Source organism: Streptomyces tibetensis, assembly GCF_040647715.1.
GTDB classification, from domain to species: domain Bacteria; phylum Actinomycetota; class Actinomycetes; order Streptomycetales; family Streptomycetaceae; genus Streptomyces; species Streptomyces tibetensis_A.
On sequence record NZ_JBEZCR010000001.1, the window covers coordinates 925,572 to 983,242 of the forward strand.

At 72.0% G+C, this 57,671-nt stretch carries 39 protein-coding genes, 1 other RNA gene and 4 pseudogenes (1 of these 44 only partly in view); 12 read left to right on the forward strand and 32 right to left on the reverse strand.

Translation table 11 applies throughout. The features are described from left to right. From AB0B29_RS04185 to AB0B29_RS04220, 8 genes and pseudogenes are all read right to left on the reverse strand, one after another. Window positions 1-1,191: pseudogene (locus AB0B29_RS04185) on the reverse strand (2Fe-2S iron-sulfur cluster-binding protein); the annotation flags it as partial. Further along, window positions 1,188-2,081, reverse strand: coding sequence for an FAD binding domain-containing protein (locus AB0B29_RS04190; protein WP_362233672.1), 894 nt, complete (start codon window positions 2,079-2,081; stop codon window positions 1,188-1,190). The pseudogene AB0B29_RS04185 and the gene AB0B29_RS04190, both read right to left, overlap by 4 nt. Before the next feature lie 281 nt (window positions 2,082-2,362). After that, window positions 2,363-3,985 carry a beta-N-acetylhexosaminidase gene (locus tag AB0B29_RS04195; RefSeq protein ID WP_362233675.1) on the reverse strand — a complete coding sequence of 541 codons (1,623 nt, stop codon included), beginning with the start codon at window positions 3,983-3,985 and terminating at the stop codon, window positions 2,363-2,365. A 1-nt stretch (window position 3,986) separates the two neighbouring features. Then, window positions 3,987-4,761, reverse strand: a pseudogene (locus AB0B29_RS04200) (carbohydrate ABC transporter permease). A 27-nt stretch (window positions 4,762-4,788) separates the two neighbouring features. Beyond that, window positions 4,789-5,049: pseudogene (locus tag AB0B29_RS04205) on the reverse strand (sugar ABC transporter permease); the annotation flags it as partial. 169 nt (window positions 5,050-5,218) lie between these two features. Further along, a pseudogene (locus AB0B29_RS04210) lies at window positions 5,219-6,135 on the reverse strand (extracellular solute-binding protein). 211 nt (window positions 6,136-6,346) lie between these two features. Beyond that, window positions 6,347-6,622, reverse strand: a complete 276-nt coding sequence (locus AB0B29_RS04215) for a DUF3039 domain-containing protein (RefSeq protein WP_053669953.1) — start codon at window positions 6,620-6,622, stop codon at window positions 6,347-6,349. A 29-nt stretch (window positions 6,623-6,651) separates the two neighbouring features. Next, window positions 6,652-7,224: a YqgE/AlgH family protein gene (locus AB0B29_RS04220; protein WP_362233677.1), complete on the reverse strand. Its 573-nt coding sequence runs from the start codon at window positions 7,222-7,224 to the stop codon at window positions 6,652-6,654. Window positions 7,225-7,477: 253 nt separating this feature from the next. On the opposite strand from AB0B29_RS04220, the gene murA reads away from it, so the two are divergent. Continuing rightward, entirely contained in the window at window positions 7,478-8,818 is a 1,341-nt protein-coding gene (gene murA / locus AB0B29_RS04225; RefSeq protein WP_362233679.1) for a UDP-N-acetylglucosamine 1-carboxyvinyltransferase, read from the forward strand. Window positions 8,819-8,976: 158 nt separating this feature from the next. On the opposite strand, the gene AB0B29_RS04230 is transcribed toward murA, so the two are convergent. The 15 genes from AB0B29_RS04230 to AB0B29_RS04300 all read right to left on the reverse strand — a co-directional run bounded on the left by AB0B29_RS04230 (window position 8,977) and on the right by AB0B29_RS04300 (window position 27,594). Continuing rightward, a complete protein-coding gene (locus AB0B29_RS04230; RefSeq protein WP_003950507.1) occupies window positions 8,977-9,258 on the reverse strand; it encodes an HU family DNA-binding protein in 282 nt (93 codons plus the stop codon). 330 nt (window positions 9,259-9,588) lie between these two features. Next, window positions 9,589-11,022 (reverse strand): NAD-dependent malic enzyme, encoded by a 1,434-nt coding sequence (locus AB0B29_RS04235; RefSeq protein ID WP_362233683.1) that lies wholly within the window; start codon window positions 11,020-11,022, stop codon window positions 9,589-9,591. Window positions 11,023-11,395: 373 nt separating this feature from the next. Next, window positions 11,396-13,693 carry a HelD family protein gene (locus AB0B29_RS04240; RefSeq protein ID WP_362233686.1) on the reverse strand — a complete coding sequence of 766 codons (2,298 nt, stop codon included), beginning with the start codon at window positions 13,691-13,693 and terminating at the stop codon, window positions 11,396-11,398. A 126-nt stretch (window positions 13,694-13,819) separates the two neighbouring features. Further along, entirely contained in the window at window positions 13,820-14,653 is an 834-nt protein-coding gene (locus tag AB0B29_RS04245; protein WP_362233689.1) for an anti-sigma factor family protein, read from the reverse strand. Further along, window positions 14,653-15,174 carry a sigma-70 family RNA polymerase sigma factor gene (locus tag AB0B29_RS04250; protein WP_010039908.1) on the reverse strand — a complete coding sequence of 174 codons (522 nt, stop codon included), beginning with the start codon at window positions 15,172-15,174 and terminating at the stop codon, window positions 14,653-14,655. Before AB0B29_RS04250 ends, AB0B29_RS04245 begins: the two co-directional genes overlap by 1 nt. A 352-nt stretch (window positions 15,175-15,526) precedes the next feature. Next, window positions 15,527-16,123: a CGNR zinc finger domain-containing protein gene (locus AB0B29_RS04255; protein WP_362233691.1), complete on the reverse strand. Its 597-nt coding sequence runs from the start codon at window positions 16,121-16,123 to the stop codon at window positions 15,527-15,529. A gap of 273 nt (window positions 16,124-16,396) precedes the next feature. Further along, window positions 16,397-17,545: a uroporphyrinogen-III synthase gene (locus AB0B29_RS04260; protein ID WP_362233693.1), complete on the reverse strand. Its 1,149-nt coding sequence runs from the start codon at window positions 17,543-17,545 to the stop codon at window positions 16,397-16,399. Window positions 17,546-17,739: 194 nt separating this feature from the next. Further along, window positions 17,740-19,119: a nitrate/nitrite transporter gene (locus AB0B29_RS04265; RefSeq protein WP_362233696.1), complete on the reverse strand. Its 1,380-nt coding sequence runs from the start codon at window positions 19,117-19,119 to the stop codon at window positions 17,740-17,742. Between the two features lie 158 nt (window positions 19,120-19,277). Continuing rightward, window positions 19,278-20,258 (reverse strand): hypothetical protein, encoded by a 981-nt coding sequence (locus tag AB0B29_RS04270; RefSeq protein ID WP_362233699.1) that lies wholly within the window; start codon window positions 20,256-20,258, stop codon window positions 19,278-19,280. A gap of 102 nt (window positions 20,259-20,360) precedes the next feature. Next, on the reverse strand, window positions 20,361-21,650 hold the full coding sequence (locus AB0B29_RS04275) for an acyltransferase family protein (RefSeq protein ID WP_362233701.1): 1,290 nt from the start codon (window positions 21,648-21,650) through the stop codon (window positions 20,361-20,363). Then, window positions 21,647-23,848 carry a polysaccharide deacetylase family protein gene (locus AB0B29_RS04280; RefSeq protein WP_362233704.1) on the reverse strand — a complete coding sequence of 734 codons (2,202 nt, stop codon included), beginning with the start codon at window positions 23,846-23,848 and terminating at the stop codon, window positions 21,647-21,649. The genes AB0B29_RS04275 and AB0B29_RS04280 overlap by 4 nt, the downstream gene beginning before the upstream one ends. A 395-nt stretch (window positions 23,849-24,243) precedes the next feature. Next, complete coding sequence (locus AB0B29_RS04285; protein WP_362233706.1) at window positions 24,244-25,263, reverse strand: hypothetical protein; 1,020 nt, start codon at window positions 25,261-25,263, stop codon at window positions 24,244-24,246. A gap of 168 nt (window positions 25,264-25,431) precedes the next feature. Continuing rightward, on the reverse strand, window positions 25,432-26,397 hold the full coding sequence (locus AB0B29_RS04290) for a LysR family transcriptional regulator (protein ID WP_362233709.1): 966 nt from the start codon (window positions 26,395-26,397) through the stop codon (window positions 25,432-25,434). A gap of 102 nt (window positions 26,398-26,499) precedes the next feature. Further along, window positions 26,500-27,336, reverse strand: a complete 837-nt coding sequence (locus AB0B29_RS04295; RefSeq protein ID WP_362233712.1) for a hypothetical protein — start codon at window positions 27,334-27,336, stop codon at window positions 26,500-26,502. A gap of 12 nt (window positions 27,337-27,348) precedes the next feature. Continuing rightward, complete coding sequence (locus AB0B29_RS04300) at window positions 27,349-27,594, reverse strand: hypothetical protein (protein ID WP_053669824.1); 246 nt, start codon at window positions 27,592-27,594, stop codon at window positions 27,349-27,351. A 248-nt stretch (window positions 27,595-27,842) separates the two neighbouring features. Between AB0B29_RS04300 and AB0B29_RS04305 the strand changes: the two genes are divergently transcribed. Both AB0B29_RS04305 and yicI read left to right on the forward strand, forming a co-directional pair. Next, window positions 27,843-29,063, forward strand: coding sequence for an MFS transporter (locus AB0B29_RS04305; RefSeq protein WP_362233715.1), 1,221 nt, complete (start codon window positions 27,843-27,845; stop codon window positions 29,061-29,063). 73 nt (window positions 29,064-29,136) lie between these two features. After that, window positions 29,137-31,386, forward strand: coding sequence for an alpha-xylosidase (yicI, locus tag AB0B29_RS04310; protein WP_362233717.1), 2,250 nt, complete (start codon window positions 29,137-29,139; stop codon window positions 31,384-31,386). A gap of 165 nt (window positions 31,387-31,551) precedes the next feature. On the opposite strand, the gene ssrA is transcribed toward yicI, so the two are convergent. The 5 genes from ssrA to ftsE all read right to left on the reverse strand — a co-directional run bounded on the left by ssrA (window position 31,552) and on the right by ftsE (window position 35,452). Then, window positions 31,552-31,940: a transfer-messenger RNA gene (gene ssrA / locus AB0B29_RS04315) on the reverse strand. Window positions 31,941-32,038: 98 nt separating this feature from the next. Continuing rightward, entirely contained in the window at window positions 32,039-32,521 is a 483-nt protein-coding gene (gene smpB, locus AB0B29_RS04320; RefSeq protein ID WP_351644763.1) for an SsrA-binding protein SmpB, read from the reverse strand. Window positions 32,522-32,566: 45 nt separating this feature from the next. Continuing rightward, the gene (locus AB0B29_RS04325; protein WP_362233720.1) at window positions 32,567-33,736 is read right to left on the reverse strand and encodes a S41 family peptidase; all 1,170 of its coding nucleotides are present in this window, start codon (window positions 33,734-33,736) and stop codon (window positions 32,567-32,569) included. 68 nt (window positions 33,737-33,804) lie between these two features. Then, the gene (gene ftsX, locus AB0B29_RS04330; RefSeq protein ID WP_362233723.1) at window positions 33,805-34,722 is read right to left on the reverse strand and encodes a permease-like cell division protein FtsX; all 918 of its coding nucleotides are present in this window, start codon (window positions 34,720-34,722) and stop codon (window positions 33,805-33,807) included. Between the two features lie 40 nt (window positions 34,723-34,762). After that, window positions 34,763-35,452, reverse strand: coding sequence for a cell division ATP-binding protein FtsE (ftsE, locus tag AB0B29_RS04335; protein WP_003990615.1), 690 nt, complete (start codon window positions 35,450-35,452; stop codon window positions 34,763-34,765). 256 nt (window positions 35,453-35,708) lie between these two features. Here ftsE and AB0B29_RS04340 point away from each other — a divergent pair, with 256 nt between their 5' ends. Beyond that, window positions 35,709-35,900, forward strand: coding sequence for a hypothetical protein (locus AB0B29_RS04340; protein ID WP_352097909.1), 192 nt, complete (start codon window positions 35,709-35,711; stop codon window positions 35,898-35,900). 96 nt (window positions 35,901-35,996) lie between these two features. Here AB0B29_RS04340 and AB0B29_RS04345 read toward each other — a convergent pair whose 3' ends face one another. From AB0B29_RS04345 to AB0B29_RS04360, 4 genes are all read right to left on the reverse strand, one after another. Next, window positions 35,997-36,647, reverse strand: coding sequence for a hypothetical protein (locus tag AB0B29_RS04345; RefSeq protein ID WP_362233726.1), 651 nt, complete (start codon window positions 36,645-36,647; stop codon window positions 35,997-35,999). A gap of 289 nt (window positions 36,648-36,936) precedes the next feature. Continuing rightward, entirely contained in the window at window positions 36,937-38,040 is a 1,104-nt protein-coding gene (gene prfB, locus AB0B29_RS04350; protein WP_362233729.1) for a peptide chain release factor 2, read from the reverse strand. Between the two features lie 58 nt (window positions 38,041-38,098). Then, a complete protein-coding gene (locus tag AB0B29_RS04355) occupies window positions 38,099-39,346 on the reverse strand; it encodes a serine/threonine-protein kinase (RefSeq protein WP_362233732.1) in 1,248 nt (415 codons plus the stop codon). A 122-nt stretch (window positions 39,347-39,468) separates the two neighbouring features. Continuing rightward, window positions 39,469-41,142: a serine/threonine-protein kinase gene (locus AB0B29_RS04360; RefSeq protein WP_362233735.1), complete on the reverse strand. Its 1,674-nt coding sequence runs from the start codon at window positions 41,140-41,142 to the stop codon at window positions 39,469-39,471. A gap of 361 nt (window positions 41,143-41,503) precedes the next feature. Between AB0B29_RS04360 and AB0B29_RS04365 the strand changes: the two genes are divergently transcribed. The 8 genes from AB0B29_RS04365 to AB0B29_RS04400 all read left to right on the forward strand — a co-directional run. After that, window positions 41,504-45,655: an FtsK/SpoIIIE domain-containing protein gene (locus AB0B29_RS04365; protein ID WP_362233738.1), complete on the forward strand. Its 4,152-nt coding sequence runs from the start codon at window positions 41,504-41,506 to the stop codon at window positions 45,653-45,655. A gap of 176 nt (window positions 45,656-45,831) precedes the next feature. Next, window positions 45,832-47,244 carry an ABC transporter substrate-binding protein gene (locus AB0B29_RS04370; protein ID WP_362233741.1) on the forward strand — a complete coding sequence of 471 codons (1,413 nt, stop codon included), beginning with the start codon at window positions 45,832-45,834 and terminating at the stop codon, window positions 47,242-47,244. A 4-nt stretch (window positions 47,245-47,248) separates the two neighbouring features. Then, window positions 47,249-48,595 carry a carbohydrate ABC transporter permease gene (locus tag AB0B29_RS04375; protein ID WP_436845773.1) on the forward strand — a complete coding sequence of 449 codons (1,347 nt, stop codon included), beginning with the start codon at window positions 47,249-47,251 and terminating at the stop codon, window positions 48,593-48,595. Continuing rightward, on the forward strand, window positions 48,592-49,452 hold the full coding sequence (locus AB0B29_RS04380; RefSeq protein ID WP_362233744.1) for a carbohydrate ABC transporter permease: 861 nt from the start codon (window positions 48,592-48,594) through the stop codon (window positions 49,450-49,452). Before AB0B29_RS04375 ends, AB0B29_RS04380 begins: the two co-directional genes overlap by 4 nt. 142 nt (window positions 49,453-49,594) lie before the next feature. Beyond that, a complete protein-coding gene (locus AB0B29_RS04385; protein ID WP_362233747.1) occupies window positions 49,595-51,856 on the forward strand; it encodes a bifunctional glycosyltransferase/CDP-glycerol:glycerophosphate glycerophosphotransferase in 2,262 nt (753 codons plus the stop codon). 158 nt (window positions 51,857-52,014) lie between these two features. Then, window positions 52,015-54,213, forward strand: a complete 2,199-nt coding sequence (locus tag AB0B29_RS04390) for a bifunctional glycosyltransferase/CDP-glycerol:glycerophosphate glycerophosphotransferase (RefSeq protein WP_362233749.1) — start codon at window positions 52,015-52,017, stop codon at window positions 54,211-54,213. Window positions 54,214-54,221: 8 nt separating this feature from the next. After that, the gene (locus tag AB0B29_RS04395) at window positions 54,222-56,462 is read left to right on the forward strand and encodes a bifunctional glycosyltransferase/CDP-glycerol:glycerophosphate glycerophosphotransferase (RefSeq protein ID WP_362233751.1); all 2,241 of its coding nucleotides are present in this window, start codon (window positions 54,222-54,224) and stop codon (window positions 56,460-56,462) included. Further along, window positions 56,459-57,671: the 5' portion of a hypothetical protein gene (locus AB0B29_RS04400; RefSeq protein WP_362233753.1), read on the forward strand. The gene runs 593 nt beyond the window's last position; the window shows 1,213 of its 1,806 coding nt (coding positions 1-1,213); it begins with the start codon at window positions 56,459-56,461; its stop codon lies off the right edge, out of view. The genes AB0B29_RS04395 and AB0B29_RS04400 overlap by 4 nt, the downstream gene beginning before the upstream one ends.

Genomic DNA, 57,671 nt, shown 5'->3' on the forward strand with positions numbered 1-57,671 from the left:
CGCCTGTTCGGGCCCCTGCTGGGCGAACGGGGACGGAGCCGTCGGGTGACCGGCCTCCCCGGGTCCCGCCGGTGCGTAGTCCGACGGCTGAGGCGCGTGAGGCGTGCCGGGCGGCGTCTGTGGCGCGTGACCGAACTCCCCGCCGTGCGCGGGGCCGGTGTCCTCGTGGACTCCCGGCGCGTGCACGTCCTGTGGGTGCCGGGGCGCCGACCCGTCCGGGCCCGTCTGCTGCTCCGGCGCGTATCCGGAGGCCGGTCCCGCGTCGGACCGCTGCGCGTGAGTCTGCGCGTGCGCCTGACCCTGGTCGTGCGCGTGACCCTGGTCCTGCGCGTGACCCTGGCCCTGGTCCTGCGCGTGGCCCTGATCGTGCGGGCGGTCCTCATCGTGCGCGTGGCGCTGTTCGTGGGCGTGGCCCTGGGCGTGCCCGTGCTCGTGGGGATGGCCCGGGTGGGCCGCCTCCTGCCCCGCCGTGTCCTGCGGAGCCTGTGGGTCCTGCTGCCCCCACGGCCGGCCCGCGGCCTGGGTCGCCCAGGGTGCGGGCGCGCCACCGGGCAGCGTGGCCGGCGGAGTGCCGCCCCACTGCTCGACCAGCGAGGAAGTGGTGAATTCGCCCGACTCGTCCGGAAGATCACCCCCGGCGACGGGGATGGACCACTGCCCGGTCACGTCATGGCCGGGCGCGGCCTCGGCCGCACCCGCGACCTCCTCGAAGTTCCACTGGCCGGTCACCGGCGGGTTGTACGTGAAGCGGTCGTCCCCGCCGTACTGCGGCGCCGTCGCGCCGGAGCCGTAGGGGGTCCCCGGGTCGTACGGCGCTTCGTGGCCGCCGTAGGGCTGCTCGGGCACGTCGTGGCCCTGCTGCTGGTGCACGCCGTGCTCGTGACCGTGCTGTGGGTGCGCGGCGTTCGGGTCGTGCCACTGGGTCCCGTCGACCGGCGCGCCGGGCACCGGCCACGCGCCCGTGGCCGCCGGGTCGGTGCCGGCCGTCGTCGCGGGGTTGACCGTTATCTGCGGCGGTACGTAGCCGTGGCCGGGGGCGGCCAGCGGACTGTCGGCGGCCAGCAGGGCGTCGACGCCCCCCTCGGGCAGTTCGACGAAGGCGGTGGCGCCGTCGTCGTACTCGCCCTGGGGCAGCGGGTCCCAACGGCTCCCGCCCCGGGGCGTGCCCTCTCCGTGCTGGTCGTCGGTCACGACAGCGCCCTCCCCAGTGCTCGTCGGGCCAGCGCGGCGACGGTGCGCCGCAGGTGCAGTACGGCGGGCGGAAGCGGTGCGACCGAGCCGTCCTCGGCCGGCGCCGCGTCGGGGATGCAGGCCGCGGCGACGTACTCCCCGAAGGCGGTCAGCGCCTCCGGGACGAGCGCGCGGTTGTTGTCCCAGTCGATGAGGCCGGCCACCCACTGCTCGGCCTCCAGGGGCCGCAGCGCCATCGGCGCTATGGCGCCCACCGCGCAGCGCACTCCCCGGCGCGCCGGGTCCAGGACCAGGGCCACGGACGCCACCGCGCGCCCCGGGCCGGTCCGGCCGGTCGCCTTCAGGAAGACCTGCGGGGCGTGCAGCAGCGGCACGCGCACGAAGCCGATGAGTTCACCGGCGCGCAGCATGTCCATCCCGGCCAGCAGGTGCGAGACGGGGATCTCCCGGCGGGCTCCGCCCGGGCCCGCGATGATCAGGGTCGCCTCCAGGGCGGCCAGCACCGGCAGCGCGTCACCGGTGGGGGCGGCCGAGGCGATGTTGCCACCCAGGGTGCCCGCGTTGCGGATGTGCGGCGGGCCGGCGGCGCGGGCGGCGGCGGCGAGCGCCGGGATCAGGGCCGCGAAGTCGGGGCGGCCCATGCGCGCGTGCGTGAGGCCCGCGCCGAGCAGTGCGTGACCGTCCAGGTACTGCCAGCCGCGGATCTCGCTGATCCGGCCGAGTCCCACCAGGGCGGCGGGCCTGAGCTGCCCGGAGTTGACGGCGGCCATCAGGTCGGTGCCGCCCGCGACGGGCACGGCGGCGGGCACGGCGGTGAGCGCCGCGACGGCCTCGTCCAGCGTCGTGGGCAGCGTGACGGCCTGCGCCGCCTGCGGTGCGTGCGTGGTCAAACCGGCTGCCCCTTCCCGCTGCCCCACCTGGTCCCACCTGTGCTGCCGTACGGTACGTGCTGACAGGGCGGACGTGGCAACTCTGGCACATCTTGGCGAGAGCCGAAGACACGGGTCCGCTAGGAGGCATTCGCCCATCTCACCGGCGAGATGGTCCGTTTTCGCATGGGTTCGCCAATGCGTGCCGATTGGCACTTTCGGTGACCCTTGTGCGCTTTTTCCGTGGCCTGTTCGAGCTGTTCGGTCGGGGGCGGCCGGCGCTACCGGCTGGGTAGCCGGCGCTACCGGCTGGGCGGCGGGCCGTCAATGGGGCGGCCCAGGACCCCGGGACGCCGCTGCCAGGGCAGCGGGCCCGTCGGAGGCCGGTAGGCGACGCCCAGGGCGTCGAGCCGCCGGTAGTGGGCGGTCATACGGCGCTGGAACCCGGCGAAATCCCGTTCCGCCGGGGCGGGCAGGGCGCTCCAGGCGACTTCGGCGAAGGCCGCGAGGCGGGGGAAGGCCTGGTAGTCCACGCGTGCCTGGTCCTCCATCACCTCGGTCCACAGGTTGGCCTGCGTACCCAGCACGTGCCGGGCCTCCTCGGGCGTCAACTCCGGCGGAACGGGCTCGAACCGGTAGACGTCCTCGAGGGTGCGCACCCACCCGATCGGTACCGGCTCCTCGGGGCCCGGGTCCTGACGGTGGTCCAGGTACACCTGCTGCTCGGGGCACATGACCACGTCGTGGCCGGCCCGGGCGGCGGCGATGCCCCCGGCGTAACCGCGCCAGGACGACACGGCCGCGCCCCTCGCCAGACCGCCCTCCAGGATCTCGTCCCAGCCGATCAGCCGCCGCCCGCGCGCGGCGAGCCAGGTGTCGAAATGGCCGATGAACCAGGACTGGAGCTCGTCCTCGTCCGCGAGCCCGAGTTCCCTGATGCGCGCCTGGGCCGTCTCCGAGCGGCGCCACTGCTCCTTGGGGCATTCGTCGCCGCCGACGTGCACGAACTCCGAGGGGAACAACCTCAGCACTTCCTCGAAGACGCCCTCGTAGAAGCGCAGCGTGTTGTCCGTGGGGGCGAGTACGTTCGGGTTGATTCCCCAGGTGTCCCAGACGGAGAGGGCGGTGGTGTCGATGACGTCGGTGTTGCCGAGTTCCGCGTATGCGGCGATGGCTGCCTGCGAGTGGCCGGGTACGTCGATTTCGGGGACGACGGTGATATGCCGCTCGGCGGCGTAGGCGACGATCTCCCGGATGTCGTCCTGGGTGTAGTAGCCGCCGTGCGGCTTGTCCTCCCACAACGGCGAGGCGCGGTGGCCGGTTTTCGTGCGGGCGCGCCAGGAGCCGATCTCGGTCAGCCGCGGATGCCGCTCGATCTCGATGCGCCAGCCCTGGTCGTCCGTCAGATGGAAGTGGAAGACGTTGAGTTTGTGCGCCGCCATCAGATCGAGGTGTCGCAGCACGCCTTCCTTGGGCGTGAAGTGCCGGGCGACGTCGAGCATCACGCCGCGCCACCGGAATCGGGGGGCGTCCTCGATCCTGAGATACGGCACGCTCCAGACGCGGCCGCGATCGAGCGGTGCCCTGCGGTAGGCGTCCGGACCGAGCAGCTGCCGCAGGGTCTGGGCGCCCCAGAAGACACCGGCCGCGCTGCCGCCTTCGACGAGGACGCCCGAGCGGTCGCTGACGAGGCGGTACTCCTCGGGGCCGAGGGCGGGGTCGAGTCGCAGCCCGATGCCTCCCTCGGCCTCGTCGGGCTCCCGGCCCTCGCGCAGCGGCAGGCCGGTGGCCTGCCGAAGTGCGGCGCCCAGCCAGTGGCCGACGCCTTCCGTCGCGGGGTCGGCACAGAGGCGGGAGTGCCGTGTCAGCCGCACCTCGCCGGCACCGGCGACGACGCTGTGGGGCGCGGGGATCAGTTCGGTCACGTCAGTCCTTCACCGCTCCGCCCGGTCCGGAGACCAGGCGCCGCTGTACGAGTACGAAGAAGACCAGGACCGGGATCGTCATGGCCGTGGAGGCGGCCATGACTCCGCCCCAGTCCGGGTCGTCGGGCTTGTAGAAGACGAGCAGGGCCATCGGCAGCGTCGACTGCGAGGTGTCGCTGATGATGAACGACTTGGCGAACAGGAAGTCGTTCCAGGCGGAGATGAACGAGAACACGCTGGTGGCCACGAGACCCGGCAGGACGAGCGGGAAAAGGATCTGCCAGAGGAATCGCTGCCCTGCTCGCCCCGTCGATGTACGCGGCCTCCTCGAGCGCCTCTGGAACGGCTTTCACGAACCCCCGCAGCATCCAGATCGCGAAGGGCAGTGAGAAGGCGATGTGGGGCAGGATCAGCGAGCCCAGCGTGTTCAGCTGACCGGCGTCCCGCATGAGGAAGGAGAGGGGGATGCTCAGGGCTTCCACGGGCACCGTCTGGGCCACCAGAAACATGATCAGAAGGGTGGTCCGGAGGCGGAAGCGGAATCGTGTGACGGCGGTCGCGGCGAGAAACGCGATCAGCCCGCAGGCGATCACGACACAGCCCGCGACGACAAGGCTGTTGAGGAAGTAGCGGCCGAATTCCTGCTGCCCGAAGACGCGCCGGAAGGAATCCCGGGAGGGCGCGAGCGTCCAGGGCCGGGGTTCGCTCGACTCGATCTCCCCGGCCGGTTTGAGGGCGCTGAGCACCATGATCGGCCGGAGGATCGGCGCGAGCACGGAGCGCCGGACGCGCCACTGCGAGGCGCCGTCCAGACAGGCGGCCTCCAGCACTTCGGCGGGTACGGCGCGGATCCCCGCGTGGACGGTCACCCTCACGAACGGGAAGGAGCACCACACCACTTCGAGCAGCACCAGGAAGAAGGCGCCGAGGCGGCCGTAGGTCCACGCGTGGTCGCCGAGGCCCAGCATCCGGTTGACCGGGCCGAAGTCGGGGTCGAAGAGGAACAGCCACACCGTGGAGCCGGTGACGGCCGGGGTCGCCCACGCGCCGAGGGCGGCCAGCATCAGGGCGAGCCGCGGCGACGCTGACCTGCGCCCGGGTGTACCGGAAGAAGGAGATCAGGCCGAGCAAGAGGACCGGGTTCCCGTGCGGGGGCGGGGCGCCCCTCGGCCGAGTCACACGCCCCTCCGTTCGCGGCGGCACCCACCCTTTCCACACGGTCGTCCACCCGGCTCACCCGGCGGAGCCGAACGCGTCGTTCATCTTGTTCGCGGCATCGCCGGAGGCCTTCGTGACGTCCTTCTTGCCGCTGATGACCTCCTGGAACATCGTGGGCAGGCCGAGGGAGGAGTCGATCCGGGCCCAGGCGGGTGAGGCGGGGACGAACCTGGTTCCGGCGGAGAGGGTCCGCACGAAGGGCTTCACGAAGGGCTCCTTGGCCGCGGCTCGCGTGCGGACGTCCGTGAAGGTCGGCAGGAAGCCCATCGCGTCGAAGAGTTCGCCCTGCGTCTTCTTCGAGGCGAGCTGCTCCATCAGCCGCACGGCGAGCGTGCGGTGCGAGGTGCTCTTCAGGACGCCGATGTTGTTGCCGCCCGCGGCACGTATCTTCCGTGCGGTGGAGGCGAGTTCGTCCATCGTCCTCAGGGCGGACAGGCCGAGCTCCTCGAACACGTCCGTGCGGTAGTACAGGGCGCGGACGCCGACGTAGAACGGGGCGCCGTAGAGCCTGCCGTCACCGACTGTTTCGCCGTCGGGTCGGTGTCCTTGGCCTCGCTCCAGTCGCCGAACTCCTTCGTGACGTCGAGGAGTCCGCCGTCCTTCACATGGCCGGCCGTGTCGGTGTTGCCGTACTCCATCACGTCGGGCGCGGAGCCGGGGTCGTTGAAGGCCGCCTTGACGCGCTGGGCGCGGGTCTCGACCGGGATGTACTCGACCTCCGCACCCCGGTGGGCTTTCTCGAACCCGGCGACGACCGAGTCGACGACCTTCTCCTTGGGGGCGTTGCCGACCTCCTGGAAGAGCCACACACGCAGTGTGCCGGTCTTCTCGTCCTTGTCGGAGGAGGAGTTCGTGGAGGTCTGGGGCGCGCAGGCGGTGGCCAGGAGAGCGGCGAGGGCGGTGTGCCCGGCACAACGGACGGACAGCTTCATGAAGTGATCCTCCGAAGGGGCGTTGCAACATGCGCAATGAAGGTTTCGCTGTGTACAACACACCGGAGGCTAGGGACTTCATGGACACGCCCACAAGAGGTCTCCACCACTCTGTGACCGGCAGACGCACCCTGCGCAACGCCCGGACAGCACGAAGGCCCCCAGGGCGCGCGAAACGCACCCTGGGGGCCTCACGCCCCGCGGGCCGGGCCTACTGGTCGCCCTTGCCCTCGTCCCCTGAGCTCATGGACTCGTAGATCTCCTTGCACATGGGACACACGGGGTACTTCTTCGGGTCGCGGCCCGGTACCCAGACCTTGCCGCACAGCGCCACGACGGGGGTGCCGTCGAGGGCACTCGCCATGATCTTGTCCTTCTGGACGTAATGGGCGAAGCGCTCGTGGTCACCGTCGCCGTGCGAGGTCTGCGGCGTCGGCTCAACGAGGGTCCCCGTACCAGTCCCGCGCTCGGGCTCGAGAGTGCTCATAGGGCCAAGGGTACTGAAGCTCACACGCATCAGTTGAGCGAAGGGTCGTCCGGGTACGTCGCCACCATCGCCAGCTCGCTGCGCTGGCGGCGCAGCACCTCGCGCCAGAGCCGCTCGGGAGACGGGCACGAGACGTCGCCGGGCTCCGACTCGACCACGTACCAGGCGCCGTCCGCCAGCTCGTCCTCCAGCTGGCCCGGCCCCCAGCCGGCGTACCCGGCGAAGATGCGCAGCGAGCCGAGGGCCGAGGCCAGCAGCTCCGGCGGGGCCTCCAGATCGACCAGGCCGATCGCGCCGTGCACCCGGCGCCAGCCCAGCGGGGCGGCCTCACCGGAGACGCCGCCGGGCACGACCGCGACCCCGAGGGCGGAGTCCAGCGACACCGGGCCGCCCTGGAACACGACACCCGGCTCCACGGCGAGATCCCGCCAGCCCTCCAGGATGTCCCCCACGTCCACCGGGGTGGGGCGGTTGAGGACGACACCGAGCGAGCCCTCCTCGTCGTGGTCGAGGAGCAGCACCACCGCACGGTCGAAGTTCGGGTCCGCCAGGGCGGGGGTGGCCACGAGCAACCGCCCTGTGAGCGAGGACACCTCGGTCATGGCAGACATGATCCCGCATTCTCCGCGCGCGTGGGGAGGCAATCCGGCATGGGGAGGGGGCCGCAGCTCAGGGCGCGCCGAAGCGTTCCACGCGCACGAAACCGGCGGTGACCCCATGTGCCCGGCAGGGAACGGTTCGTGTTGTGACAGAGCGGTGACGTGGCTGGGTCTCACTCAGGCTTACAGAAGGGGGGTGGTGGGCGATTACCCTTTCCCTTCTGGCCCCTGCCCGACTCCATGGAACGCGAGATTCATGACCGTCAACGACGATGTCCTGCTTGTCCACGGCGGAACCCCGCTGGAGGGCGAGATCCGTGTCCGCGGTGCGAAGAACCTCGTACCGAAGGCCATGGTCGCAGCGCTGCTGGGCAGCGCTCCGAGCCGGCTGCGCAACGTTCCTGACATCCGCGACGTCCGCGTCGTGCGGGGTCTGCTGCAGCTGCACGGTGTGACGGTCCGTCCGGGTGACGAGCCCGGCGAACTGGTGATGGATCCGACGCGCGTGGAGAGCGCGAACGTCGCCGACATCGATGCCCACGCCGGTTCGAGCCGGATCCCGATCCTGTTCTGCGGGCCTCTGCTGCACCGCCTCGGCCACGCGTTCATCCCCGGCCTCGGCGGCTGCGACATCGGCGGCCGTCCCATCGACTTCCACTTCGAGGTGCTGCGGCAGTTCGGCGCGAAGATCGAGAAGCGGGCGGACGGTCAGTACCTGGAGGCGCCCCGGCGGCTGCGCGGTACGAAGATCGCCCTGCCGTACCCGTCCGTCGGTGCGACCGAGCAGGTGCTGCTGACGGCCGTCCTCGCGGAGGGCGTCACGGAGCTGTCCAACGCGGCCGTCGAGCCGGAGATCGAGGACCTCATCTGCGTGCTGCAGAAGATGGGCGCGATCATCGCGATGGACACCGACCGGACGATCCGCATCACGGGTGTGGACCAGCTCGGCGGTTACAACCACCGTGCTCTCCCGGACCGCCTGGAGGCCGCGTCCTGGGCGTCGGCGGCGCTGGCGACCGAGGGCGACATCTACGTCCGCGGCGCGCAGCAGCGCTCGATGATGACGTTCCTGAACACCTACCGGAAGGTGGGCGGTGCCTTCGAGATCGACGACGAGGGCATCCGCTTCTGGCACCCCGGCGGCCAGCTGAAGTCCATCGCGCTGGAGACGGACGTGCACCCCGGTTTCCAGACGGACTGGCAGCAGCCGCTGGTCGTGGCCCTGACCCAGGCCACGGGCCTGTCGATCATCCACGAGACGGTCTACGAGTCGCGCCTCGGCTTCACGTCCGCGCTGAACCAGATGGGCGCGCACATCCAGCTCTACCGCGAGTGCCTGGGCGGTTCGAACTGCCGCTTCGGCCAGCGCAACTTCCTGCACTCGGCCGTCGTCTCGGGCCCGACCAAGCTGCAGGGCGCGGACCTGGTCATCCCCGACCTCCGCGGCGGCTTCTCGTACCTGATCGCGGCCCTCGCGGCCCAGGGCACGTCCCGCGTCCACGGCATCGGCCTGATCAACCGCGGCTACGAGAACTTCATGGAGAAGCTCGTGGAGCTCGGCGCGAAGGTGGAACTGCCGGGCAAGGCGCTCGGGTAGTACCGCACCGCACACGCCGAGGGGCGGCCACCTGGAATCAGGTGGCCGCCCCTCGGCGTTTCACGCGGCTCTGCGTGGCGCGCCCCGAAGGGGCGCGGGGAACTGCGCGACCGGCCACAGGCGGTCCGCAGTTGCCCACGGCGCACGCAACGGGCCGCTTACTTACCCTTGGCCGCTTCCTTGAGCTTCGAGCCCGCGGAGACCTTCACGCTGTAACCGGCGGGGATCTGGATGGGCTCGCCGGTCTGCGGGTTGCGGGCGGTGCGAGCGGCACGGTGGGTGCGCTCGAAGGTCAGGAAGCCGGGGATGGTGACCTTCTCGTCGCCCTTGGAGACGATGTCGCCGACGACCTCGGCGAACGCGGCCAGCACGGCGTCGGCGTCCTTGCGAGTCACCTCGGCGCGGTCGGCCAGCGCGGCCACCAGCTCACTGCGGTTCATGTTCTTACTCCCGTGTTCATCTTGCCGTTGAGGCGTCAGATCGAAGCCGATGCTGCCAGGGTCCTCGATGAGTCCCCGGACCCGGGTCCGTCGTCAGACCCTCGCGCCCAGGGACGCATCCTGCCCCTACCTGCGGCGGGAAAGCCAATCCGGCACCCGCAGGAGTCGTGAGAACACCCTTGGGGAGTCACACGAAAAGAGGGCCTGAGCCTGGCGCCACGATAGCTGCGCTGCTGACAGGGGTCTTGCGACGCGCCGGGTTCCCGGCGGCCGTGGGGTTACTCACAGTCCGGGGACCGGGCCCCGTGGGGGCCCGGTCCGGCCTCGGCCTCAGACGCCGGACGGGCTGCCCACCGTCGCTCCGGCCGCCTTCGCGGCCTCCCGCACGGCACCGGCGACCGCGCCCGCGACCTTGTCGTTGAAGACGCTCGGAATGATGTAGTTCGGGTTCAGCTCGTCCTCGGTCACCACGTCCGCGAGGGCAGTCGCGGCGGCCAGCATCATCTCGGTGTTGACCGTGCGGGACTGCGCGTCCAGCAGACCGCGGAAGACACCCGGGAAGACCAGCACGTTGTTGATCTGGTTCGGGAAGTCCGAGCGGCCGGTGGCGACAACGGCCGCGGTCTGGCGGGCGATTGCCGGGTCGACCTCGGGGTCGGGGTTCGCAAGCGCGAACACGATGGCGCCCTCGGCCATGGCGGCCACGTCGTCGCCGTCGAGGACGTTCGGGGCGGAGACGCCGATGAAGACGTCAGCGCCGCGCACGGCCTCCTTGAGGGTGCCGGTGAGGCTCTCGGGGTTGGTGTTGTCGGCGATCCAGCGCAGCGCCGAGTCGGGGGCGGCGTCCACCAGGTCCTCGCGGCCCGCGTGCACGACACCGTGGATGTCGGCGACGACGGCGTTCTTGACGCCCGCGGCGAGCAGCAGCTTCAGGATGGCCGTTCCGGCGGCGCCGGCGCCGGACATGACGACGCGGATGTTCTCCATGGCCTTGCCGGTGACGCGCAGCGCGTTCGTCAGGGCGGCGAGGACGACGATCGCGGTGCCGTGCTGGTCGTCGTGGAAGACGGGGATGTCGAGGGCCTCGCGCAGCCGGGCCTCGATCTCGAAGCAGCGCGGGGCGGAGATGTCCTCGAGGTTGATGCCCGCGAAGCCCGGGGCGATCGCCTTGACGATCTCGACGATCGCGTCGGTGTCCTGGGTGTCGAGGCAGATCGGCCAGGCGTCGATGCCGGCGAAGCGCTTGAAGAGGGCCGCCTTGCCCTCCATGACGGGCAGCGCGGCCTTGGGGCCGATGTTGCCCAGGCCCAGCACGGCGGAGCCGTCCGTCACGACCGCAACGGAGTTGCGCTTGATGGTGAGGCGGCGGGCGTCCTCGGGGTTCTCGGCGATCGCCATGCACACCCGGGCCACGCCCGGGGTGTAGACCATGGACAGGTCGTCACGGTTGCGGATGGGGTGCTTGGACGCCATCTCGATCTTGCCGCCGAGGTGCATGAGGAAGGTCCGGTCCGAGACCTTGCCCAGGGTGACGCCCTCGATGCCGCGGAGTTCCTCGACGATCTCGTCCGCGTGCGCGGTCGACGACGCCGCGATGGTGACGTCGATGCGGAGCTTCTCGTGACCGGAAGCGGTGACGTCGAGGCCGGTCACCGAGCCTCCGGAGGACTCCACGGCGGTGGTGAGCTGCGAGACGGCGGTTCCGCTCGCGGGCACCTCCAGCCGGACCGTCATCGAGTAGGAGACGCTGGGCGCCGTTGCCATGGCCGACTTCCTCTGCTTTCACCTGAGCCTGAGTTGTGCCGTCCGATCGTCGCACCTACCGCTGAGTAGCAGGTAGCCGCCCTCGATTGCGAACGTTTTGTTCGCGGAATGCACGCGGAAACGGCTAGGCAAGGGGGCGCAAGGGCCAGGAGAGGGCCAGCAAAAGAGACCCACGTCACGTGGACGTGGGTCTCTTCTCAAGTAGGTGGCACCGACCCGCCATGCTCGCCTCGCGGCAAGTGGTCGCTCGTAGCGACGAAGGTTGGGCCCGGGGGCTTGGATCGAGCCGGTGCCACGTCCAGGCTAACAAACAGATCCCGTAAGGCCATTCCCGTACCGGTAGTTCATTTCGCCGGTAAGTGGGTATCGGGCCTCAGTCCCTGAGCAGATCCGGGACTCCCGCCGCGTCGGGCTCGTCCCGGTCGGCCGAGACGACCGTGAGCTGCTGGGTGGCCCGGGTCAGCGCGACATAGAGGACACGCAGTCCGGCCGGGGACTCGTCGGCGATCTCCGCCGGGGAGACCACCACCGTCGCGTCGTACTCCAGGCCCTTGGCCTCCAGGCTGCCGAGGGCCACGACCCGGTCGCCGAGACCGGCGAGCCAGCGGCGGGCCTCCTCGCGGCGCTGCATGGCGACGACCACGCCGACCGTGCCGTCGACGCGCTCCAGCAGCCGGGCCGCCTCGTCGCGGACGGTGGCGGCCAGGGTGTCCTCGACGACCGTGAAGCGGGGTTCGACGCCGGTGGAGCGGACCGCCTTCGGCGACACGGAGCCGGGCATGGCGAGGGCGAGGACCTTGGAGGCCAGCTCGGCGATCTCGGCCGGGTTGCGGTAGTTCACCGTGAGCTCGAAGCGGCGGCGGGGGCGGGTGCCGAGGGCCTCGTCACGGGCCTCGGCGGCCTCGTCCGGGTCGGACCAGGAGGACTGCGCCGGGTCCCCGACGACCGTCCAGGTGGCGTGCCGGCCGCGGCGGCCGATCATGCGCCACTGCATCGGGGTGACGTCCTGCGCCTCGTCGACGATGACGTGGGCGTACTCGACACGCTCCTGGGCGAGGCGTTCGGCGCGCTCGCGCTGCGACTCCTCGCGGACCGGCATCAGCTCCTCCAGGCCGGTGAGCTGGTCGAGCGGATCGAGTTCGCGCTTGCGGCGGGGGCGGGCCGGGGCGCCGAGGACGGCCTGCAGCTCGTCGAGCAGGGCGATGTCGTGCACCGTGCGGCCCTCGCGCCTGAGCGAGCGGGCGACCTTGCGGACCTCGCCGGGGTTGAGGATCCGCCGGGCCCAGCGGCCGAGGCGCCGTTCGTCGGCCATGGCGTCCAGGACGGCCGCCGGGGTCAGCTCCGGCCACCAGGCGTCGAGGAAGGCGATGAAGGCGTCCTCGGAGGTGATGTCCTCGTCGAAGGAGGAGCGCAGCTCGGCCGCGAGTTCGGGGTCGGTGTGCCGGCCGGCCGCGCCGGACTGCTCCCACAGGGCGTCCAGGAGGAGCTTGCGGGCGCGTGGGCGCAGCAGGTTCACGGGGGCGGTGCCGCCGAGGGCGGAGCGGCGGATGCCGTCCAGTTCCCGGGCCTCCAGCTCCAGGCGGCGTCCGAAGGCGACCACGCGCAGCCGGGCCGGCGGATCGTTCAGCTCCAGGGCGCCGCGCGCGGCCTTCCGCAGCACCTTGAGCATGCGGGAGGAGCCCTTGGCGCGGGCCACGGACGGGGAGTCGTAGAGCGTGGCCTCGCTGCCCTCGACCAGGGAGCCGATGGCGCGGATGGCGACCTGGCCCTCCTCGCCGAGGGAGGGCAGCACGCCCTCGGTGTAGGCGACGAGCAGCGGGGTGGGCGAGACGATCAGGATGCCGCCCGCGTAGCGGCGCCGGTCCTGGTAGAGGAGGTAGGCGGCGCGGTGCAGGGCGACGGCGGTCTTGCCGGTGCCCGGGCCGCCCTCGACGTACGTCACGGAGGCCGCGGGGGCGCGGATGACCAGGTCCTGCTCGGCCTGGATGGAGGCGACGATGTCGCGCATGGTGTGGCTGCGGGCCTGGCCGAGCGCGGCCATCAGGGCGCCGTCGCCGATGACGGGCAGTTCGTCGCCGTCGAGGTACGCCGTCAGCTCGGGGCGCATCAGGTCGTCCTCGACGCCCAGCACCTGGCGGCCCTTGGAGCGGATGACGCGGCGCCGGACGACACGGCCGGGGTCGACCGGGGTGGAGCGGTAGAAGGGGGCGGCGGCCGGGGCCCGCCAGTCGATGACGAGCGGCGCGTAGTCGGCGTCGAGGACGCCGATGCGGCCGATGTGCAGGGTTTCGGCGATGTCGGCGGTGTCGTCGGGGCGTACGGCGCCCTCCGCCGGCTCGATCGCGGTGTACGCCCCGTCAGGGCCCTTCTTGCCGTCCTTGCCGGTCAGCAGGTCGATACGGCCGAAGAGGAAGTCCTCGAACTCGTTGTTCAGCCGACTGAGGTGGATGCCCGCGCGGAAGACCTGGGCGTCCCGCTCGGCGAGTGCGCCGGGGGTGCCGACCTGCCCGCGCCGGGCCGCGTCCTGCATGAGGAACTCCGCCTCGTGGATCTTCTCCTCGAGGCGCCGGTACACCCGGTCCAGGTGTTCCTGTTCGACGTGGATCTCCCGGTCACGAACCGAGTCGTGCACCGAACCGACCGCGCCTTGTCTGTGAGCCTGAGCGGCCACCGGGCCCCCTTCTGACGTGCTGGGCAGCCGTCAACCGTACGCGAAGGGGACCCCTGGAAGCTACGGGCCGGCGGGCAGGCGCGGGACCTGTTGCCCCGATGGCACCCGCCAAGCCGCCGAACGGCCCTAGGCGTCGACCTCGACCAGCCGCTTGCCGTCGAAGGTGACGACCTCGAAGTGGTCGATCTCGTTCGGCTCGAAGGCGGCGCCGCCCTGGACGTACAGGGGTTCCTTGGCCTTGTCGGACTTGGCGTCCGGGAGGCCGTAGCCCCACTCCGGGACGGACCAGGAGGACAGGGTCTCGCGCTCGCCGTTCTTGCCGACCGCGACGAGGGCGCACTTGAGCGGGCCCTTGACGTTCTTCAGCTCGGTGACCACGCCCGTCCCCCAGTCCTTCTTCTGGAGAGCGACCGTCGCGGTGACCTTGGTGGTCGGGTCGGTGGCCGAGATCTTGTCGGAGATGCCCTCGAAGGCGGCCTTCGCGGGGCTCGCCGCGAGCGGGCGGTTCTCGGCGCCGCTGCCGCCGTCGCCGCCGCCGTTCGTCGCGACCGCGACGAAGGGGCCGCCGATGATCAGCGCACCGGCCGCGGCCACCATGTAGAAGCTGCGGCGGCGCTTCTGGGCGCGGCGGTCGGCGACCTCGTCGACCAGCTTCTCCACCAGGCGCGGCCGGGGCTTCGCGGACAGCGACTCGCCGATCGCGGGTGTGCTGCCGGAATTGGGCAGGTCGGCGAGGGCGGCGAGCATCGGCTCCATGCCGGCCAGTTCGTCGAGCTGCTGGGCGCACCATTCGCAGGTCGCGAGGTGGGCTTCAAAAGCGGTTGCCTCGGCGTCGTCGAGGATGCCGAGGGCGTAGGCGCCGACGGTCTCGTGCTCGTTCGGCACCGGAGATTCCTGCATGGGACCAGACATACCCATGCCTCCCGTACCGAACCCCTGGTTACCCCCGTAAACACTCATCACGCCGTCACCCCCCGCTCCTCCAGTGCCAGCTTCATCGAACGCAGGGCGTAGAACACCCTGGAGCGGACGGTGCCGCTGGGTATGCCCAGGGTCTCGGCCGCCTCATTGACGGTACGCCCCTTGAAGTACGTCTCGACGAGCACCTCCCGGTGGGCGGGGGTCAGGTCGTCGAGTGCGTCCGAGAGAGTCATCAGCCACAGCGCCTTGTCGATCTCGTCCTCCGCGGGGATGACCTCCAGCGGCGACGGGTCGACCTCCTGCGGCCGGGCCTGCCGGCTGCGGTGGCCGTCGATGACGATGCGCCGGGCGACCGTCACCAGCCAGGGGCGTACCGATCCGGTCGCCCTGTTGAGCTGACCGGCGTTCTTCCAGGCACGGATGAGCGTCTCCTGCACGACGTCCTCGGCGCGCTGCCGGTCTCCGGCGACCAGGCGCAGGACGTATGCCAGCAGGGGTCCGGCGTGTTCGCGATAGAGCGCACGCATCAGCTCCTCATCGGGTTCCGAGGGCTGGGACATGCGATGTCGGGCCCTCGGTGCACGTTCATTGGCCACGACGGAATCCTTGCGCACGCCCACCTCCGGTGTCCGGGGGTTCCCCCAGTCGGTCGCTCCCCATGCCGTACGGAAACGAGCGGTTGGGCGTTCAAAGAGACCCGGCAGTTTTCTTCGAGATGACGTGACGAGCGGGACATGGGGTCACATTCCCACCCCGCGTTCTTTACATTTCCGCCACATCGGCCAGATCAAGCCAGGCCTTCCCTACGGTGGCGTAGGTAAACGGCATGTAACCGAAATCACTTTGCCGACACGGTCGCAGAAGTAGCATTTAGGACAAGGGAATTGAGTGCACGGACCACTCAATTCCGTTTCAGGCGCGGGAGAGTGCCGCGCGGCGGCGATGCCGGGCGACGCGTTCGCGGTTCCCGCAGACCTCACTGGAGCACCAGCGCCTCCTGCGTCCGCGGGAGGCGTCGAGGTACACGATGGGGCAGTTGTCCCCTTCGCACTGCCGCAGGACCGCGCGGGCGACGGGGTCGGTCAGCAGGTCCACGGCGTCCCGGGCGACGGCCGCGAGCAGGGCGGCGCAGCCGGGCGGGCCGTCCAGCCGTCGCAGCAGCCGGCCGTCTTCGCCACGGACCGCGCGGGGTGCCGGAGGCGCGGTGCGGGCCAGGTCGTTCACGCGGGCGAGGGCCAGGTCGTACGTCGTCGCGACTCCGGGTCTCGGTCTGCAGCGCACCAACCGGTCGACCTGGGCGCGCAGTTCACGGAAGGCGAGCAGCCAGCCGGTGTCGGCGTGGGCCAGGGCGGTGTCGGCCGGGACGAGCCCGGAGCCGGTGATCCAGGCGCGCAGCACCTCCACGGAGTCGAGCCGCTCCTCGGGGTGCGTGGTGGTCAGCAGGTCCAGGCAGATCCGCCCGGTGTCGAAGCGCAACTCGTTGGAGGCCGTGGCCGTACTCAGTGCCATGTGCCTGTCACCGCCTAGGGGTTCACCCCGGTCGCGAGGGCTTCGGTGAGACGCCGGTGAGAGGACCGGCGGACCGACCGCTCCCCCCTACAGTGCCTGCCCGCCACGACTCCGGAAACCCCCCGTGCACACGCCGGCGCGGCGGGTGCCCCGACCGCGCCACGCGACCGGAGCCGGCCGTCCGCTCCTGCCGGTTCCGGCCGGACCACTGCGAAGCGTCCCGCTCCCAAGGGGGCCGACAGAGGCGGATTCCGGCTCAACCTCCGGGCGGGCTCACGCGTCCGCGTACTTCGTCTCCGCGCTGGGGTCCAGGGCCAGGCGGTAGCCCCGCTTGACCACCGTCTGGATCAGCTTCGGGGTGCCGAGGGCCGTGCGCAGGCGGGCCATGGCGGTCTCCACCGCGTGTTCGTCGCGGCCGGAGCCGGGAAGGGCCCGCAGCAGGTCCGCGCGGGCGACGACCCAGCCGGGGCGCCGGGAGAGGGCGCGCAGCAGGGCCATGCCGGCGGGCGGGACGGGCTTGAGATCACCGTCGACCACGACGGCGTGGCCGCGGATCTCCACACGGTGCCCGGCGACGGGCAGCGAGCGGGCCCGCGCGGGCAGTTCCTGGCACAGGAGCTGCACCAGAGGGCCGAGCCGGAAGCGTTCGGGCTGGATCGTGTCGATGCCGCTGGACTGCAGGGGCAGGGCGGTGACCGGGCCGACGCAGGCCGGCAGGACGTCGTGGCTCAGAGCCGCCAGCACCTCGTCGAGCAGTCCGCGGTCCTTCGCCCGGGAGAGCAGGGAGGCGGCGGCCGGGGCACTGGTGAAGGTGACCGCGTCCAGGGCCCGGGCGACCGTCGCGTCCAGCAGACGGTCGACCGGGGTGATGTCCTCCGGCGGCATCCAGCGGTAGACCGGCACGCCGACGACCTCGGCGCCGCCCTCCCGCAGCGCCTCCACGAACCCGGGCAGCGGCTCACCGTGCAGCTGGATCGCGATCCGCAGCCCCTCGACCCCCTCTTCCAGGAGACGGTCCAGCACCTCCGCCATGGACTCCGACGACGGCGACCACTCCTCGGTCAGCCCGGCCGCCCGGACCGCGCCCTTGACCTTGGGCCCGCGCGCCATGATCCGTACGCCGCCCAGCCTCGACAGCAACTCCTCCCCCAGCCCCCAGCCGTCGGCGGCCTCGATCCAGCCCCGGAAGCCGATCGCGGTCGTGGCCACGGCGATGTCCGGCACCTGCTCGATGATGTCCTTCGTCGCGGCCAGCAGCTCGCTGTCGTCGGCGAGCGGCACGATCCGCAGGGCGGGGGCGTGCAGGACGGCGGCACCGCGTCGCTGCAGCAGCACCCCGAGCTCGTCGGCCCGGCGCGCGGCCGTCACCCCCACGGTGAAACCCGCCAGGGGCCCGTGGTCCGGTCGCTGTTCTTCGTACATGGCTCTCGTCCCGCACTCGAGTCGTCGTACTTCATGGGTACGGCGTACCTACATGCCGATCGAGCCTGTCAACGGCTCGTGACAGGCTCGGATCGGTGTGATGTCCACGGTGTTACCGATGCTGTTTTCCGCCGGCCCGACGGCCACGGGTTTCGGCCGGAGGTCCGGGGGTCGCCCCCCGGATCAGCACAGCGTCAGACCTTGGCGTAGCTGAGCTGCGGCTTCGCCTCCGAGGTCGCCGTGGTGGCGGGTACCCGGGGGGTCGTACGACGAAGGTATACGGACCAGGTGACGGCGAAGCAGACCGCGTAGAAGGCGAGGAAGGCGACGAACGCCCCGGTGCCCGAACCGTAGGAGAGGAAGGACTGGCGGAAGGCGAGGTTGATGCCGACACCGCCGAGCGCGCCGACCGCGCCGATCAGGCCCATGGAGGCCCCGGACAGGCGCCGCCCGTACGCCGCGGCCTCTTCGCCCTCCAGGCCCTTGGCCAGGGCCTTGTTCTGGAAGATGCCCGGGATCATCTTGAACGTCGAGCCGTTGCCGAGCCCGCTGAGCACGAACAGCACCACGAACGCCCCGGTGAACAGCGCCAGCGACTTCTCCATGGAGGCACCGATCAGAACCGCCGTGGCGACGCCCATGGCGACGTAGTTCCACAGGCTGATCTTCGCTCCGCCGTACTTGTCGGCCATCCAGCCGCCCAGGGGCCGGATCAGCGAGCCGAGGAGCGGACCGATGAAGGTGACGTACGCCGCCTCCAGCGGGGTGCGTCCGAACTGGTTCTGGAGGACCTGCCCGAAGGCGAAGCTGTAGCCGATGAACGAGCCGAACGTGCCGATGTAGAGGAAGGACATGATCCACGTGTGAGCGTCCCGCGCGGCGTCCTTGGCGGCGCCGGTGTCGTTCTTCACGTTCTCCAGGTTGTCCATGAAGAGCGCGGCCATGACGGCGGCGACGAGGATCAGCGGGATGTAGATCCCGAGCAGCACGCGCGGCCCGCCGCCGGCGCCGATGATCGCCAGAGCGGCCAGCTGGATCACCGGCACGCCGATGTTGCCGCCGCCCGCGTTCAGGCCGAGGGCCCAGCCCTTCTTCCGCAGCGGGAAGAAGGCGTTGATGTTGGTCATGGAGGAGGCGAAGTTGCCGCCGCCGATGCCGGCGAGCAGGCCCACGAGCAGGAACGTGGAGAAGGAGGTTCCCGGCTCCATCACGATGAACGCGGCGACCGTCGGGATCAGCAGGAGGCTGGCGGAGATGATCGTCCAGTTCCGTCCGCCGAAGATCGCCACGGCGAAGGTGTAGGGGACGCGGACGACGGCGCCGACCAGCGTGACCACCGAGGTCAGCATGAACTTGTCGGCCGGGGTGAGCCCGTACTCCGGGCCCATGAAGAGGACCAGCACGGACCACAGGGTCCAGATCGAGAAACCGATGTGCTCGGACAGCACGGAGAAGTAGAGGTTGCGGCGGGCTACCTTCTCCCCGGTCTCCTTCCAGAACGTCTCGTTCTCCGGGTCCCAGTGCCGGATCCAGCGTCCGCCCTTGCTCGGGGGTGCTGTGCCAGGACCTGTCATGACGCCTCCACTGTGCTCCGGGCTCTGTCGTACTCCGACTGACTGATCCCGAAGGTAGGGAGGACGCGTTTCCTGCCGTGTGGCACCCGAGTGACCGCGAGGGAACTTCGCTCTCACCCCGGGCTCGGGCGGGATGAGAGGTTCCTGGAGATTTCCGCTCAGTACTGCGGGGGCTGCCCGTGAGGGTTCTGCTGGGGGTGGGGCTGGTGGTACGGCTGGGCGTACGGGCCCTGGGGCTGCCCACCGTAGGGGCCGGGCGCGGGCTGACCCGGGTACGGGGTCTGGGCGGGCTGACCGGGGTAGGGGGCCTGTGCGGGCTGACCGGGGTAAGGGGCCTGCGCGGGCTGACCCGGGTACGGGGCCTGCGCGGGCTGGCCTCCGTAAGGAGCCTGCGCGGGCTGACCGGGGTACGGTCCGGGTGCCGGCTGGGCGTACGGGCCGGGCGTCTGCTGCCCGTAGGCCGTCGGCGCTCCCGTCGCCGTGCCGGGCCGGCCCGGCACGGCCCCGTACGGCCCGCCCGCGAACGGGTTGCCCTGCCCGGGCTGCTGCGCCCCCGGCGGCAGATAGCGCAGCCGTCCGGTCTCGTCGTTCACCGGCACGAAGCCCGCCGCCCGCAGCCGGGCCGCGAACTTGGCGTTGCGCTTGCGCGTCACCAGGAAACCGATGCCGAAGACCGCCATGAGCAGCAGCCACACCACACCGGCCGCGACGAAGTCGGTGGCCTCGCCCCCGGACCGGAAGGCGAGGATCACACAGCCGACGGTGACGCCCAGGGCCGCGTAGCCCATGCGCTTCTCGGCGCTCTTGCCGGTGAGGTCGAAGTTGATACGGGCCTTGAGGAGTTCGAACGCGTCCGGCACGAGGGGCGGCAGGGAGACGCCGTCGGCCGCGTTCGGATACTGCGCCCAGTTCTGCCCTGCCCGGGCCCGGGCCTGCGGGCTCGGGTCGGGCACGAGCAACATGATGAGCGCGCCGTTGCGTCCGCTGCTCTGGCGGACGTCGGCGTACTCGTAGCCGAACTGCTGGGCCACGAAGGCCAGCCGGGCGAGCTTCTTGACGGACGCCATCGGGCTGGTCAGCTCGACCGGTTCCCCGCTCGCCATCAGCCGCAGCATCTTCTGTGTCTGCCGCTTGCTCATTCCACCGCTCCCCCGGGCCACCCGTTCACAGACGCAACTCGGGCAGTTTTCCACACGGGCAGAGCGCCGGGGAACGGGCCCTCCCCCGCGCCGGCCCACCCCCTACCGCCGACGCCTCCGGCTGTTGCCGCCCCGCCCGTTCGGCCACCACCGCGGCGACCGCTTCGCCGCGATGTCCTCGACCCAGCCGAACATCAGGATCACCGCGCCGATCAGGGGCCAGACCAGGGCGAACATCAAGAGGGTGTACGTGCTGTCCAGGGCGGACACCGCGCTGTCGCTCTGAAGGAACGGCAGCTCGTAGAGCAGGTCGAGGATCGGGACCGTGGCCATGATGAGGAGGTTGTGCCAGAGGTAGATCGTGACGGCGCGGTTGTTGGAGAGGGTCACGAGCTTGTCCCACCTGGCCAGACGGCCCGGAAGTTCGCGCCACGAGGGGGAGTACTGCAGGAGGACGACCACGAAGCCGAAGGACCAGGCCGCCTGCGCCAGGGGGATGTCGTTGAGGTCCCAGCCGTCGGGACCCAGATGACCCGAGGCCCACCACAAGCCGAAGGCCATGAGCAGGGCCGCGCAGGAGATCGCCAGGTAGCGGGGGATCCGCTTGAGCAGGCCCTCGTGGTGGGCGAAGCCCAGGACCCAGCAGCCGCCGTAGACCGCGAAGTCGCTCACCGCGTTGCCCGTCTCGCCGGGGATCTTCACCAGGCCCGTGCCGACGACCGCCGTGAGGCCCAGTGGTGCCAGCAGCGTCGGCCACGGTGCCCGGCGGAACGCCCACAACAGCAGTGGGGAGGCGATGACGAACCAGAGGTAGGCCCGCAGGTACCACAGCGGACCGGCCGCCTGCACCGCCCAGGTCTCCTCCAGCAGGCCGGACTTGGCGCCGAGGTGCCACGGGAAGGGCGGGGCCCCGACGGGGAAGAAGTAGTTGGCCAGATCGACGAGCCCCCAGGCACCGCCGTGGTCCGGGTCCTTCAGCGGATTCCAGCCGGCCGCGAACATCATCGCCAGCACCACCACGCCGAACACCCAGAGCGGGGGCAGGAGCCGGCGGATCCGGCCCCGGATCACACCGAGCGCCGGGCGGTCCAGCGAGCGCGCCATCAGGGAGCCCGCCAGCGCGAACATCACGCCCATCGACGGGAACAGCACCGTCAGCCACGCCCAGCCGAACAGGTGGTAGACGACGACCCGGACCAGCGCGATCGAGCGCAGCAGGTCGAGGTAGCGGTCACGGCCGCCGCCCTGGCGCGCCGACCCGGCGGGGGCGGTCGCGGTGGCGGCTTCGCCCGCCGGCGCGGGGTCCGTCGTGCGCTGCTGTGGCATGCCGTAGGACGCCCCCGGCATGCCGGACGCCGCCGACGACGTGTGGATCGGGTTTCCGTGGGTCATGCCACCGGCCTCCGCTCGGAGCTGCTCTGGGACCGCTGGCGCGGCGCGGGGCCGCCGCGGGGCGCGTCGACCGCGCCGGTGCGCCGCAGCTTCTGCCAGCGCAGCCGGCCGCCGGTGAGGGCGGTGATCCAGGACTGGAGCAGTACGACGTACATCAGCTGTCGGTAAAGGATCTGCTGCAGAGGCAGCGAGATGAGGTGGGTCATGCGCTCGCGGTCCAGCCGGAAGGCATAGGCCGCGCAGACCGCCTGGATCGCCAGGACGCCGAGCCACGCCATGATCGTCTTCTGGGTGGGGCCGAACACGAGGCCGTAGACGAGGAAGACGTCGATCAGCGGGGCCAGCAGGGGCGCCAGGACCATGAAGAGGGACACCAGCGGCAGGCCGACGCGGCCGAAGCGGCCCGAGGGGCCCGTGTCCACCAGGGCCCGGCGGTGTTTCCAGATGGCCTGCATCGTGCCGTAGGACCAGCGGTAGCGCTGGGACCACAGCTGCTGGACCGTCTCCGGCGCCTCGGTCCAGGCACGGGCGTTCTCCGCGTAGACCACGCGCCAGCCGTCTCGGTGCAGGGCCATGGTGATGTCGGTGTCCTCGGCGAGCGTGTCGTCGCTCATGCCGCCGACCCGTTCCAGCGCGCTGCGGCGGAAGGCTCCGACCGCGCCGGGGATCGTCGGCATGCACCGCAGCACGTCGTACATCCGGCGGTCGAGGTTGAAGCCCATCACGTATTCGATGTGCTGCCAGGCGCCGATGAGGGTGTCCTTGTTGCCGACCTTGGCGTTGCCCGCCACCGCGCCCACGCGCGGGTCACCGAAGGGCTGCACCAGTTCGCGCACGGTGGACGGTTCGAAGACCGTGTCGCCGTCCATCATCACGATCAGGTCGTACCGAGCGTTGGCCACACCGCGGTTGAGCGCGGCCGGCTTGCCCGCGTTGAGCTGGCGGACGACCCGGACGTTCGGCAGGCCCATGGCCTCCACGATCCGTGAGGTGCCGTCGGAGGAGCCGTCGTCGATGACGAGGACCTCGATGGGGTGGTCGCTCTGGGCGAGGGAACGGACCGTGTTCTCGATGCACTTGGCCTCGTTGTACGCCGGGACCAGAACCGACACCGGTTCGGTGATCGGCGCTCCCCATCGGAAGCCTCGGCGGCGCACCCGGCGTGCGTGCACCCCGGAGAGCAGCAGCATCAGCACGAAACGGCCGATGACGAGGGTGCCGACGACCGAGAGTCCGACGACCAGCCCGTCGGTGAGGTGCTCCGAGGCCTGGACCAGGAAGATCCACGCCGCGCCCTTCCACCGGTCCAGGCCGGTGACCGGGGTGTGCGCGCTCGGGGCGTCGAGGGCCTCGGTGAGGTTGCTGAACCGGTAGCCCTGCTCGCGCAGGTCGGGCAGCATGCGGTCCAGTGCCTGGACGGTCTGGTGGCGGTCGCCGCCGGAGTCGTGCATCAGGACGATCGCGCCTTTGCCGCCCTTGGGCGTGGCACGCCGGACGATCTCGGCGACGCCGGGCTTGCGCCAGTCCTCGCTGTCGGTGTTGTTGACGACGGTGATGTAGCCGCGGTCGCCGATGTACTCGGTCACCGGCCAGGACCTGTTGTCCATGGCGTCGGCGAAGGAGGAGTACGGCGGCCGGAAGAGGGAGGTACGGATGCCCGCCGCGCCCGAGAGGGCGAGCTGGTTCTGGGACAGTTCCCAGTCGATGCGCTTCTTGGACTGGTAGGACAGGTCGGGGTGGTTGAAGGTGTGCAGACCGACCTCATGGCCCTCTTCGACCATGCGCCGGACCAGGTCGGGGTAGCGCGAGGCCATGGTGCCGGTGACGAAGAAGACCGCGTGTGCGTCGTGCTTCTTCAGGACGTCCAGCACTTTCGGCGTCCAGACCGGGTCGGGGCCGTCGTCGAAGGTGAGCACCAGGCGGTGGTCGGGCACACGCAGGGTCTCGGTGCGGCCGCTGCGGGCATCGATGACGGGCCCGCCGCTCATGATCTTCTCCGGCACCCGGTCGGTGGCGGCGGGCGGTCTGACCCGGTGGTCGGCGAGGATCTCGCTGTGCACGTATCCGCGCAGCATGAGCATCGCCCCCAGCGCGACGAGCACGAGCAGGGGCAGCAACAGACGCATGGGCAGGCGCCGGCGCCTGGAGCCGCCAGGGGCTCGGGACGCGGGCCCGGAACGGCGAGTACGGGATGCCATGAGTGGTGGTACTCCGGGTGGTGCGGGATGGGATGGCACGGGGACGGGGCGGGCGGACGGTGTGGCGGGAGAGGCCCGGTCGGACGGGGACGCCGCGGCTGCGCGCGGTGCCGCGGCGTCCTGGGGTCCCGCCGTGTGAGCGGGGCGGGACCGACGGAGCGACTGACGGCGAGGCGGTCCCGGCCGGGAGGCCCGGGGTCCCTCGGGGCGGCCGGGCCCGGGGTGGCCCCGGCCCGGAGGCCCGGGTTCTCCAGGGCCCGGCCGGGCCCGGCGGGAAGGGTGCGCCCGGCGGGCAAGCGGTGGTGCGGCGCCCGGAGCGGCGGGCGCCGCACGGGCGACGCGGCCCGGGCGGCGACGCGGTTCAGGCGACGACGCGACCCGGACGGCGCCGCGGTCTAGGCGGCGGGCGTCTCCGCCGCGGGCTGCGGTTCGGCCGGGGCTTCCGCGACGGGCTGCGGCTCGGCCGGTCCTTCCGCGACGGTGCCGCCGTCACCGCCGGTGCCCGTCGTCTCGGTGGGCTGAGGGGAGGCCTCGCCCGTGGGTGTCGGGTCGGTGACCGGCGTGCTCGGCGGGTCCGCGGGTGTGGTCGGAGCCGGGTCGGTGGCCTTGGGGCCGGGTTTCGGGGTGGCCCGGGGCGCGGCCGGCGAGGGCTTGGCGGAGGCGTCGGGATGCGTACCGGAGCCGCCGGTGGCCTTGGGCGCGGCTGCGCTGGGGCCGGGCGTGGGTGCGGTGGCGTCGCCGGTCGCCGGGACACTGCCCGGCGCGGTGGCGCCGGTCTCCCCCGCGTCTTCGGGCGATGCCGACTCGGCCGTCAGAGGCGGGCTGTCGACCTGCCCGGCCGGCGGGTTGTCCTCCCTGGTCGGTACGGGCAGCCAGGGGGCGTTGGAGTTGCCCGACATCAGCGTGGCGACGATGACGACGGCGTAGACCCCGCAGGCCAGGGCGACGGCCATGCCGATCCGGCGGTAGCGGCGGCTGCGGCGGCCGGACTCGTCGACGAAGACGGGCCGGTCCGCGGGGGTCCCGGCGCCTGTGCCTTCCTCGGCCCGGCGCAAAAGACCGTCGCCGAGCTGCACGGCGTCGAGCTGGATGGTGACCTCGTGCGGATCGTGGGTCTGCCCGTCCGTGTCGCCGGCGTGCTTCGACGGGCCGGCCTCCTCCTGCTCCTGCCAGGGGTCGCGGACCGAGGTCCGCCTGCCCGGGGTGAACGAAACGGCCTCGCCGTCGCTCTGGCGGGGAATACCGGCCAGTACCTCCGTCCCCGCGGGCAGCCGGTGGCCGGCCGTCCGGACGTCATGACCGGGGAGGAGCTGCGTGGCTCTCCGGTCCCGGAATCTTCCGTCCGACCGGACTTCCCCGGTAGTTGTAGCGGCCTCGGGCCACTCCGGTTGGGCGTCTTCTCGCCACTCTTTCACGCGCACGCACTTCCCCCCACAGGATGGTTCAGGTGCGCTTGACGACCTGAGCACCCGCCGTCGGACCGGGCCCCCACCCGTCCGAACGCACCCCTATTACCACACCGTGCTCAGACGTTGAATGTAGCGCACGGGGAGGTTGTGTGTGAGCGCGGGCGTCGAATCGTGTCAGTCGTGAGACGTCATGAGGACATCGTCACCGGCCGGAATCCACCCTCCGGCAGGCCGCCGCAGCCACCCCTCCTCGGCGGCGAGCCGGGCCGCCGCCCGCCGCAGCGCGTCGAGCGCGGGGTGGGTCAGGCCCTTGCGCCACACCAGGGAGACGGGGGACAGCGGGACCGGGTCGACCAGCGGCCGCACCACCGTCGACGGCAGGGCGGGGAACTCCACGACGGCCAGGATCGGGTTGCGTGTCCTGGCCATGATCCGCTGGAACTCCTCGTCCCCGACGGCCAGCGGCGCGGGTGGCGCGATATCGATGTTCCGGCCCTCGAAGAGCAGCCGTGCGAGGCCGGTCCACTCGGGCGTGCGTGGATTGCCGGCGCCCGCGTAGACGCTCTCACCGGCCAGCTCGGCCAGCGGCACGGACTCCCGGCCGGCGAGCCGGTGGTCCTCGGGCAGGACGACCGCCATCGGCTCGAACCGCACGGGCTGGTGGTCGAGTCCGGCCCGCAGCGCCGGGTCCAGCCCGGCGAACCGTCCGAACGACGCGTCCAGCCGGCCGGCGAGCAGTTCCCCGGCGGCTCCGGTCAGGCCACTCTCGTAACGGGCCATCAACTCGTGCCGCGGGGCGAGTTCACGCGCCTCGTGCAGGACGCGGCGCGGTGTGACCAGGCCCGGTGAGTTGAGGTCGACCAGCAGCGGCCGGGCCTGGCCGAAGGCGGCGAGCAGCTCGTCCTGGGCTCGGAGCACCCGGCGGGCGTACGGCAGCAGGCGCTCCCCGTCGGGGCTGAGCGTCACCTGCCGGGTGGTCCGCACGAACAACTCGGCCCCCAACTCCCGCTCCAGCCGCCGCACGTCCCGGCTGAGCGCCTGCTGAGCCACGTGCAACCGCACCGCGGCGCGAGTGAAGTGCAACTCCTCGGCAACGGTGACGAAGCCACGCAGCAGACGGGGGTCGAGGTGGGCTGACATGCGGCGAACCTACAACGCCCGGGCCCGGGCAAGCGGGGGCACCGGGGCGCCGGGGCCGCAGGGGCGCCGACCGCACGCGGTGTGCCCGGGCCGGCGGCACGTTCAGGTGCCGATGTTCCTGCGCGGGGTGCTGCCCTGGCCCTTCCCGGGGTCGGCCGCCCCTGGGGATTCCGGCCCTGGCCGGGCCTCCGCACCCGCCGCGGGTGGAGCCTGGCCCACCCTGTGGCGCGGCAGCGACCGCATCGGCGGCCTGGTCAGGGTGATCTGGCGGACGACCTGCTGGAAGCACGCCAGGGCCGCGAGGCCGGGCAGGGCCGCCGCCGCGATGCCGAGGATGGTCCGGGGCGCCTGGACCACGCACAGCAGCACGGCGATACAGGAGAAGACCAGGACCACGCACCAGGAGTGCACGGCACGGCGCTGGTGCAGCGCGGCCCGCAGGACGGACAGGGAGCCCACCAGCCAGGGCCCGTACACCAGCAGGGGCCACCAGGTGCGCAGCCCCCGCGCCTCGGGGGACACGGCGACCAGCCGAAGCGGGTCGTAGGCGACGACACCGCTCAGGAGGCTCACCGCGGAGGCGATGACGGCGACCAGGGCCGCGACGAGGAGGCTCGTGGTGCGGAGCACGCCCCCGGCCTTGCGGACCCGGACCTTGCGGTGCCGTCTCGGAACCTCCCGCACGGGCGGCAGTTCCTCGGTGATGTCCTGGAGGCGCCGCATGTGGGTCGCCGGTGCGGGGGCCGGGGCGGGTTCCTCGGCAGGAGGCAGGTCCTCGTCACGCGGGGCGGGAATCCTCGCCTGCTCCCCGAGCGCTTCCTCGAGGATGAACGCGAGTTCCTCAGCGGGGTCCCAGGTCGGGTCCGGCGGGGTCAGCGGTGTGATGAAATCCCGGGCCGGAGCCCGATGCCGGCCGGTGCCCTCAACTTTGTCGTACACGGCGTGCCCCGCTTATTCTGCGAGCGCGAAAGCGGGCCAATCCGTCGCACTGATCCACCGTCGGGCAAGATCCTTTTCCAGGGTGCTCATGGCGTCGATGAAGTCGCGCAGCACCGCCTCGGTCACCTGCAGCGTGACCGGGCAACCGCCTTTGGTGAGCGTCCCGTTGACTGTCGCCGACGAGTGCGCTGGAGCGGGAATGTAGGTGTACGGGCCGAGCGTTACCGCCCAGCCGTCTTTCCTGGTCGCCTCGGTCATGTCTCGACTAACCGTCGGCCCACTTCCGCGGATGCGCGGCAAACGAGTGAAGGAATTTCCCGAATGAGCATCTTTTCCATGCGCTATGAGGAACATCAGTAATCTCCATATCCCTGTATGAAGAACAGGCAGCGAACGTTTCCCGCCATGGCCTTCCGGCCTCGCGCCAGGGATTCACAACCGGAGTGCGTGAGTGCGCGCGGAACAGGTGTTGGACCTCTTGATCACCCCCGGGCGACGGTGGACGCATGCCCCGACTCTCCCCGTACCGCCGCCTGTTCCGCCTGCCGGGCACCCGCGCGTTCACCGCCGGGAACCTCATCGCCCGCCTGCCGATGGGCATGTTCAGTGTCAGCGCGGTCGTGATGATCGCCGGGACCCGTGGCTCGTACGCCCTCGCCGGTGCGGTCACCGCGACGGGACTCGCGGCGACCGCACTGGTCGCGCCGTGGATCGCACGGCTCGTCGACCGGTACGGACAGGCCCGGGTGGCCCTGCCCGCCACGGTGATCGCCGTGTTCGGCTCCCTCTCCCTGCTGCTGTGCGTGCGCCAGGACGCCCCCGACTGGACCCTGTTCGCCTCCTACGCCGCCACCGCCACGACCCCCAACACCGGCGGCATGTCCCGGGCCCGCTGGGCACATCTGCTGGCCGGTGACCCGAAGGCGCTGCACACCGCCAACTCCTTCGAGCAGGCGGCGGACGAGCTGTGCTTCATGCTGGGCCCGGTGCTCGCGGCCTTCCTGTGCGGGACGTTCTTCCCCGAGGCCGGCACGTTGACCGGCGCGGTGCTGCTGCTGACCGGCATGGTCCTGTTCACGACCCGGCGCGCGACGGAGCCCCCGGTCCGCGCGCACATACCCGGCAAGACACCGCTGCGCGCCCCCGGGATCCCCCCGCTGCTCGCGGTCTGCCTGGCGATGGGCGGCGTCTTCGGCGCGACGGAGGTTGTCACGCTGGCCTTCGCCGACGCGCAGGGGCGGCAGGCGGCGGCTGGTGCCGTGCTCGCGCTGCAGGCCGCAGGCTCCTGCGCGGCCGGCCTGCTGTACGGCGCGGTGAAGCCGTCCGGCCCGGCCGCGGCCCGGCTGCCCCGGTGCGTGGCCGCCATGGCCGCGCTGCTGACCCTGCCCCTGCTGGCCGCGGCCCTCACCGGTTCCCTCCTCCTGCTGGCGGCCGCGCTGCTGGTCGCCGGGATGGCGACGGCGCCGACGATGGTCACCACCATGACGCTGATCCAGGAGCGCACTCCCGAGGGCCGGCTGAACGAGGGCATGACTCTCGCGGTGACCGGCCTGCTCGGCGGCATCGCCTGCGGCAGCGCGCTCGGCGGCTGGACGGTGGAGCACCTCTCCCCGGCGGCGGGCTACGCGATCCCCGTGACGGCGGCGGCCACGGCCCTCACCTTGTCCCTGCCCCTGTTCCTCGGCAGTTCTTCGAATCGCTTCACCAAGATTCCTGCGCACCATTGACGCCCTCGCGTCCCCCGCATACGTTCGATCGTCGAAGCGCTTCGACATCATGCGCCGGGAGAGTGGGGACCCTATGAAGTTCACCGACGGTTACTGGCTCCTGCGCGAGGGCGTGACCGCGTCGCACCCGGCCCAGGTCCTCGACGTCACCGAGTCGGACGGCGCACTGGAGATCCACGCGCCGACCCGGCCCATCCGCTCCCGCGGCGACCTGATGACGGGGCCGGTGTTCACCGTCAAGGTGCACTCCCCCATGCCCGACGTCATCGGACTGACCCTGACGCACTTCACCGGCGGGGTGCCCCGCGGCCCCGAGTTCGAGCTGACGGCGTCGGACACCGCCGCGGAGATCTCGTACGACGACGAGCACGCGACCCTGACCTCCGGCGACCTGTCGGTCCGGCTGGCCCGCGGCGGCCCCTGGGACGTGGAGTTCCTCGCGCACGGCCGTACCCTCACCCGCAGCGGCCACAAGAACGCGGGCATCATGCGGGACGCCACCGGCGCGCACCACCTGCGCGAACAACTGGTCCTGACGGTCGGCACATCCGTCTACGGCCTCGGTGAGCGCTTCGGCCCGCTGGTGAAGAACGGGCAGGTCGTCGACATCTGGCAGGCCGACGGTGGCACGTGCAGCGAACAGGCCTACAAGAACGTGCCGTTCTACCTCACGGACGCCGGCTACGGCGTCTTCGTCGACCACCCGGGCCACGTGTCCTTCGAGGTCGCCTCGGAGGTGGTCTCCCGGGTGCAGTTCAGCGCGGAGACCCAGGAGCTGACGTACTACGTCATCCACGGCCCCACCCCGAAGGACATCCTGCGCAGGTACACGGCCCTCACCGGCCGCCCGGCCCTGCCGCCGGCCTGGTCGTTCGGCCTGTGGCTGTCGACGTCCTTCACCACCTCGTACGACGAGGAGACGGTGACGTCCTTCATCGAGGGCATGCGGGAGCGTGAACTGCCGCTGTCCGTCTTCCACTTCGACTGCTTCTGGATGCGGGAGTACCACTGGTGCGACTTCCGGTGGGACCCGCGGGTCTTCCCCGACCCGGAGGGCATGCTGGCCCGGCTGAAAGCCCGTGACCTGCGCGTCTCCGTCTGGATCAACCCGTACATCGCCCAGCGCTCCCCGCTGTTCGACGAGGGCAGGGCTCTCGGGCACCTGCTGCGGCGGCCGGACGGCAGCGTCTGGCAGTGGGACTTGTGGCAGCCCGGCATGGCCCTGGTCGACTTCACGTCACCGGCCGCCCGCGACTGGTACGCCGGCAAGCTGGAGGCGCTGCTCGCACAGGGCGTCGACTGCTTCAAGACGGACTTCGGCGAGCGGGTGCCCCTCGACGTGGTCTGGTCCGACGGCTCGGACCCGGAGCGGATGCACAACTACTACACGTACCTGTACAACCGCACGGTCTTCGAGGTGCTGCGCAAGCACCGCGGCGAGCAGGAGGCCGTCGTCTTCGCCCGCTCGGCGACGGCGGGCAGCCAGCAGTTCCCCGTGCACTGGGGCGGCGACTGCGAGGCGACGTACGAGTCGATGGCGGAGTCGCTGCGTGGCGGGCTGTCCCTCGGTCTGTCGGGCTTCGGCTTCTGGAGCCATGACATCGGCGGTTTCGAGGGCACTCCCACACCGGCGCTATTCAAGCGCTGGCTGGCCTTCGGACTGCTCTCCTCGCACAGCCGGCTGCACGGCAGCAGGTCCTACCGGGTCCCCTGGCAGTTCGACGAGGAGTCCGTCGACGTGGCCCGCCACTTCACCCGGCTGAAGCTCCGCCTCATGCCCTACCTGTACGAGACGGCCCGCACGGCCCACACCGAGGGCCTGCCCGTGATGCGGGCCATGGTGCTGGAGTTCCCGGACGACCCGGGCTGCGCCCACCTGGAACGGCAGTACATGCTCGGCCCCGACCTGCTGGTCGCCCCGGTGTTCAGCGACGAGGGCGACGTCACGTACTACGTCCCCGAAGGCACCTGGACGCACTTGCTGACCGGCGAGACGGTCACCGGCCCGCGCTGGGTGCGCGAGCGGCACGGCTTCCTGAGCGCGCCGCTGCTGGTCCGGCCGGGCGCGGTGATCCCGTTCGGGGCGCGGGAGGACCGCCCGGACTACGACCACACCGACGGGGTGACCCTGCGGGCGTACGGCCTGCGACCCGGCGACGAGGCGACGGTGCCGGTCGGGGACGTGACCTTCACGGTCGTCCGCGAGGGCGACACCCTGCGGGCGACGTGCACCGCCCCGGCAAAGGCCTGGAGCCTGGCCGCGGGCGACCACGAGGTCCAGGCCCCGCCCGGCACGGGCTCCCTCACCCTGGAGCTCGACTGATCGGCCGGTCGAGCAGGACGGGGACGTCGGCGCCCCGGCGAACGTGTGGATCCACGGGCTGTAGCCCACGAGACCTCCCGGCCTTTCGCACGATCACGTTTCTGCGTGACCGCATGACAAAGGCCCCGCCGCTCGGAAGCGGCGGGGCCTTCGCCCACATGGGATGAGTGGAGATGGCGGGAATCGAACCCGCGTCCAACGGTGCAGAATCAGGGCTTCTCCGTGTGCAGTTCGCTGTGATTTTCTCGGCCCCGGCGATCACGCGAACAAGTCGCCGACGGGCCCAGTCACTGTTTGGTTTCCCATCGGGCCCCGTGACCGGGCTCGATGGTTTAGTTCCCTAGATTATGCCAGGATCCGGGCCGGGAACACTCCCGGGCTGACACCCATTTAGGGTCCTTCAGTCACTGCTTATCAGGCAGCGAGGGCGAAGGACTGGGAATCGCGCTTGGTGTTGGCGATTATTTTTTGCGACATATGGTTTACGAGATCATTGCCGCTTCCTCGACACGCTTCCCCTGCTTCGACAGCCGCTGTCGAAACCGATCATCCCCATGTTGTGTTGACAATCCCTCCGAAGAGGGGCGCGCACCCGCCGTGGGGTGCAGACACCATCGTACGTGACCAACGCAGGTCGGTGCCAGCGTATTCCTTATGCCCCGCGCTGCCTGCGCTTCACCGCCGCGATCGCGCGGTCGGTCTCCCGGCGGTCCTGCTTCTCCCGCAGGGCCTGGCGCTTGTCGTACTCCTTCTTGCCCTTCGCCAGCGCGATCTCGACCTTGGCCCGGCCGTCCTTGAAGTAGAGCGCGAGGGGCACGATGGTGTGGCCCGTGTCCCCCGACTTCGACTCCAGCTTGTCGATCTCGGAGCGGTGCAGCAGCAGCTTGCGCTTGCGCCGTGCGCTGTGATTGGTCCAGGTGCCCTGGCTGTACTCCGGCACGTGCACGTTGTGCAGCCACGCCTCACCGTCGGTCAGCTGCACGAAGCCGTCGACCAGCGACGCCCGTCCCTGGCGCAGGGACTTCACCTCGGTCCCGGTGAGGACCAGACCGGCCTCGTAGGTGTCGATGACGAGGTAGTCGTGCCGCGCCTTCTTGTTCTGCGCGATCAGCTTGCGCCCTTTTTCCTTAGCCATAGTGCCGCCATTTTCGCACTACGGAGGGGCTCCGCGGAAAGTCGATTACGAGGAGCTCGCGAGGCCGCGCAGCACGGTCCCGGCCCGCTGGAGGGCGTCCTCGCCGGTCTCCAGGTCGGGCGTGATGCCGCGGCCGTCGACCCCGCGGCCGGAGGGGGTGCGGTAGTGCCCGACGGTCAGCTCCGCGACGGAGCCGTCGGGCAGCCGGCTCGGCATCTGGACCGAGCCCTTGCCGAAGGTGCGGGAGCCCACGACGAGCGCCCGCCCGCGGTCCTGCACGGCGCCGGTGAGGAGCTCGGCCGCGCTCATCGTCCCGCCGTCGACGAGCGTGACCAGCGGTCTCGTGGTGTCCCCGCCGGACTCGGCGTGCAGGACGCGCTGCTCGCCGTCGACGTCGTAGGTGGCGACCAGGCCGCCGTCCAGGAAGGCGGACGCGGCGGTCACGGCCTCGGAGACCAGCCCGCCGGAGTTGCCGCGCAGGTCGAGGACGATCCCGGCGCGGGGCGGGGTCCGGCGGACGGCTTCGCGGACCTGGCGGCCGGACCCCTTGGTGAAGGTGTCGACCTTGATGACGGTGACGCGGCCCGCGAGTTCCCGGACGGTGACGGAGTCCGTGGACAGCTGGGCCCGGCGCACGGTTTCGGTCCACGCGCGACCGCCGCGCTCCAGGCCGAGACGGACCGTGGTGCCCGCGGGGGCGTCGGTGGCGTCGCCGCGCAGTAAGGAGACGACCTCGGTGACGGGCCGGCCGTCGGTCTTCTGCCCGTCGACGCTGCGCAGCAGGTCTCCTGGGCGGATCCCGGCGGTGGCGGCGGGCGACCCGGCACGCACCCGCGTCACCTCGATACGGCCGTCCCGTTCACTGCGGGCCCACAGGCCGACGCCGGTGTACCGGCCGTCGAGGGATTCCTCGAACTCCTCGTACTCGCCCGGGGAGTAGACGGCGCCCCAGCGGTCCCCGCTGCGGCTGACGGCGCGCTTCGCGGCCTGCACCGGGGACGTGCCGTCGGCCATGGCCTCCTCGGCGGCCCGGGCGACATCCGCGTGGTGTGCGGCCGAACCCGCCGAACGGGCCTCCACCGGCGCGGACTTCCCCTGGCCCTGGGGCAGCGCCCCGGTGGCCGCACCGGCGACGAGCACGCTCGTGAACACCAATGTCAGGGCGGCCCCGCGACGGATGTGACGGGGCTGACAGAACGGGTCACGACCTGACATGCCGGTGAGTCTAGGACAAGCGGAAGGGCCGCACGGCCGGTTGACCGTACGGCCCCTCTTGGCATGCGTCACACCTTCAAGTACTTGCGCAGCGCGAAGAACGCGGCCAACGCGGGCATCAGGAGGCTCGTCGCGAGGATGAGCGGCAGCTTGGTGAGGACGGCGTCCCAGCCGATGAAGTTGATCAGTGTCAGCTGGTCGGCCAGGGCCAGTCCGTGGTCGATGAGGAAGTACCGGGCGAGCACCAGGAACCCGCACGCGAGGGTGCCGCCGATGAGTCCGGCGACCGCGGCCTCCATGATGAACGGCGCCTGGATGTAGAAGCCGGAGGCGCCGACCAGCCGCATGATGCCGGTCTCACGCCGTCGGCTGAACGCCGAGACACGCACGGTGTTGACGATCAGCATCAGCGCGACGACCAGCATCAGCGCCATCACCGCGCGGGCGGCCCAGTTCATACCGTTCAGCAGCTTGAACAGGTTGTCCAGAATGCCCTTTTGGTCCTGCACGGACTGCACGCCGTCCCGGCCGTTGAAGGCGGTGGCGATGACCTGGTACTTCTCCGGGTCCTTCAGCTTGATGCGGTACGACTCCTGCATCTGGTCCGGCGTGAGGGAGCTGGCGAGCGGGGAGTCGCCGAACTGCTCCTTGTAGTGCTTGTACGCCTGGTCCTGCGACTCGTACGTGACGGCCTGGACGACGCCCATCTTGTCGAGGTCGGCCTTGATCTGCTTCTTCTGGTCGTCGGTCACCGCGCCCTTGGCGCAGTTCGGATCCGACTCGGCGTCGCTCTTGTTGCAGAGGAAGATCGAGACGTTGACCTTGTCGTACCAGTAGCCCTTCATGGTGTTGACCTGGTCGCTCATCAGGAGCGACCCGCCGAACAGGGCGAGCGACAGGGCGACGGAGACGACGACGGCGAAGGTCATCGTCAGGTTGCGGCGGAGACCGACACCGATCTCCGACAGGACGAACTGGGCGCGCATGGCGTCTGGTTATGCCTTTCCGTGGATCTCGGGTGCGGTATCAGTGCTGGTAGCCGTAGACACCGCGGGCCTGGTCGCGGACGAGGCGGCCCTTCTCCAGTTCGATGACGCGCTTGCGCATCTGGTCCACGATGTTCTGGTCGTGCGTGGCCATCACCACGGTGGTGCCCGTCCGGTTGATGCGGTCGAGCAGTTTCATGATGCCGACGGACGTCTGCGGGTCGAGGTTGCCGGTGGGCTCGTCGGCGATGAGCAGCTTGGGGCGGTTGACGAAGGCCCGCGCGATGGCGACGCGCTGCTGCTCACCACCGGACAGCTCGCCTGGCATCCGGTCCTCCTTGCCGCCCAGCCCGACGAGGTCGAGCACCTGCGGCACGGACTTGCGGATCTCGCCGCGCGACTTGCCGATGACCTCCTGCGCGAAGGCGACGTTCTCGCCGACCGTCTTGTTCGGCAGCAGGCGGAAGTCCTGGAACACCGTCCCCAGCTGGCGCCGCATCTGCGGGACCTTCCAGTTGGAGAGGCGGGCGAGGTCCTTGCCCAGAACGTGCACCTGGCCGTGACTGCACCGCTCCTCGCGGAGGATCAGCCGCAGGAAGGTGGACTTTCCGGAGCCGGAGGACCCCACGAGGAAGACGAACTCGCCCTTCTCGACCTCCAGGGATACATCCCTGAGGGCCGGGCGGGTCTGCTTGGGGTAGACCTTGGAGACGTTGTCGAATCGGATCACGGATGCACCACGGGTCGCCGGGGGTAGATGAGCGTGACCATACGCGAACCGGGTGGGGCACCGCAGTCACCGACCGTGATTGCGCCATGGATGTGCCGTTTTGTGCGGAGCGCCGAGGGGCGTGGGCGGACTGTGCGTACCACCACAGAAAAGGCGAGGCCGCGCGAGGACCGGTGGAACCTGGCAAAGTGGAGGGGGAACATTCCCGCCCCCACGGACGTTGAACACGTGGAACCGGCGCAAGGAGGGCAAGCGCATGACGTACGACCGGCTGGTGTGCGCGAACTGCGCGTCCCCCGTGAACGAGGGCCGCTGCCCCGTGTGCCGCGCGAACCGCGAGCGGCTGCAACAGGAGAATTTCCTGGCGGGCCTGAATCCGATGGCTCTGATCGCCCTGCTGATGGTGCTGATCGCCGCGGTGGCCCTGCTGGCCCACCAGACCGCGTGACGGCGTAACCCCGAGGACACGGCCGAGGGCCCGGAGCATTCGCTCCGGGCCCTCGGTGTTGCGCTGGGTGCACGGTCCGTACGGACCCGGCTACCGTCAGGCGGCAGCGCCGCCGCGGCCGCTCACGAGGCGGGGCAGCAGACGGAAACCGACACCGCCGGCGATCATCGTGGCTGCGCCGATCACCAGGAAGGTGGTCTGCGCGGCACCCGTCTCGGCGAGCTCCTGGCCATTGCCCTGGGCCTGGGCCTGGGGGGCAGGAGTGGAGTCCGAGCCGATGTCGGTGAGGGAGGAGGAGCCCTCCTCCTGCGGCGAGGTGCCGCCGTCGGGGTCGGCGTTGTTGCCGCCGCTGCCGCCGGTGCCACCGTTGCCGTTGCTGCCGCCGGTGCCGTTGCCGTTGCCCGGGTCGGACGGGACGTCCGTCGGGTCCTCGGTCGGCTCGGTGGGCTCGTCGGTGGGCTCGGTCGGCTCGTCGGTGGGCTCCCCGGTCGACGGCGGGTCCGTCGGAAGGTCGGTCGGCGGGTCCGTCGGAAGGTCGGTCGGCGGGTCCGTCGGGAGCTCGGTCGGCGGGTCCGTCGGGGCGTCATCGCCCGTGCTCACGCCGACACCGACACTGGTGTCACCGAGGCCGACGCTGACGCCCAGGTCGAGAGCGGATGCCGCACCGGCGGCGGTCAGCGAGGCACCGGCCGCGATCACGGCACCGGCGGCTATCCGCGCGACACGGATCCGCGTCTTCTTCGTCATGTGGTTGCTACCCCCAGTAGCTCATCGTCATTAGGCAGCGCTCGGGGCTGTGCTCGACGGGGACAACTGCGGTGAAAGGCGCCCCGGTTCACATGCGCCCCAGAGACACGCATGCCGCGCTTTACCCTTCCCATTTTTCAAGAACACGTCAAGGCCGTTTACGGCCGCCATGTCCAACTACGGGGGCTATGCCGGGAGTCTGAGGGCGTGAGTGTGATGTAAAACCCGGACATGGGGTACGGAAAAGGCAACTGCCGCCCCGATGGCGGCAGTTGCCTTGTCGACAAACTTACTTCTCCTGCTGCTTGCGCCAGCGAATTCCGGCCTCGATGAAGCCGTCGATCTCACCGTTGAACACGGCCTCGGGATTGCCGACCTCGAACTCGGTGCGCAGGTCCTTCACCATCTGGTACGGGTGCAGCACGTAGGAACGCATCTGGTTGCCCCAGGAGCTGCCGCCGTCCTTGAGGGCGTCCATCCTGGCCCGCTCCTCCTGGCGCTGCCGCTCCAGCAGCTTCGCCTGGAGCACGTTCATGGCGGTCGCCTTGTTCTGGATCTGCGAGCGCTCGTTCTGGCAGGAGACGACGATGCCGGTGGGGATGTGGGTGAGGCGCACCGCGGAGTCGGTGGTGTTGACGCCCTGGCCGCCGGGTCCGGACGAGCGGTACACGTCCACGCGCAGGTCGGACTCGTCGATCTCGATGTGGTCGGTCTGCTCCACCACGGGAAGGATCTCCACGCCCGCGAAGGAGGTCTGCCGCCGGCCCTGGTTGTCGAAGGGCGAGATGCGCACGAGCCGGTGCGTGCCCTGCTCGACGGAGAGCGTGCCGTAGGCGTAGGGCGCCTGTACGGCGAAGGTGGTCGACTTGATGCCGGCCTCTTCCGCGTACGAGGTCTCGTAGATCTCGGTCTTGTAGCCGCGCTGCTCCGCCCAGCGCAGGTACATGCGCTGGAGCTTCTCGGCGAAGTCGGCGGCGTCGACGCCACCGGCCTCGGCACGGATGTTCACCAGCGCCTCGCGGGAGTCGTACTCACCGGAGAGGAGGGTGCGGACCTCCATCTCGTCCAGTGCCTTCTTCACGGCCGTGAGCTCGGACTCGGCCTCGGCGCGGGTGTCCGGGTCGTCCTCCTCCTCGGCCATCTCGAAGAGGACTCCCAGGTCGTCGATGCGACCGCGCAGGGCCTCGGCCTTGCGCACCTCGGCCTGGAGGTGGGACAGCTTGCTGGTGATCTTCTGCGCCTCATCGGGGTTGTCCCAGAGGGACGGCGCGGCCGCCTGCTCCTCGAGCACGGCGATGTCTGCCCTCATCTTGTCGAGGTCCAGAACGGCCTCGATCGACTCCATGGTCGAGGAGAGGGACTTGAGCTCTTCGGATACGTCGACGACTGCCACGCCCTCCAGCGTAACGGCTCCGCCCGGCGGCCATCGCCGGGCGGCCGGGGCAGGCGGCTCAGGGGGTCTGCGGGGCGGAGTTCTGCGTGTCCTGGGGAGGCGCGCTCCGGTCGTCGTCCGACGTGGTCAGCCAGGCTCCGACGCCGATCGCCGCCGCGAGGGCCACCGCGCCCGCCCCCAGGGCCAACCGGCGGCGCCTGGTGGCGGCGCGGTTGCGGGCGGAGCCGGGGCGGGGGGCGCCCGGGGCGCGCGGGGCCCGGGCCGTGCCGTGGGCGCCGCCGGCCAGCTCGTCGGGGGCCGGGACGCGCATCGAGGTGTGGGTGTCCCGGTTGGAGTCGGCGGGCTTCGCGCCCGGCACCAGGGGGACCGCGCCCCGCCTCCTGACCCGCTCCCCGGCCGGCGCCGCTCCGGTGGGCTGCTCGTCACGGTCGGACTCCTCCGCGGACTCGGTGTCCGGCTCGTCGACCTCCAGCGGGGGCATGCCCGCCAGCATCGGCAGCAGCTCCCGCAGCCGGACGCCGAGCTCCGAGGCCCGCAACCGTGAGGCCGGGGCCTTGGCCAGGCACTGCACCAGCAGCTGCCACAGCTCGTCCGGGATGCCGGGCAGCGGCACGACCGTCTCCGTGACGTGCCGACGCAGGACCGCGCCCGGATGGCCGCCGCCGAAGGGGGTGAAGCCCGCCAGCAGCTCGTAGAGGACCGTGGCGAGCGCGTAGATGTCGACGGACGCGCGTGGGGGCAGACCCTCGACGATCTCCGGGGCGAGGTAGTCCGGGGTGCCGATGATCTTGGTGGCCTTGGTCCGGCGCGGGGTGTCGATGAGCTTGGCCACGCCGAAGTCGGTCAGCAGCGCGCGGTGGGACCCGCCGGGGCCCAGCGGGCCCTGCATGTCCAGGAGGACGTTCTCCGGCTTGACGTCCCGGTGCACCACGCCCGCGGCGTGCGCGGCCGCCAGTCCGTCGGCGATGTCGGCCGCGATGGCGACGGCCGCCTCGGGGGCCATGCGCCGGTCCCGGTCGAGCCGGGTGCGCAGGTCCGTGCCGCGGACGAGGTCCATGACCAGTGCCAGGTCGTTGCCGTCGACGACCAGGTCCCGCACCGACACCACGTGCGGGTGGTCCAGACCGAGCAGGGCCGTGCGCTCCTGGACGAAGCGTCCGACGAGTTCCTGGTCGGACGCGAGGTCCTCGCGCAGCAGCTTGATGGCGACGGGGCCTTCGGGGCCCTCGCCCAGCCACACCGTGCCGGCGCTGCCCCGCCCGAGGATCTGGTGGGCGGTGTACCGGCTGCCGATCTTCCGTGCCAAGACTGCTCCTACCGACGCGTGTTGTCGCTAAAACTACGCGTAGGGAAGGCCAACCTTCACCGGGGAGGCGGAAATCACCCGCCAGGTGTCGACAAATCACCAACCCCGCAGGGCGGTTCCGGTCAGTTCGTGCCGGAACCGCTCCCGCCGAGCTTCTCGAACCAGCCGGTCACGGTGTTGAACCAGTCGGTGAGCTGGTCCCAGTAGCCCTTGCCGGTGCCGAGCCACTCCTGCAGCGGACTCAGCTCCCAGACCAGCCAGCCCGCGACGAACAGGATGACGATCGTGAAGAGGCAGCCCTTCAGGCAGCCGAGGCCGGGGATCCGCATCGGGTTGGCGCTGCGCTGCCGCGGCTGCCGGGGCTCGCGCTGCGGCTGCTGGGGCTGGGCCGGGGGCGCGGGCGGGGCGTAGCGCTGCGGCGGCTGGGGCCGTTGCGGCTGTGCGGCGTACTGCTGAGGCTGCGGGTTGGCGTAACCCGAGGGGGGCGCCTGACGGCGCGGGGGCTGCTGCTGCGGCCTGGCGACCTGGCGCTGGGGGCGGCGGCGCAGCGGGTCCTCGTTGGGGTCGAGGTACTGGACCTGCGTCTGCTCGTTGCGGTCGCGGGCCGCGCGCAGCTGGTTCTGCCAGGGGTGCGGGTCCTCGGGGCCGCCCTGCTGGTTCTGCGCACCGGGGTGGCCGGGCGAGCCCGGCGGGACCGGCGGCATGACGGCGGTCGGGTCGGCCGCACCGCGGTGGTTCATGACGGCGGTGGGGTCGGCGGCGCCGGCCGGGCCGCCGGTGTGCGGCAGGACACTGGTCGCGGCGTTCGGGTCGTAGGCGCCGGCGCCCTGCGGGAGGACCTGGGTGGGGTCGGCCGAGCCGGGCGTGTCCGGCACCGGCGCGGGGGCCGGGTCGGGCGCGAGCAGCATGCCGACGCCCTCGGCGGCGGCGATCTGCGCGGAGTTCGCGTGCACCCCGATGCCCTCGGCGACGACGCGCAGGCCGCGGGCGAGGTTCTCGGCGCTGGGGCGCTCGTCGGGGTTCTTGCGCAGGCAGCGCTCGATGACCGTCCACAGCGGGTCGGGGACCGTGGAGGGGCGGCGCGGCTCGGAGCTCAGGTGCTGGTGCAGCACCTCGAGGGCCGAGCCGCCGGAGAACGGCGGGCGGCCGGTGACCAGCTCGTACAGCAGGATGCCGGCGCCGTAGATGTCGACGGCGGAGGTCTGCGGGCGGCCCTCGGCGGACTCGGGCGCGACGTACGCGGGCGTGCCGACGAACTCCTGGGTGCGGGTCAGTCCCGGGGAGTCGGCCAGCCGGGCGATGCCGAAGTCGGTCAGCAGCGGGTGCATCTGCCCGTCGTACTGCTGGAGCAGGACGTTGGCCGGCTTGAGGTCGCGGTGGACGACGCCGTCGGAGTGGCTGGCGGCGAGGGCGTCGGCGACCTGGGCGGTGAGCAGGGCCGCGGCGACCGGGGTGAAGGGCCCGTTCTCGCGCAGGTAGCGGTGCAGGTCGGGGCCCTCGACGAGGTCCATGACCAGCGCCAGCAGCTCACCCTCGACGACCAGGTCACGGACCCGGACGATGTTCGGGTGGGTCAGCCGCAGCAGGACGGACCGCTCGCGCAGGAATCGCATGACGATGTCCGGGTCGCCGGCCAGCTCCTCCTTGAGGACCTTGATCGCGACGGTCTCGCCGGGCTGCCCCGGCACGGCCGCCTCGGCGCCCGCCGTCTCGCGCTGGCGGGCTCGCCAGACGGTGCCCGTGGCGCCGCGTCCGAGCGGCTCCTCGAGCAGGTACTTGCTGCCTACCGGCCGCACGTCATGCGCTCCCTGGTGCTTGCCTTGCCTGCTGGCCTGTCCGACCCACTGTAAGGCCGGGGGCCGGGGACCGGAGTGTCGTCTTCCTGTGGGTCTTACGTAGCGGCCCTCACACTCGTTCGAAGGGAAGACGCTCACCTCGGTCTCGTGGTTGCCGCAGGGGAACGTGAGTGATCTCAAGCGGTCGCCTGTGGGTCATCTCTCAGGCACTTTTGCGGGCAGAGCCGACCATTCAAGATCACCTTTTCCGGAGCGACGGGCGCACTGTCAGTGGCAGGTGCGAGGATGCTGCCAGTACTGGCCGACGTGCTGGGGCGGGGTGGGGGACTCCGCGCCCGGGCAGAAGGGACCGCTGACGGCGATGCAGATCCGGCTGACCGTCGTAGATCCGCTGGGCCCGTCGGCGCCGGCGCGGGATCGCGCCCCGCGCAGCGACGTGCTGGTCACGGCACCCGCCGGTACGGCGCTCGCCGCGGTGGCGTCGGCGCTCGCCCAGGCGGTCTCCGGCGGTGACGGCTCGGGCACGCCCGTGCTGTACGCCGGGGAGCAGCGACTGGACGCCCAGCGCTGCACGCTCGGCGAGCCGCCGCTGACCGACGGCGCCGTGCTGTCCGTGGGCGCGCCGGGCGAGCCGGAGCCGCATCCGGAGCTGGAGGACGCCCCGGCCCAGCTGCAGGTCGTGGCCGGGCCCGACGCCGGCGGTGTCCATCTTCTGCACGGCGGCGAGATCCGCATCGGCCGCTCAGCTGACGCCGACGTACCGCTCGACGACCCGGACGTCTCCCGCCTGCACTGCGCCGTGACGGTGAGCGCGGACGGCCGCGTCGCGGTCGCCGACCTGGACTCCACGAACGGCACGACGGTGAGCGGCGCGCGGGTGGGCGGCCGGGCCGTCCCCTTCGTGCCGGGTGCGCTGCTGCGGATCGGCGAGTCGGCCCTGCGGCTGGCTCCCGCCGGGGGGCCGGGGGCCCGGGTGGAGACGACCCCGGACGGTGAGGGGCACGTGCGCGTGGCCGGGCCCGCGGAGGCATCCGCTCCCGGCGGGGCGACTCCGGGAGCGGCCGGGCCCCCGGGCTCCACGCACCACGCCTACGGCTCCGCGGTCTTTGGCACACCGGCTGCTCCCGGGCGCGGCTCCGCGGATCCGGCCGTGGTGCCGGGGCAGGGCGGGGCACCGTGGATCGAGGGCGGGGGTGCGGGCTCCGGGTCGGAGGCGCCGCGCATAGAGGGCTCGGGTTCGGCAGCGCCGCGGATAGACGGCGGCGGGGCGGGCTCGGGTTCGGCAGCGCCGCGGATAGACGGCGGCGGGGCGGGCTCGGGTTCGGCAGCGCCGCGGATCGAAGGCACAGGCGCCAGGTGGGACGCTCCGCGGGAGCGGGGACACGGCGGCGGGAGCCACACTGCGGACAGCGGGGGCGAAGCCCGCTCGGGGGGCCACGACAAGGAGGGTCCGGTCCCGGGTGCCGGCGGTGAAGCCCGGCCCGGGGGGCGCCGGGGTGAGGTGCCGCCCCGGGGTGCCGCGGGCACGGCCCGCGCCGAGGGCCACCGCAACGAAGGTCCGGTCCCGGGTGCCGGCGGTGAAGCCCGGCCCGGGGGGCGCCGGGGTGAGGTGCCGCCTGCCGGCACCGGGGGCGCTGCTCACGCCGGGGACGGTTGGAGTGAGGTGCCGCCCGGGGGCACCGGGGGTGAGGCGCGGCGGCAGACGGCCGGTGGAGGAGCACGGTCGGGGTCCGCCGGATCCGGGTGGACATTCCCGGAGGCTCACGGAAAGCGCCCCGGTTCGCCGGAGGAAACGCGCCGGACCACCCGGCAGCACGACGCGGCTCAGGGTTCGTCGCCCCTGGCTCCGCCCGGCCCCGGGCAGGGGCGCGATGCGGGGCTGCCGGGGAGCGGCGCCGGGGACACGCATGCGGGTCGTTCCGGGGCCGGGGCATTCGGCGACATGGCCCCCGCCCGCACCGGACCGGCGTACGGCGTCGGCGTCGGTACAGGCGTCAGCCCCGGCGCCACGGACGGGAGCGGTCACCACCCCACGAACCCGGGCGCTGCCGGCGACGACCCGGCCCTCGCCGACCAGCGTGCCGGTCGTGGGCGCAAGGGCACTCCCCTCCGCGGCACCGACCTGCCCCAGCAGTCCCGCAGGCGTGGCGGGCTCGGGGCGTGGGCCCGGCGGCTGACCGGAGGGCGCGGCGAGCAGGCGGCGGAACCCCGCGAGACGTACGAGGACGAACCGGCAGCGGTGGTGGCCGCGGAGCACCACCCGGTCGTCGTGCCGGCCGCCCCGGAGACCTGGCCGGACCCGGCCACACTGCTGCTCACGGCCCTGGGGCCCGGACCGCGGCTGTGGGAGCGCGGCCCCGGCCACCCGGAGGCGCTCGCCGTGCGCCTCGGTACGGCCGACCGGGTGGCACCGGACGGCTCGGGCCTGCTGCCCGCCGTCCCCGTGACCGCCGGACTGCGCGAGGTCGGCGCCCTGGGACTGGCCGGGCCGCGGGCGCGGCTGACCGGGCTGACCCGTGCCGTCCTGGCCCAGCTCACCGCCCTGCACTCCCCCGACACGCTGGAGATCGTCCTGATCGCCGCGGACCGCTCCCGTTCCCTTGAGGAGCGCACCGCCGAGTGGTCCTGGCTGGGCTGGCTGCCGCACGTGCGCCCGGGGCACGGGCAGGACTGCCGGCTGCTCCTGGCGCACGACCGCGAGCAGGCCGCCGCCCGCGTCGACGAGCTGACCCGCCGTCTGGAGGACCAGCTGGCGGACGCGAGCCAGGCCGGCAGCCCCACGGGGCTCGGCGGCCCCCCGGCGAGCGGCGGCACCCCGTCGACCGGCGCCCCGCCCCCGCACCACACCGTCCCGGCCCCCCGCCGTCCTTCCTGGGCCCTGGGTGACAGCGCCGGCGGGGACACGGCGGGCGGATTCCCCGGTCCGTACACCGTCGTGGTCGTCGACGGCGATCCCGGCGGTGCCGACCTGCGCGGAGCCCTCGCGCGGCTCGCGCTGGAGGGCCCTCGGGCCGGGATCCACGTCGTCTGCCTGGCCGAGACGGCCGCCGCCTCACCGGCCTCACCGGTGACGGACACCTACGAGGCGGCCTGTTCGGCGGCACCGGTCTTCCGGCAGTGCGGCGCGGTCGCGCTGCTCAGCGGGGACGTGGCGACGGCCCTGAGGCTGGTGCGTGTGGCCCGTACCGGCGGCGACGGCTCGTCCGCGGGGCCCGTCGGGCACGGCACGGTCGCCACCGTCGACGCCGTCTCCGCCGCCTGGGCCGAGCGGTTCGCGCGGGCGCTGGCACCGCTGCGGACGGACGGCCCGGCGAGCGAGCGCCAGCCGCGGGTCTCCGCACCGCTGCCGCAGGCGGCACGGCTGCTGGACGAGCTGGGTCTGGCCCGCGCCACCCCGGCCTCACTGATGGCCCGCTGGGCGGACGCGGCCGACGACGCGGAGGCGCTGGGCGGACGCGTGCGCGCGGTGCTGGGCGCCGGGCCGCGCGGCCCGGTCGGCGTCGACCTCGCCGCCCAGGGGCCGCATCTGCTGATCGAGGGCCCGCCGGGCAGCGGCCGTACGGAGCTGCTGCGCTCGATCGTCGCGTCCCTGGCCGCCGCCGAGCGGCCGGACCGCCTCGGCATCGTGCTGGTCGACGGCCGGGGCGGCCCGGGCGCGGGCGGCGGCAACGGCGAGGGACTGCAGGTGTGTACGGACGTACCGCATGTCACCACCTTGCTCATGGCCCACGACCCGGTCCGCATGCGGGAGTTCGCGCAGTCCCTGAGCGCGGAGCTGAAGCGGCGCGCCGAGCTGCTCGGGCGGTCCGGCTTCGCCGAGTGGCACACAGGCCGCGAGCTGTCGGGCCGGATGGTCGCGCAGCGCACGGCGACGGCCCGGGGCGGTGCCCAGGCCGACGCGGTCGGCGCGGGAGGGGCCGGCGACCTCGACTCGCCGTCCAGTTCCACCATGCGGCTGCGGCCCGGCGCGGCCCGGCGGCAGCCGGACGTGGCCGCACCCCCGCTGCCCCGGCTCGTCGTGGTCGTCGATGACCTGGACGCGCTGGTCGCCCCGGCGCTCGGCTCGACCGGGCGGCCCGCGGCCGGGTCGGTGATGCGCGCGCTGGAGGCGGTGGCCCGGGACGGCGAGCGGCTCGGCGTCCATCTGGTGGCGGCCACCGGCCCGTGCGCCCGCACGGCGGAGACGGAACCGGCGCGCCGGGCCACCCTGCGTGTCGTGCTCGACGCCCCGGCCCCCGGCCCGGAGGAGCCGGCGCCCGGCCGGGGAAGGCTGACCGGCGCGGACGGGCGGGTCACCCCGTTCCAGGGCGGCCGGGTCACCGGCCGGATCCCGCGGACGGCGACGCTGCGCCCCACGGTCGTACCCCTGGAATGGCACCGCATGGGTGACCCCCCGGCCCGGCGTCCGGTGCGGGAACTCGGAAACGGCCCGACCGACCTGGCACTGTTGGCCAGCGCGCTGGAAAGGGCGGCTCGGGAGGTCGCGGCTGCGAAGGTGCCGTCGCTCCTGTAAGCGGGGAGGGTCATCGAGCCCACCCGCGTCATGGGGCCGCGTACCTGGTCACGAGGGAGTCACGATCCCCCACTTGACAGCCGATGCCATCTTGCCGCCCCCGCACACCCGGGCGTAGACCAGATCGCACGGGAGCGCGCTCGACGTTCGACGAGGAACGAAGAAGCGGGGCAGTCATGCGCATGACGAGCAGCACCATCCGGACACGCTGGTCGCCCAAGCGGGACACGGCGACCCCTCAGAGCCGCAGAGCCGTCAAGGCCGCGGCCGCCGTCGCGGCGGGAGCCCTCGCGCTCTCGCTCAGTGCCTGCGGGAGCACCGACAACGACAGCGGTGGAAGCACGGGCGACACCTCGGAAACCGGCAACAACGTCACCCTTCCCAAGCTGGACGGGACGAGCCTGGAGATCGCCGCCGTATGGACCGGCACGGAACAGGCCAACTTCAAGAAGGTCCTGCAGGAGTTCGAGAAGCGCACGGGCGCCAAGGTCACGTTCGTGCCCGCACAGGACCCGATCATCAACTTCATCGGTTCGAAGGTGGCCGGCGGGCAGCCGCCGGACATCGTGATGCTGCCGCAGCCCGGCGCCATCAAGCAGGCCGTCGACAAGGGCTGGGCCAAACAGCTGGGCTCCGGCACCGTCAAGGAGCTCGGCGAGAACTACTCGCAGGGCTGGCAGGACATCGGCAAGGTGAACGGCAAGCCCTACGGCGTCTACTACAAGGCCGCCAACAAGTCCCTGATCTGGTACAACAACCAGGTCTTCGAGAACGCGGGAGCCAGTGAGCCCGAGACCTGGCCGGACCTGCTCAACACCGCGCAGACGGTCTTCGACTCCGGCGTCACCCCGTTCTCCATCGGCGGGGCCGAGGGCTGGACGCTGACCGACTGGTTCGAGAACGTCTACCTCTCCCAGGCCGGCCCCGAGAAGTACGACCAGCTGGCCAAGCACGAGATCAAGTGGACGGACCCGTCCGTGAAGGACGCGCTGACCACCCTCGCGCAGGTCTGGGGCAAGCCGGACTGGATCGCGGGCGGGGCGAGCGGGGCGTTGCAGACCGACTTCCCGGCGTCCGTCACCCAGGTGTTCACCGGCGGGGACCAGCCCAAGGCCGCCATGGTGGCCGCGGGCGACTTCGCGCAGGTCAACATCCCGAAGAACATGAAGATCGGCACGGACGCGAAGGTGTTCCCGTTCCCGGCGGTCGGTGACAACGGACCGGTGGTCTCGGGCGGCGACGCGGCCGTGATCCTCCAGGACTCCAAGGGCTCGCAGGCCCTGGCGACCTGGCTCGCCTCCCCTGACGCGGCGTCGATCCAGGCCAAGCTGGGCGGCTACCTCTCGCCGAACAAGAACGTGCCGAACTCCGACTATCCGAACGCGGTGCAGCAGAAGATCGCCAAGGCGCTCATCGACGCCGGTGACGACTTCCGCTTCGACATGTCCGACCAGGCCCCGCAGGCCTTCGGCGGAACGCCCGGCAAGGGCGAGTGGAAGATCCTCCAGGACTTCCTGAAGAACCCGAAGGACATCGCGGGGACGCAGGCGAAGCTGGAGACCGAAGCGGCCGCGGCGTACGGGAACTGACGTCATGACGTCGGTTTCGGCGGCAGGGGGCCACAAGCCCCCTGCCGCTCCCAAGTCGCGCAAGAGTGTGACCGGCACCCGCAGGACCGTCGCGGCGCTGTTCCTGCTACCCGCGCTCGTCCTGCTCGGCGCGCTCGTGGTGTACCCGATCGGGTACTCGGTCGTGCGCAGCTTCTACGACCAGTCCGGTGACGGCTTCGCCGGAATCGACAACTACAAGGCCCTCTTCACCGACGAGGGCATCCGCACCGCGCTGAAGAACAACATCATCTGGGTGGTGTTCGCGCCGACGGTCGCGACCGCGCTCGGCCTGATCTTCGCGGTGCTGACCGAACGGGTGCGCTGGGGTACGGCGTTCAAGCTGGTCGTCTTCATGCCGATGGCGATCTCGATGCTGGCGGCGGGCATCATCTTCCGCCTGGTGTACGACCAGGACCCGGACAAGGGCGTCGCGAACGCGGTGTGGGTGGGCGTGCACGACACGTTCGCCCAGGCCTCGGCGTTCCCGAAGGCCCACCCGGGCCGCGAGTCGCCGCTGAAGCCGGCCGGCGGGGGCGCGTTCGTCACCACGTCGCCCGTCCGCACGGGCGAGGCGGTCTCGCTGCCGCTGGTGGGTGTGGCGCCGGATCAGATGCCCGACGGCGCGAAGACGGCGGTGGCGCCGAAGCCCGAGCCGGGCAAGATCACGGGCACCACCTGGCAGGACTTCACCCGCGGCAAGGGCGTCGGCACGCTCAACGGTGTCGACCCGTCCGAGCTGGGCTACGCCGGCATGCGGGTCGAGGCCGTGAAGGACGGCAAGGTCGTCGCGTCGACGACGGCCGCGGGCGACGGCACCTTCACGCTGCCCGCCTCGGCCGACGGGGCCCTGCTCCGGCTCCCGGCGAGCAACTTCAAGGAACCGTACAACGGCCTGGACTGGCTCGGCCCGTCCCTGGTCACCCCGGCCATCATCGGCTCGTACATCTGGATGTGGGCGGGCTTCGCGATGGTGCTGATCGCGGCCGGGCTCGCGAGTGTGCCCCGGGAGCTGCTGGAGGCGGCCCGGGTCGACGGCGCGAGCGAGTGGCAGGTGTTCAGACGCGTCACGGTGCCGCTGCTGGCGCCGGTCCTCGCGGTCGTCACCGTCACCCTGATGATCAACGTGCTGAAGATCTTCGACCTGGTCTTCATCATCGCTCCGGGCTCCTCCCAGGACGACGCGAACGTCCTCGCGCTGGAGCTGTACCGCAAGGGATTCTCCGAGGACCAGCCGGGCATCGCCAGCGCCATCTCGGTGTTCCTGCTGCTGCTCGTGATCCCGGTGATGTGGTTCAACGTACGTCGGCTGCGGCGGGAGGTCAGGCGATGAAGGCCAAGCAGTCGCTGGGATCGCGGCTCGCCGAGGGGGTCAGCGGCGGGCTGCTGCGGGTGTTCCTCATCGTCGTCGGACTGTTCTGGCTGGTGCCGACCATCGGGCTGCTGGTGTCCAGCCTCCGTGCGCCGGAGGACATCGCGGCGAGCGGCTGGTGGAAGGTGTTCACCGAGCCCTCGCAGATCACCTTCGACAGCTACTCGAAGCTGCTGCAGAACGAGGACATCACCAACAGCCTGCTGAACACGGTGTGGATCACCGTACCGGCGACCCTGCTGGTCGTGGTCATCGGCTCGCTCGCGGGCTACGCCTTCGCCTGGATGGAGTTCCCCGGCCGGGACTGGTGGTTCCTGGGCGTGGTCGGGCTGCTGGTCGTGCCCGTGCAGGTGGCGCTGATCCCGATCGCCGAACTCTTCGGCAAGATCGGCATCTTCGGCTCGGTGCTCGGCGTGGTGCTCTTCCACGTCGGCTTCGGACTGCCGTTCGCGGTGTTCCTGCTGCGGAACTTCTTCGCGGAGATCCCGCGCGAGCTGCTGGAGGCGGCGCGCCTGGACGGGGCGGGTGAACTGCGGCTGTTCTTCCGTGTCGTGATGCCGCTCGGCGCCCCGGCGATCGCGGCCCTCGGCATCTTCCAGTTCCTGTGGGTGTGGAACGACCTGCTCGTCGCGCTGATCTTCTCGGACTCCGGGAGCCAGCCGATCACGGTCGCACTGCAGACCCAGGTACGGCAGTTCGGCAACAACATCGACGTGCTGGCACCCGGCGCGTTCATCTCGATGGTGGTCCCGCTGGCCGTCTTCTTCGCGTTCCAGCGGCAGTTCGTGTCCGGCGTGATGGCGGGCGCGGTCAAGTAGCGATCAGAGCACGGTAGTCGAAGGGGTGGGCCGGGGGCGGTCCGCCCCTTCCGTGTTCCCCCGGATGCCGTAGCGACCGTAACCAAGTCGGCCCATCGGCCGTTGCCGGGCCGAACGCCCGCGCCGACCGATGGATGGCCTCTTGCCCAGGTTCAGTGTCATTGTCCCCGCGTACCAGGTTCAGGCGTACCTGCACGAGTGCCTCGAATCGGTGCTCTCCCAGTCCTGTTCCGATCTGGAGCTGATCGTCGTCGACGACTGCTCGCCGGACGCGTGCGGCGCGATCATCGACGAGTTCGCCGCCCGCGACACGCGCGTACGCCCCGTCCATCTGCCGCAGAACGTGGGCCTGGGCCGCGCGAGAAACGCCGGCGTGGCGCACGCGAGCGGCGACTACCTGCTGTTCCTGGACAGCGACGACACCCTCACGCCCGACGCGCTGCGGTCGATCGCCGACCGGCTGAAGGAGACGGGCGAGCCGGACGTGCTGGTCTTCGACTACGCGCGCACCTACTGGACGGGCGAGGCGATCCGCAACCAGGCGGCCCCGCAGCTCACCGAGCAGGGCCCGGCGCCGTTCCGTCTGGAGGACCGGCCGGGGCTGCTGCGGCTGCTGATGGTCGCCTGGAACAAGGCCTACCGGCGGGAGTTCGTCGAGAAGGGGGGCTTCGTCTTCCCGCCCGGCGTCTACGAGGACACGCCCTGGACGTACCCGGTGCTGATGACCGCCGACTCGATCGCGACCCTCGACCGGGTCTGCGTGCACTACCGGCAGCGGCGGCAGGGCAGTATCCTGCGCACCACCAGCGAGCGGCACTTCGACGTCTTCGAGCAGTACGACCGGGTCTTCGCGTATCTCGACGAGCGCCCCGAACTGGACCGGTGGCGGCCGGTGTTGTTCCGCCGCATGGTGCACCACCTGGTCATCGTGTACTCCCGGCGGGACCGGCTGCCCCGGGGCTCGCGCGCCGACTTCCTGCGCCGGGCCCGCGCCCACTACCGCCGTTACCGCACCCCCGGCGTCCCCGGCCCGATGCGCTGCCGGATCCACCACGGCCTGATCCGCTTCGGCCTGCACCGCACCTACCGCACCCTCCAGCTGGCCTCGGCCCTGCAGCGCGCCGCCGGCCGCACCGCCGGCAAGCTGCTGCGGGGCCTGCGGTCGGCCGCCCTCAGGACGCACTACCGCGTGCAGCGCTGCCTGCCGCTGCGCGCCGACCGCGCCGTCTTCGCCGCCTACGACGGCCGCGGCCACGGCTGCAATCCGGGCGCGCTGGAGGCCGCGTTCCGCGACCTCGCGCCGCACGTCCGCACGGCGTGGATCGCCCACCGCGAACACCACCACACGATCCCGCCCGGCCCGCGCCGCATCGTCCCCGGGACGGCCGCCTACTGGACGGCGCTCGCCCGCTCCCGCTACCTGGTCAGCAACACCGGCTTCGACGACCGGCTGGCCAAGCGCCGGGGCCAGATCCTGATCCAGACCGGGCACGGCACCCCGCTCGGCCACATCGGGCTCGACCTCCAGGAGCGCCCCGCCGCGGCCCGCGGCCGTGACTTCGCGCGGCTGCTGAAGGACGTCGACCGGTGGGACTACGTGCTGTCCGCCAACCGCCACACCACCCTGACCAACGAGCGCGTCCATCCCGGCCGCTACACCACGCTGGAGTACGGCTACCCCCGCAACGACGTGTTCCGGACGGCGACCCCGGCGGACGTGGCCCGGCTGCGCGCCTCGCTGGGCATCCCGCGGGGTGCGGTGGCGATCCTGTACGCGCCGACCCACCGCGACTACCGCCGCTCCCCGCGCCGGCCCCTGGACCTCCAGCGGATCGTGCGCCGCCTCGGCCCGCGCTTCGTTGTCCTGGCCCGCGCCCACCACGGCTACGACGCCCCACTGACCAGCACCTGCGGCCGGGTCGTCGACGTCTCCGGCCACCCGAGTGTCGAGTCGCTCTGCCTGGCGTCGGACGCCCTGGTCACGGACTACTCCTCGCTGATGTTCGACTACGCCAACCTGGACCGGCCGATCGTCGTCCACGCCGACGACTGGGAGGCGTACGACGCGGCCCGCGGCACCTACTTCGACGTGCGCGAGGCCCCGCCGGGCGCGGTCGCCCGCGGCGAGGACGAACTGATCGACATCTTCGCCACCGGCCACTGGCGCGGCTCCCGCTCGACCCAGCTGCGGGCGGCGTTCCGCGAGCGGTTCTGCACCTACGACGACGGGCGGGCCGCCGAGCGGGTGGTGCGCAGGGTCGTGCTCGGGGAGTCGGAGCTGCCGCCGGTCGTGCCGCTCGGCGAGCGCCGCCCGGTGCCCTCGGCGGCGGCCTCGCTGACGCGTGAGCCGCTCACCACGGTGCCGCTGCCGGCAGGTCCCCACACCGTCACCGACAGCCTCTGACCACGGTTCGCACCCGGGGGAGCCCGCATGCCCTCCAGCCCGTCGCGGCCGACGCCGTCCCGGCCGCCCTCCTGGCGGCCGTCGGGCCGTCCGGGGCGACCACGACCCGTGTGACCCGGCCCGCCCCGCCAGACCCGCCTCCCGACAGAAAGAGCCACATGCCCCGTTTCAGCATCGTCGTCCCGTCCCATGGGGTCGCGGGCCGGCTGTCCCTGGCGCTGGACTCCGTCCTCGCCCAGTCGTTCGGCGACTTCGAGCTGATCCCGGTGTGCGACGCGCCCGACGCACCGGCGGCGGACGTCGTCGCCGGGTACGCCGAGCGGGACTCCCGGGTGACGCCGGTGCACTCGCCGCCGTCGGACGGACTGGCCGGGGCGCGCAACTCCGGGCTGCGGGCGGCCGTCGGCGGCCATGTGCTGTTCCTCGACGGCGACGACGTCCTGGTCCCGGGCGCGCTCGCGGCCCTGGACGCCCGGCTGGGCGAGACCGGCGACGTGGACGTCCTGTACTTCGAGCACGAGCGCACCCCCTGGTGGGAGGGTGAGCCGACCAACCCGGCCGCGCCCCTGCTGGCCAGGACGCCGGACGGGGCCTTCTCCCCCGGTCGCGCCCCGCACGTGACGGGCGTGGCGCTCCCGGCGTGGAGCGCGCTGTACCGCCGGGCCTTCCTCACCGAGCACAGCCTCGCCTTCCCCGGGAACCACTACACCGACATCGGCTTCGGCGGGCTGGTCGCCCTGCGGGCGGAGCGGGTGGCGGTGCTGCGCTCGGTCGTCGTCCGGCATCTGCTGCGCCGGCAGGGAAACCTGCTCGGCCTGCCCGGCGAGCACCACACCGAGCTCCTCGACCAGTGCGAGCTGGTGCTGGCGCGGGCCGCGGAGCAGGGGCTTTCGGCGGACCGGCTGTCGCCGCTGTTCGAGCAGCTCTTCGCCGCCGTGCTGAAGACGGCCGCCCATCCCCGGCGGCTGACGTCCGGACGGCGGGCCTTCTTCCGGCGGGCGAGTGTGCTCTACCGGCGGCACCGCCCGGCCGGTCACCGGACGCCCGGCGGCAGCCTCGGCGTCCAGCACCGGCTGCTCGCCGCCGGGTCGTACCCGGCGTTCCGCGCCCTGCGCGCCGCCAACCGGACGGCCGTACGGGCCGCCGCGCTGCTCCCCCGCCCGCGTGGGCTGCGCACCCGGCTGCGCTACGCGCTCGGCCTGCGCCTCCCGCTCGACGAGAACCTCGTCGTGTACTGCGCGTACTGGGGGCGCGGCTACGTCTGCAACCCGGCCGCGATCCACGCCAAGGCCCGCGCACTGGCGCCGCACCTGCGTGCGGTGTTCCTGGTCGAGCCGGACGCGGTGGGCAGTGTGCCGCCGGACGTGGAGTGCGCGGTGATCGGCAGCCGGAGGTACTGGCAGGTGCTGGCCCGCGCCAAGTACCTGGTCAACAACGCCAACTTCGCCGATGCCGTGGTCAAGCGCCCCGGCAGCGTGCACCTGCAGACCCAGCACGGCACCCCGCTGAAGACGATGGGCGCCGACCAGGCGACGTACCCCGTGGTGGCCGCGGCGACCGGCAGCATCGCCAGACTGCTGGCCCGGGTGGACCGCTGGGACTACAACCTCACGAGCAACCGGCACTCCACCGAGATGTGGGAGCGGGCGTTCCCCAGCGCGCACGAGACCCTCGAGTACGGCTATCCGCGCAACGACGTGTACTGCACGGCGTCCGCCGAGGACGTGGCCCGGATCCGCAAGGAACTGGGCGTCCCCGACGGCAAGAAGGCCCTGCTGTACGCGCCCACGCACCGCGACTACGCCACCGGTTTCGAGACGGGCCTGGACCTCGCGGAGTTCTGCGAGGCGATCGGCGACGCGTACGTGGTGCTGCTGCGCGCCCACTACTTCTACGACCAGGGGCCCGGCAGGGGCGGCGGGCGGATCATCGACGTCACCGGGCACCGCTCGTCGGAGGACGTGTGCCTGGCCGCCGACGCGCTGATCACGGACTACTCGTCGATCATGTTCGACTACGCCAACCTGGACCGGCCGATCGTCGTGTACGCCGACGACTGGGACGTCTACCGGGAGACCCGGGGCGTGTACTTCGACCTGATGGATCTCCCGCCCGGCCGGGTCGCCCGCACGCCCGAGGAGCTGGCGGGCGTCTTCCACGACGGCTCCTGGGCGGACGAGACCGCCACGTCGCTGCGGGCCGCGTTCCGGGAGCGGTTCTGCCAGTTCGACGACGGGCGGGCCGCCGAGCGCGTGGTGCGCAGGGTGCTGCTCGGGGAGCCGCCCGAGTCGATCCCACCCGTGGTCCCGCTCGCGGAGCGCGTCCCGGCCCCCGCCGCCACCCTCGTGAGGAGCTGACCGAAGAAGTGCCCCGCTTCAGCATCATCGTCCCCGTCTACAAGGTGCAGGGCTTCCTGCGCGAGTGTCTCGACTCGGTACTCGGCCAGTCCCACGGCGACTTCGAGGTGATCGCCGTGGACGACCGCTCGCCCGACGGCAGCGGCGCCATCCTCGACGAGTACGCCGCCCGCGACGACCGGGTGCGGGTGCTGCACCTGCCCGAGAACGTGGGCCTCGGCCGGGCCCGTAACGCTGGCCTCGCGCAGGCGGCCGGCGACTACGTGCTGTTCCTGGACAGCGACGACGCCTACACACCGGGCCTGCTGGCCGCCGTCGCCGCCCGGCTGGCGGCGACCGGCGAGCCGGACATCCTGGTGTTCGACCATGTGCGCACCCACTGGTGGGGCCGGGGCGGGCGCAGCGAGGCGGCGGATCTGCTGGCCGCGGCGGGGCTGGGGACGTTCTCCGTCCGGGAGAGCCCCGAGTATCTGAACCTGTTCCTGGTCGCCTGGAACAAGGCCTACCGGCGCTCGTTCTTCCAGGAGCACGGCCTGCAGTACGCGGCGGGGCTGTACGAGGACGCGCCGGTCACCTACCGGTCGATGGTGCTGGCCGAGCGCATCGCCTGCCTGGACCGGATCGGCGTGGAGTACCGGCAGCGCCGGCAGGGCGCGATCACCAGGACACCGGGGCGCCGGCACTTCGACATCTTCCCGCAGTACGAGGGTCTGTTCGCGTTCCTGGAGCAGCGTCCCGACCTCGACTGGGCGCGGCCGCTGCTGCTGGAACGGGCCCTGGACCACATGCTGTTCGTGCTGGCCCGCGAGGACCGGGTGCGGCCCGCCGACCGGGGCGACTTCTACCGCGAGATCCGCTCCTTCCACCGCCGTCACCTCCCCGAGGGCGGCTTCCCGCGGCCGGACGGCTGGCGCGGGGCGGAGATGCGGCTGCTGGCCTCGGCGCCCTACGCGTCGTACGCGGCGGCGCGCGGGCTGCGGGACCTGCGCGGTGCCGCCGTGGGCGGGCAGCGGAAGGTGGCGAAGAGGGCGTCGGAGACGGCCCTGCGCGGCTGGTACGCGGCCCAGTCCAAGCGCCCCCTCGATCCGCACCTCGCCGTCTACTCGGCGACCCACCACCGGGGCGTGACGGGGGATCCGGCCGCGATCCACGCGAAGGCGCGCGAGATCGCCCCGCACATCCGGGGCGTGTGGGTGGTCCGGGAGGACGCGGTGGACGCGTTGCCGCCCGGCATCGACCATGTGACGCCGGGCTCGCGGCGCTACCACGAGGTCATGGCGCGGGCCACGTACTGGGTGAACAACGTCAACTGGCCCGGCACCCTGGCCAAGCGGCCCGGCAGCGTCCACATCCACACCCACCAGGGCACCCCGCTCAAGTACATGGGCGCGGACCTGCTGACCAAGCCGGGCGCCCGGCACGGCTTCGACGTGCCGCAGATGCTGCGCCGGGCGGACCGCTGGGACTACAGCCTCGTCGCGGGGCGGCACGCGGAACGGGCGTGGGAGCGGGCGTACCCGTGCCACTTCACCTCACTGCGGACCGGCAGCCCGCGCAACGACGTGCTGGTCGGCGCGGGCCCCGAGCGGGGCGGGGAGGTGCGCGAGCGGCTCGGCATCCCGGCCGAGGACACGGTCGTGCTGTACGCGCCGACCCGCCGCGACTACCGGCGGGGCGGCCATGTCGACCGCTTCGACCTCGCCCGGTTCGCCGAGGACCTGGGCCCCGGGCACACCCTGGTCGTCCGGCTGCACCCGTCGCTCGCGGCGGGCGTGGCGCGCGGCCTCGGCCTGTCCGACCTGCACCGGCGGGGCGTGCTGGTGGACGCGACCGACGAGCCGCACGTCGAGGACGTGCTGCTCGCCTCGGACGTGCTGGTCACCGACTACTCCGCCCTGCTGTTCGACTACGCGCTGCTGGACCGGCCGATCGTCGTCCACGCCGACGACTGGGGGGCGTTCGCGGCGAGCCGGGGCGCCTACTTCGACATCACGGCCGACGCCCCGGGCCATGTGTCGCGCTCGTACCGGGAGCTGGCCTGGCTGTTCGCCTCCGGCACCTGGCAGGACGCGGAGGCGGCGCGGCTGCGCTCCGGTTTCCGGGAGCGGTACTGCGAGTTCGAGGACGGGCGGGCCGCCGAGCGGGTCGTCCGGCTGCTGATGCTCGGCGAGCGGGGCGGGGCGCTGCTGCCCGCGGCCCGCCGGACCGAGGGTGTCCGCATCCGACCCGAGGCGCTGATCGAGAGATGAGAACTCCCGCGACCCCCGAGGCCGTCCCCTCCCTGCCCGGCCAGCGGGCCTCCTCGGCGCGGCCGCCCGCCGTCGCCGAGCGGCTGCGGCCGGTGCGGTGCTGGCACGCCACCCTGGTGGCCGTGCCCACCGCGGTCCTGTTCGTGCTGGGCTACCGGCGCCGCTGGATCTGCGACGACGGGCTCATCTACCTGCGTCCGGTCCGGCAGATCCTGGCGGGCAACGGGCCGGTGTTCAACGTCGGGGAACGGGCGGAGAGTTCGACGGGCACCCTCTGGCAGTGGCTGCTCGCGCTCACCACCTGGGTCACCGGCGAGGACCCGGCGTTCCTCGCGGTCGGAGTGGGACTGCTGCTGAGCACCGCCGGGTTCGCGTTCGCCCTGCTCGCCACGTGCCGGTTGCACCGGAGCGCCGGGCTGCTGTTCCCGGCGGGCGTGTTCGTGCTGCTGGCCGTGCCGCCGTTCTGGTCGTACATGACGTCGGGCCTGGAGAGCGGCCTCGGCGGGTTCTGGACCGGCCTGTCGTGGTGGCTGCTGGTGCGGACCCGGCGCGGCCAGGGAGCCCGGGGGACGTGTGCGGCCGCCTTCGTGTTCGGGCTGGGTCCGCTGGTCCGGCCCGATCTCGCCGTGGTCACGGCGTGCTTCCTGGCCGCCCAGTGGTGGGTGCTGCGCCCCTCCCGGCGGGGTACGGCGGCGATGCTGGCGTCGGCGGGGGCGGTACCGCTGGCGTACGAGATCTTCCGGGCCGGGTACTACGGGATCCTGGTGCCGCTGCCGGCCATCGCCAAGGAGGCGAGCGCCAGCGACTGGGGCCGGGGCGCCGGGTACGTGCAGGAGACGCTCGGGCCGTACTGGCTGTGGCCGGTCGTCCCGGTGCTCGGGGCGCTGGCCGCCTTGCTGGTCCGGCGCACCCGCCGGGAGCAGCGGGGCCGCGTCCCGGGGCGTGCCTCGCTCGCGGTGCTGCTGGCGCCGCTCGCGGCGGGCCTGCTGCTGGCCGGGTACGTCGTGCGCGTCGGCGGCGACTACATGCACGCCCGCATGATCCTGCCGGCGTTGCTCCTGCTGCTCCTGCCGGTGCTGGTCGTGCCCGCGACCAGGGTCACCGGCGTGGCGGGGGCGCTGCTGGCGGTGTGGCTGTGTGCGGCGGTCAGTCCGCTGCGGGCGCCGTTCGACGTGCGCAGCACGCCCACGTCGTTCAACGTGCGCAGCT

What these genes read in the sequence shown, in the direction of transcription:
- AB0B29_RS04215 (WP_053669953.1), bottom strand. Translation starts at nt 6,622, where the DNA reads ATGAGCACTCTCGAGCCCGAGCGCGGGACTGGTACGGGGACCCTCGTT.
- AB0B29_RS04220 (WP_362233677.1), bottom strand. Translation starts at nt 7,224, where the DNA reads ATGACCGAGGTGTCCTCGCTCACAGGGCGGTTGCTCGTGGCCACCCCC.
- murA (WP_362233679.1), top strand. Translation starts at nt 7,478, where the DNA reads ATGACCGTCAACGACGATGTCCTGCTTGTCCACGGCGGAACCCCGCTG.
- AB0B29_RS04230 (WP_003950507.1), bottom strand. Translation starts at nt 9,258, where the DNA reads ATGAACCGCAGTGAGCTGGTGGCCGCGCTGGCCGACCGCGCCGAGGTG.
- AB0B29_RS04235 (WP_362233683.1), bottom strand. Translation starts at nt 11,022, where the DNA reads ATGGCAACGGCGCCCAGCGTCTCCTACTCGATGACGGTCCGGCTGGAG.
- AB0B29_RS04245 (WP_362233689.1), bottom strand. Translation starts at nt 14,653, where the DNA reads ATGAGTGTTTACGGGGGTAACCAGGGGTTCGGTACGGGAGGCATGGGT.
- AB0B29_RS04250 (WP_010039908.1), bottom strand. Translation starts at nt 15,174, where the DNA reads ATGTCCCAGCCCTCGGAACCCGATGAGGAGCTGATGCGTGCGCTCTAT.
- AB0B29_RS04255 (WP_362233691.1), bottom strand. Translation starts at nt 16,123, where the DNA reads ATGGCACTGAGTACGGCCACGGCCTCCAACGAGTTGCGCTTCGACACC.
- AB0B29_RS04260 (WP_362233693.1), bottom strand. Translation starts at nt 17,545, where the DNA reads ATGTACGAAGAACAGCGACCGGACCACGGGCCCCTGGCGGGTTTCACC.
- AB0B29_RS04265 (WP_362233696.1), bottom strand. Translation starts at nt 19,119, where the DNA reads ATGACAGGTCCTGGCACAGCACCCCCGAGCAAGGGCGGACGCTGGATC.
- AB0B29_RS04270 (WP_362233699.1), bottom strand. Translation starts at nt 20,258, where the DNA reads ATGAGCAAGCGGCAGACACAGAAGATGCTGCGGCTGATGGCGAGCGGG.
- AB0B29_RS04275 (WP_362233701.1), bottom strand. Translation starts at nt 21,650, where the DNA reads ATGACCCACGGAAACCCGATCCACACGTCGTCGGCGGCGTCCGGCATG.
- AB0B29_RS04280 (WP_362233704.1), bottom strand. Translation starts at nt 23,848, where the DNA reads ATGGCATCCCGTACTCGCCGTTCCGGGCCCGCGTCCCGAGCCCCTGGC.
- AB0B29_RS04290 (WP_362233709.1), bottom strand. Translation starts at nt 26,397, where the DNA reads ATGTCAGCCCACCTCGACCCCCGTCTGCTGCGTGGCTTCGTCACCGTT.
- AB0B29_RS04300 (WP_053669824.1), bottom strand. Translation starts at nt 27,594, where the DNA reads ATGACCGAGGCGACCAGGAAAGACGGCTGGGCGGTAACGCTCGGCCCG.
- AB0B29_RS04305 (WP_362233715.1), top strand. Translation starts at nt 27,843, where the DNA reads ATGCCCCGACTCTCCCCGTACCGCCGCCTGTTCCGCCTGCCGGGCACC.
- yicI (WP_362233717.1), top strand. Translation starts at nt 29,137, where the DNA reads ATGAAGTTCACCGACGGTTACTGGCTCCTGCGCGAGGGCGTGACCGCG.
- smpB (WP_351644763.1), bottom strand. Translation starts at nt 32,521, where the DNA reads ATGGCTAAGGAAAAAGGGCGCAAGCTGATCGCGCAGAACAAGAAGGCG.
- AB0B29_RS04325 (WP_362233720.1), bottom strand. Translation starts at nt 33,736, where the DNA reads ATGTCAGGTCGTGACCCGTTCTGTCAGCCCCGTCACATCCGTCGCGGG.
- ftsX (WP_362233723.1), bottom strand. Translation starts at nt 34,722, where the DNA reads ATGCGCGCCCAGTTCGTCCTGTCGGAGATCGGTGTCGGTCTCCGCCGC.
- AB0B29_RS04340 (WP_352097909.1), top strand. Translation starts at nt 35,709, where the DNA reads ATGACGTACGACCGGCTGGTGTGCGCGAACTGCGCGTCCCCCGTGAAC.
- AB0B29_RS04345 (WP_362233726.1), bottom strand. Translation starts at nt 36,647, where the DNA reads ATGACGAAGAAGACGCGGATCCGTGTCGCGCGGATAGCCGCCGGTGCC.
- AB0B29_RS04365 (WP_362233738.1), top strand. Translation starts at nt 41,504, where the DNA reads ATGCAGATCCGGCTGACCGTCGTAGATCCGCTGGGCCCGTCGGCGCCG.
- AB0B29_RS04370 (WP_362233741.1), top strand. Translation starts at nt 45,832, where the DNA reads ATGCGCATGACGAGCAGCACCATCCGGACACGCTGGTCGCCCAAGCGG.
- AB0B29_RS04375 (WP_436845773.1), top strand. Translation starts at nt 47,249, where the DNA reads ATGACGTCGGTTTCGGCGGCAGGGGGCCACAAGCCCCCTGCCGCTCCC.
- AB0B29_RS04380 (WP_362233744.1), top strand. Translation starts at nt 48,592, where the DNA reads ATGAAGGCCAAGCAGTCGCTGGGATCGCGGCTCGCCGAGGGGGTCAGC.
- AB0B29_RS04390 (WP_362233749.1), top strand. Translation starts at nt 52,015, where the DNA reads ATGCCCCGTTTCAGCATCGTCGTCCCGTCCCATGGGGTCGCGGGCCGG.